The organism is Arthrobacter sp. 2MCAF14 (genome assembly GCF_052115645.1).
Lineage (GTDB): Bacteria > Actinomycetota > Actinomycetes > Actinomycetales > Micrococcaceae > Arthrobacter.
The window spans coordinates 1-41,435 of sequence record NZ_JBFRHB010000046.1; the positions used below are offsets into that span (position 1 = coordinate 1).

Here is a 41,435-nt window from a genome sequence, read left to right on the forward strand (position 1 = left end):
GAACGCCACACCCAAAGCGCCCAGGACCGGCGCGTCGAATACCTCCCGGACCGCGACGGCATGGCCTGGCTCTCCGCCCACCTCCCCGCAGACACCGCGGCCGGGATCTGGGAACGGACCACCGCCGCCGCCCGCGCCCTCCAAGGCCCGGGCGAGACCCGGACCCTCGCCCAGCTCCGCGCCGACATCACCGCCACCTGGCTCCTCACCAACCACAGCGCCGGCACCAACACCGCAATGCCCGACGGCGGCACCGGGCTGAGCGGTGCGGGAACCAGCGGTGCGGGAGCCAGCGGTGCGGGACCGGGCATGAGTGCGGGCACGGCGGGGCGGGTTCCGTCCCCGAGGGCACAGGTCCTGGTCACCGTCCCGGTCCTGTCCCTGATCGGTGCCACCGAGGAACCGGCCATGCTCGACGGGTACGGGCCGATCCCGCCCTCCACCGCCCGGGCCCTGCTCGCCGACGGCGCCGATTCCTTCCACCGCGTCCTGACCGACCCCCGCGACGGCGCCCCGCTGGAAATCGGCCGCACCAGCTACCGCCTCACCAAAGCCCAGCGCCAATGGCTGCGGCTCCGCGACGGCAAATGCCCCTTCCCCGGCTGCAACAACCACTCCCTGGACAACGAAGCAGACCACCTCCTGGCCTGGGCCCACGGAGGCACCACAGGCATCACCAACCTGGCCCAACCCTGCCCCAAACACCACCGACTCAAACACCGCACCGCATGGACCCCCACCCCGGCCAGCAAAGACCACCCGCCCGGGTGGACCTCACCCTCACAACGGCACTACCCCAGCGAACACCAGGACTGGGAACCACCCCGCTGGCCAGAACATGTTCCGATCACGGACACGGACACGGACACCCCACCGGACCACGACCTGCCCGGGAATCCGGAACCGGAACTGCCCACGGATCCCTTCCCGGACTGGCACGCCTTCACCGCCGCACACCCATGGCCCGACCCCGACGACATGGACGTCGACGCCATGGACGACCCGGGCTGGCCAGAGGATCCCGGCGAGCCAGGATTCGTGAACGACCCCTTCCCGGAATGCGCCGCGTACCAAGACGCCTGATCGACCAAAACCTTCAAAAAGGGACACAGTCCTGCCGCCCCGGAACGCCCTCATGACGGCGCAGCACAGGCGCGCCTGCTAGTAGGCTCGACCCCACAAGTGATGAGCAGGAGGCTGCGGTGACCGAGACGACCGTGCACGAGATAGTGGCCGAGCTGGCCGCCCTCGAGGACCCGAGAGCCCGCGAGGTGAATGAGAAACACGGTAACGATCACGGTGTGAACCTCGGCAAACTGCGCGCGCTCGCCAAGCGGTTGAAGACGCAGCAGGAACTCGCACACCAGCTCTGGGCGACGGATGACACGGCAGCGAGACTGCTCGCTATCCTGATCTGCCGCCCGAAGGCGTTCGAGCGCCATGAGCTGGACGTCATGTTGCGCCAGGCGCGCACGCCGAAAGTTCACGACTGGCTCGTGAACTACGTGGTGAAGAAGAACCCGCACTGCGAGGAGCTGCGCCTTGCCTGGTTCACCGATCCGGATCCAGTGGTCGCGAGTTCCGGCTGGGCACTGACCACTGAACGCGCGGCCAAGAATCCCGAGGGCCTGGACCTCGCACGACTGCTCGACGTGATCGACAAGGAGATGAAAGACGCACCGGACCGCCTGCAATGGGCCATGAACCACTGCCTGGCCCAGATCGGGATCGAACACACCGAGTATCGCGCCCGCGCTATCGACATCGGTGAGCGCCTGGGGGTGCTCAAGGATTACCCGACTCCCCCGAATTGCACCTCTCCGTTCGCGCCCATCTGGATCACTGAAATGGCGCGCCGACAGGACGGTAAGTAGGAATTGGGGCTGGAAACAACAAAGCTGCGCCCGATGCACCAGCGCGGGCGAACGCAGCGGGAGTCGGACTGGCCCGCGCGCCGGACCGGGTGGGTACGTTCGCTGGCCCGCTTCAAGGAGACGAGCACAACCGAGATCCGAACATCACGGAGCGTGGACTTAAAGCCCACTCGGCGACACAAGACGCGCTCGCAGGCCTGCTGGGCAGGCATGGGCATTGGCCGAGCTAGAGGCAGAACACGAGGTGGTCGTCGAATCCCTAACTGAAGACAGTTGCGCCCTTATCGCGGTGGTCGGCGTTCACTCCGCCGGTGGCGGACTGATGCGCACCGTCGCGCGTATCAAGCCTGGGCGCCCATAGTCGTTCGCGCCGGGACCGGCGTTGTCGTCACTAAGGCAGCAGATACGTCGGATCCAGCCCAGCTCTCATGGGTGATGCCTGGGAGCAATATCTCCCACATTTGCTGTATTCGGTCCATGACGTCTTCGCGTCCGGTCAGAACATTCGAAACCATCTGTACCCCGGTGAACGAGGCAACGATGTACCGGGACAGGAACGCCGGATCCACGGACGGACGGATTTGCCCTTCCTGGATGCCTTGCTCGGCAAGACGGCCCATGATGGCTATCCAGTCCTCGTAGGGTCTTTGAACGTCATGGTCGAACGCCGACGCTTCAAGCGTGAGCCTGATACCGGCCCGCACAACGCCATCCGTCGCCAGCAGTGCCCCAAAGGCGCCGCACAGCCGGATGATGGTCTCCAGCGACGGCGCCTTCTCCGCAAGAATGCGCTCTCCTGCCGCCACCGTGATCGCGTGTTGTTCGTCCAGGACCGCCCGGGCAAGCTCGTCCTTGGACTTAAAGTGGAAGTACATGGCGCCTTTTGTCACCCGGGCTGCTTCAGCGACGAGCGAAACGCTAGCAGTCCCGAAGCCATGTTCTTCGAAGACCAGCGCCGCTCCGGCGATGATCGCCTCCCGCGTTGCCTTTGCGCGATCTTGAAGGACCAACGATGAACCTCAGCTCTGGTCGAAAAACGAGTGGATTGCTGCGACAGCGCCCACAAGACGGTGAGCCGAAGCGGGTGCTCGGGGCATCAGGATTTATAGGAAACCGCATTCTGCGTGCCCTGAATTCCCAAGCGATACCGCCGTATCGATCCTATCAAGACGGAATTACGACAACGTCGGAGCGTGTGACAATTCCGTCATACGGGGCGATTTGCCAAGCCTTTCCGCGGCTCGGGACGGAATCGACGTTGTGATCAACGCGGCCTCGTATGTCGGCCCTGACGCCGACATGGCCCGACGGGGTAAGCCGCGAGGGCACACGTAACGTTCTCCGAACCTGTGACAGCAGAGTTATCCGACTCAGCCCCACGAAATTGCCGGCTGGAGCCCCGGCTTTTGGCATCTCAACGGAGGCTTCGCTCCGGCACAGGGGCTATCTGGCGCGATCCTGATCCGCACCAATAAGAATCTGCCAAGCCACGGCGAGGCCGGCAACCCGCCAACCGAAACGCACGAAATATTGCGACAAGTGGACTCGTTTAAGAAAACCGGACGTAAGGTTTGTTTTACGGCACTCTCGCACCTTCAATATTGGGAGTCGCTGAGACAACAAGATCATCAGATATCAGACAGGAGAAGTGTCATGAAACGACCGATACAGATCGGTTTGCTGGTTCTTGGTTTGGGGGTTGCCTCAGTGGCACCGGCGATGGCTGGCACCATCGTCAACGTCGGGGGCGGCACATGGAGCTATGGAACCTCGTTCCAAGCTCCGTGGTTCAAAAACGTGTGGTCCCACTACGTGAACCCGACGCAGTACCACTCTGCGACGGCCATCGGTGGGCCTCACAACGTCAAGATCTACGCCAACGCTGGTTCGTGGGCCAACGCCGACACCCAGTGCGGGTCCGGGGAAAGCGCAGCCCAGTACTGGAATAACTACTAGGCATTCCCGCCGCGTGGGTGACCGCTGACGACCTAGGGCATCGGGGCGTCTAACGCCGAAGGAATCGGGCCTGGGAGCCGGTAACGCATTTGTCTTCCCTCAGGCCCGGTTTCAGGCGGTCACAATGTTCAGCGCCTATCACCCAGGAAGGGTGTTCCATTCATGAAGTGGGTTCTCGTTGCTTTTCTCGTCCTGTTGTCAGCCGCTGGAGCGGTTGTGTCCTTTGTCGAGGCTGATAACTCCGAGCGGACCGGCATGCAGCAGGCAGCAGCGTCCATCGCACGCCCCTTTGACGTGCCAAGCGATGCAGCTCTCGCTGACCCGGTAGTAGCGCTCAATGCCCTTGAGAAGGCGGCGGATTCGGCCAAGGTAAATGTCCTCCGCACTTCCATTGGTTACAACAGCGATGACAAGCCTCAGCTCACCCACTACGTCCTGCTCGCAGCCGAACAGACGCGTTTCTGGAACTCCTTCCGTCTGCGTAGCGGCCACGTGCTGAGTCCTTCCGATACTCGCGAAGCGGGTCCGGTACTCGCTTCACTGGCATCAGAGGATTCACAGCAGGCGGGGGTCCTGGAAGACCTCGGCGGCAATGACCGGGTCTTCATCAGGGGCCTGCGGGCAGCGTTTGATTCGCTTCCGGCGGCCGGGGCCTACTACGTCGAATGCAGCACGAGAGCCGCATGTGACGAGTTCACCGCAGCGCTGGCTCAGAACTTCAATGACTTGCTGGGGACGACACGGTGGTCCGCCGCCGGCTTCACAACGACCGCGGCTCCCTTCGGGGGACTTCAAACTAACACCGCTTCCCTGCTGATGGTGCTCATGTACAGTCTGGTGTTCTTCGTCGTTATTCTCCTGGTGTACCGCCAGCTTTACGAAGCGAAACGGTCCGGGGTACTGAAACTGCACGGCTACAGCACCTTGAGGATCTGGTTCCAGGTTTCCGGATCCCTCATAACCCTCACGATGGCATTGTCCGGGGCCGTCATGGTCGTGGCATGCCTCTTGGTCCCCGGCAGCACACCACTCTTCCTCGCAGCAGTAACCCTCAGCATTACCAAACTCGCCGGGATCGCAGTGCTGGCCTCGTTATTGACATGCATCTACATCCGAAGGTTGGAGGTCTCTGCTGCCATCAAGAACTTGAAGGAAACAGGGCTCCTTTTCGTTACGAGCACCGTCCTCAAAGCCGCCTTCACTATGCTGCTGGTCGTGACCGCGGCCGGCTTGTGGACCCAATACACCCAGATCCAACAGCAAAGTACCCTTCTCGGTAACTGGCAGTCGACCTCAAAATACGGCATTTACTACCCCACCAGTGTCGGAAATGACCTCATCGATCTCCAAACCGGCCGCTCTGGCCCCACTGAAGCCCAGGTCTATGGCCTCTATTCACCCTTGAACGCGATGGGCTCAGTGTTCATCGACTCCACGAATTTCGAACCGACGGCCTTGGCCAACCCGGTGGAGCCAGGCGGTTTCCGCTCCATGCTTGTCAACCCCAACTACCTCAACGAGTTCCCCATCAGGGCCGCCGACGGGAACCGCACATCAGTGCAGGAGAACGACACCGACTGGGTGGTGTTGGTCCCGGAGTCCTACAGCGACCGCGGCGACGAAATCCTGTCCTACTTCACGGCATCGCGCACCGGAGGCCCTCACCGGCAAGGGGTGGCGCAAGCCGAAAAGGTCGTCTTCGGGCGGGATGTTCCCCCTGCAGTCCAGTCCCAAATAGTACGCATCGTCTGGACAGCCAACAACCAACGTGTCTTCAGCTTCAACCCCGCAGTTGCCCCAGATGACGGGAATGTCGTCATGGACCCCATCATTCAAGTCATGACCACAGCAAACAGCGCAGGAATCGACCGCAGCAACATGATCACCGGCGCTGCAGGGACGGGTCTGAAGATCAGGCTCAAGGACGCCAGCACCTCCGACACCCAGGCTGAACTCAGCCCCCTGCTCAAAGATCTGAAGCTCGACGACAATCTCCTGCACCTGGTCACCATGAACGAATACGCACTCGGCCAAGTGGAATACCTGCAGCAAGGAATCAGGAACATCGCCATCACGGCCGCAGGACTGCTCCTGACAATGCTTGCCCTGGCGTTGCAGTGCCTCACGCTGACCTTCGAGCGGTTTTCCCGCCGCATCGTCGTGCGGCGGCTGTTCGGAATGCCTTTCATCAGTCGCTACCAGGAGTTCCTCACAGTCTTCGCACTTGTCTGGGGAATCCAACTGGCCGGCGCCCTGCTGCTTAATGCCGCCGGCGTCTCCCCCTTCGCCACCGCTACAGCCTCAGGGACGGCCAGCGGCTCCGTCGTAATGGCCACCGCTGGCACCATCCTGGCGCTGGAACTGGTCTTCTCCGCCCTTGCTCTGGCCTTCATCGAGAACAAACGAACAACCGACGTACTGAAAGGCGAGTTCTAGTGAATAGCGAACCGATATGCGAGCTGACGAACGTAAGCAAATCCTTCCGTGGTCGGAAGGTCGTCAACAGCCTGAGCCTCACGGTCGGGCGGGGCGAGATGATCGCACTCACTGGCAAAAGCGGTACGGGCAAGTCCACGGTACTGAACATGATCGGACTACTGGATTCGTTCGACTCCGGCGCCGTTTCGCTATTCGGCGGGCCCGCACCAAGAGTCAAATCCAAACAGGCGGAGAAACTCCTGCGGCACCGGCTCGGCTATCTGTTTCAGAACTACGCACTGATCGATGGTGAAACCGCAGATTACAACCTGAGGGTTGCCCAGAAGTACGCACGGACTCCCCGCCGCGAGCGCGCCGACGTTCGCTCGGCTTCCCTTCACCGCACAGGACTGGAAGGTTTTGCCGACCGCAAGGTCTACGAACTCTCAGGCGGGGAGCAGCAAAGGCTCGCGCTGGCACGGCTCATGCTCAAACCCTGCGAGCTCGTACTCGCCGACGAACCTACCGGTTCCCTGGATGCCGAGAACAGGGACCACATCCTGGACATCCTGAGCAGCATGCGGAACTACGGAAAAACCATCGTCATCGTCACACATGACAGCGTTGTCGCTGACGCGTGCGACCGCATCGTCAGCCTTGAAGACACCGCTGGAACCAAGCCCATTCAGCAACCAGACCACGACATCGTCTGAGGTGCTGATACTGTTCGCCAAGTCCCCCACCGACCATCTGGCGGATCTGCCCAAGAAGCTGCTCACCGCCCGTGGCAACCGAGCTGCTTTCGTCGACCTTTCGCTGTTGGATGACGAAGGGTACGTCCATAACCAGCACCCTCTGCAATGGATTGTCAGCGAAGCTCAGAAGCTGGGCTTGCTGCTGATCCCGCTCGTCAGTCCCGAGAGCTCTCCCGCTCTCCTGGATGCCGCAAAAGCGCTCCACACCGCCAATAGTCGCGGTATAGGCATCCGCTTGACAACCAACGACTGGCCCGGGATCAACGCGGCGGAATCCACGAGGCTATGGCTGCGGTGGGCGTCACCCACAGGGATGTTGACCTGTTCCTGGATTTCGAGGCCAAAGTCGATGCGCTGGTTGCCGCGGCAGTTCAGAACGAAATGCATGCCGCGCCGTCTGTTGGCTGGCGTCACATTACGACCGGCGGCCATTCCTGGCCGAAGGACCTGCCGACCTCGACCCCAAACTGCTGACCATCAGCGCCACGTTCCGGTGCACCGCTGAGCCCAGCTGGGTTTTCGTCCGCGGCGGGCTCTACAAGGCATCAGGTGGCAAAGGCAAGGGCGGCGCATCCGTTGCCCCGGTGCTGAATACCCTCATCAAGCACCCGCTGTACGGGACCCCGATCCGGACCAAGACCGAAACCTGGATCGAGGCTGCCGCGTCCGGAGGACCGTCAGGCAACCCCATGACGTGGCGTCGGTGGGCGACCTACAGGCACATTGAGGTCACGCTGCACACTCTCGCCAGTTCTCTCTGAACTTAAGCTGCTCGCGGACCAAGATCCGCATCTCATCAATGTCAAGATGTTCCACCAGCCGCGCCATAAGCACATGGCGCGGCTTGGAACTGACACCCTTATCAAGACCTCGCTGTTCCAAAGCAGCCAACAGCTCCTCACGCCACAACAAAGTGGCAAGGAATGACGGATCTATACCCGGGTTGGCCTGCGGCTCACGAATGGGAGTCAGGACAAGTCCCTCTTCTGCAGAACTGCTGGCAGTGACGACACCCCACCAGTCAGGAAGCAACGGCAAAGCATGGGCGACATGCTTGTCTGCCACCACCAACGTCATTTGATCAAGCATCTTCGAGTAAACCTCGACCTGCTTGGGGAGCCTGCGTAACGTGTCGTGGGCACTTTTCATCTCGTAGCCGGAAAACGTACCGTTCAGCACTGCGACATCGACCCGAACTTGCCGGCTAGGCTCAGCTCATCAATGAACTTGGTTGCCGCGCAGCCCTAAAACTCCCAGTCCTCATCCTCAGTATTAACAGCTTTGCCAATCACATAAGACGACCCGGACCCCGAGAAGAAGTCGTGGTTCTCGTCGGCATTAGGTGACAGGGCCGACAGGATGGCCGGGTTCACGTCGGTAACCGAAGCCGGGAACATGGCCTCGTAGCCGAGGTTCATGAGGGCCTTGTTGGCGTTGTAGTGCAGGAACTTCTTGACGTCTTCGGCCAGCCCGACGCCGTCGTAGAGGCCGTGGGTGTACTGGACTTCGTTTTCGTACAGCTCGAAGAGCAGCTCGAAGGTGTAGTCCTTGATTTCCTGGCGCTTTTCCTCGGAGACCTTTTCCAGGCCCTTCTGGAACTTGTAGCCGATGTAGTAGCCGTGCACGGCTTCGTCGCGGATGATCAAGCGAATGAGGTCAGCCGTGTTCGTGAGCTTGGCACGGGAAGACCAGTACATCGGAAGGTAGAAGCCGGAGTAGAACAGGAACGATTCCAGCAGCGTGGAAGCGACCTTGCGCTTGAGGGGATCGTCGCCCTGGTAGTAGTCCATGACGATCTGGGCCTTCTTCTGCAGGTTCTCGTTCTCGAGGGACCAGCGGAAGGCGTCGTCGATCTCCTTGGTGGAGCACAGGGTCGAGAAAATCGACGAATACGACTTCGCGTGCACAGACTCCATGAAGGCGATGTTCGTGTAGACGGCCTCTTCGTGCGGGGTGATCGCGTCCGGGATCAGGGAAACAGCGCCAACCGTGCCCTGGATGGTGTCCAGCAGGGTCAGGCCCGTGAATACGCGCATGGTGAGTTGCTGCTCGTCCGGCGTCAGGGTGTGCCAGGACTGGACGTCGTTGGACAGCGGCACCTTCTCCGGCAGCCAGAAGTTGTTAACCAGGCGGTTCCAGACCTCCACGTCCTTGTCATCCTGGATGCGGTTCCAGTTGATCGCTTCGACGTGGCTAAGCAGCTTGACCTTTTCGGTCATTTCGTCCCCTTAACGTATGTGTTCTTTAAGGTAAGCGTACGACGCCGGGCGCTCACCCGGCGTCGTGCTCTTCAGTTTTGAGGCGCGGCGGCTGCCGCAAATAAACAACCGTAATCGGCTACAGCATGCAGGAAACGCAGCCCTCAACTTCGGTACCTTCCAGCGCGAGCTGGCGGAGGCGGATGTAGTAGAGGGTCTTGATGCCCTTGCGCCATGCGTAGATCTGTGCCTTGTTGATGTCACGCGTCGTGGCGGTGTCCTTGAAGAACAGCGTCAGGGACAGGCCCTGGTCCACGTGCTGCGTGGCGGCAGCGTAGGTGTCGATGATCTTCTCGTAGCCGATCTCGTACGCGTCCTGGTAGTACTCCAGGTTGTCGTTGTCGAGGTACGGAGCCGGGTAGTAGACGCGGCCGATCTTGCCTTCCTTGCGGATTTCGATCTTGGCGGCCACCGGGTGGATCGACGACGTCGAGTTGTTGATGTAGCTGATGGAACCCGTGGGCGGCACAGCCTGCAGGTTCTGGTTGTAGATGCCGTGCTCCATGACGGAAGCCTTCAGCTCGCGCCAGTCGTCCTGCGTCGGAATGTGGATGCCGGCGAAGAGCTCGCTAACGCGCTCGGTCTCCGGGGTCCATTCCTGCTCGGTGTACTTATTGAAGAACTCGCCGCTTGCGTACGTGGAGTTCTCGAAGCCGGCAAAGGGCTGACCGGTCTCGATGGCCAGCTTGTTCGAGGCACGGAGAGCGTGGAACAGCACCGTGTAGAAGTAGATGTTGGTGAAGTCCAGGCCCTCTTCGGAACCGTAGTGGACGTGCTCACGGGCAAGGTAGCCGTGCAGGTTCATCTGGCCAAGGCCGATGGCGTGGCTCTGGGCGTTGCCCTGTGCGATGGACGGCACCGAGTTGATGTAGGACATGTCCGACACCGCGCTGAGGGCACGGATGGACGTCTCGATCGACAAGCCGAAGTCCGGGGAGTCCATGGTCTTGGCGATGTTCATCGAACCAAGGTTGCAGGAAATGTCCTTGCCCACCGTCTCGTAGCTGAGGTCCTCGGCGTAGATGGAAGGCGTGGAAACCTGCAGGATCTCCGAGCACAGGTTGCTCATGGTGATCTTGCCCGCGATCGGGTTGGCCCGGTTCACGGTGTCCTCGAACATGATGTACGGGTAGCCGGACTCGAACTGGATCTCCGCGAGGGTCTGGAAGAACTCGCGGGCGCTGATCTTGGTCTTCTTGATCCGGGAGTCGTCCACCATCTCGTAGTACTTCTCGGTGACCGAGATGTCGGAGAACGGGACACCGTAGACGCGTTCGACGTCGTACGGGGAGAAGAGGTACATGTCCTCGTTCTTCTTGGCCAGCTCGAACGTGATGTCCGGAACCACGACGCCGAGGGACAGCGTCTTGATGCGGATCTTCTCGTCGGCGTTTTCACGCTTGGTGTCCAGGAACCGGTAGATGTCCGGGTGGTGGGCGTGCAGGTACACGGCCCCCGCACCCTGGCGGGCACCGAGCTGGTTGGCGTAGGAGAAGCTGTCTTCGAGGAGCTTCATGACCGGGATGACGCCTGAGGACTGGTTCTCGATCTGCTTGATCGGGGCGCCGTGCTCGCGGATGTTCGTCAGCGAGAGGGCCACGCCACCGCCGCGCTTGGACAGTTGCAGCGCGGAGTTGATGCCGCGGGCGATCGATTCCATGTTGTCTTCGATGCGCAACAGGAAGCAGGAGACCAGCTCACCGCGCTGGGCCTTGCCGGCGTTGAGGAACGTGGGCGTGGCGGGCTGGAAGCGGCCGTCGATAATCTCGTCGACGAGGCGGCTGGCCAGTTCTTCGTTGCCGCGGGCAAGGTGCAGGGCAACCATGCAGACGCGGTCTTCGTAGCGCTCCAGGAAGCGCTTGCCGTCGAACGTCTTGAGCGTGTACGAGGTGTAGAACTTGAAGGCGCCGAGGAAGGTCTCGAAGCGGAACTTCTTCTTATAGGCGCGGTTGAAGAGCTCACGGATGAAGTTCATCGTGTACTGATCTAGGGTTTCGCGCTCGTAGTACTGGTTCTTGACCAGGTAGTCCAGCTTCTCTTCCAGGTCGTGGAAGAAAACGGTGTTGTTGTTCACGTGCTGCAGGAAGTACTGGTGCGCGGCCTCGCGGTCGGCTTCGAACTGGATCTCTCCGTTCGGACCATAGAGGTTCAACATGGCGTTGAGCTCATGGTAGCCAAGGCCCTTGTAGGCCTCCGGCAATGGCTTCTTGACCTTGGCGGTGTCCATAGCGCCCCTGGTTACTTCTGTATCTGCGACAGTCGTGTCCAAAACTTTTCCAATCCTTGATTGACCCGGTCAACATCTTCCGGAGTCCCCATGAGTTCGAATCGATAAAGAAGCGGAACCCGGCATTTGGTGGCGATGATGTCTCCCGCCATGCAGTAGTTTTCCGCGAAGTTGGTGTTTCCTGCTCCGATGACGCCGCGGATCAGTTCCCTGTTCTGCGGGTTGTTCAGAAACCTGATGACTTGCTTGGGCACCGATCCTTCGCCATTCGTGCCGCCATACGTGGGCAACACAAGGACGAACGGTTCCAGTGCGAGCAGCGGCGCGTCCTTGGCATGGAGCGGGATGCGTGCCGCGTCGACGCCGAGCTTCTGGACGAAGCGCTTGGTGTTCTCAGATGTGGAGGAAAAGTAGATGAGGTGACTCCGCGTGCTGACAGCTTCAGCCATTTCTTGAGCAGGAGCTGTTGCCAGCGCTGCCATGGGAGTCACCTCGACTACATTGGAATACTTTGTTGTTGTGGCGGAGTCTTGAAAACTAGGCCACCGAAGCGGCAGCCAGTGCCAGCTCTTCGATCTTGTCCGGACGGAATCCCGACCAGTGGTCCTGCTCGGTCACCACGACGGGGGCCTGCATGTATCCAAGGGCCTTCAGGCGCTCAAGGGCCTCGGCATCCTGTGAGATGTCAACGCTCTGGTAGGCGATGCCCTTTTTGTCGAGTGCACGGTACGTTGCGTTGCACTGAACACAGGCCGGCTTCGTGTAAACCGTAACAGTCATGGTCCCTGTCCCCTTTGTTGAAGTCTTTGCTCTTCGTTCGGCAGGCCCCGACCGGAACTGATTCCGACTCCGATACTGGCCCGCTGGCCGCCTGGGCGGCCAAACTATCCTATTCACGTCTTGCATTCATGTCTTGTGCTGGTTTCCCGCTCAATCCGTAAATCGATACTACATGTAGTGCAAGCGCCTCGGCGGAACCCCAAGATGATGTATTACAAGTATGTCATTTTACGCACCGGTAGTCCACAGGCAAGGGAGGTAAAAATGTCCGGGAATCCGCCAATTCCGGAGACGTAATCCACACCCTGTGGACTACTTAGCCACATTTAATCGCCAGCGTGTCGCTTGGATCCCGGCGTGTCGCGGCATCCTGCAAACAAGGTTTCGTGGCGCCGGGCCGACCCAGCAACAGCACCAGCGGAGACCGAATTCACACAGCTATGCTGGCTTCCACGGTCTTTCGGCCGGCACCGAGCCTAAGGATCACTAATGGTCAACCTTCTCCACCTGCGGACACTGCTTGAAGTCACGCGGCTCGGTTCCTTCGCGGCAGCCGCCGCGCGGCTCGGCTACACCGCATCAGCCGTCTCCCAACAGATGGCAGCGCTGGAGCGGGACACCGGCGTCGAACTCTTCCACCGTTCCGCCCGAAGCGTGGTTCCCACCGAAGCCGCCCTCACCATGGTGCGCCATGCCTCCAAGGTGCTCACCGACGTCGAGACCCTCCTGGCGGCCGCCTCACGGAGCACGGACTCCCCCGTCCAGGAACTTCGGCTGGGCATTTTCCCCAGCCTGGCAACCTACATCCTCCCGGACATCCTCCGGAACCCGCGCTGGAAGAATCTCGGCATTGAACTCCGCGTATGGGTGGCCGAACCTTCCCAGACCATCCAGGGGCTGCGCACCGGCGGCGAACTGGACCTCGCATTGGTGTACCAAGTGGGCCAGTCCGGGCTCGCGTGGCCGCACACACTTGACCGGCAGTGGATCGGCGACGACGATTTCCGGGTGGTGCTCCCCGCGTCGTGGGGCATCCGGGAGGACGCCGAAATGCAGGCCTCGCAACTCTCGGACATGCCTTGGATCATGCACCATCCGGGCACCAGCGACGCCGTAGTGATCGAGCGCCTGTTCGCCAGTTGCAATCTGCACCCGCGCGTCGTGGCTTACAGCGATGACTTCCACGCCAGCCTCGAGATGGCGGCAGCGGGGCTCGGCGCCGCCTTGGTGCCGGAACTCGCGCTGCGGCACCGGCCGCCCGGCGTCGTGGTTCTCGATGTTCCGGACATCCGGCTCGCCCGCAACGTGTTCGCCCTGCTCCTCAACGAGAAGCGCACGGCGCAGGTGCAGCTGTTCACGGAATTGCTGGCCGACACGCTTCGCGGGAGCACCGCAACGGTCCGGGCGCGCAGTACCGCGACGATGCCCAAAACGACTCAAAAGTCAACGCCCAAACCGCGTACCTGAAATCTTCCCGGATGCTGGAACACGCCGCTTGTTTGGGACTATCTTGAAGACATGAGCAAGGTAGCGAGCAAACATTTTGGGGAGATCGAGCTCAACCACGGGCGGGAGCACTGTTACGTGGCTTCGCACGAGCTCGCCGGAAATCCCCTCGAACTGGACCTGAACGTCGCGGCGCATGACCACTTCGACGAGAAGGCACTCCACAAGGTGGACTACCGCCTGGGCTACCTCCCCGAGTTGGTGGACCAGGTCCGGGACATGATCGCCGAGGAGCTGGACCAGGACGGCACCAACTCCCAGCAATTCCTCCACTTCCACTCCAACCAGCTCAAGGATGAGCAACTGGAGGCGGTGTTCGGCGTCCGTGACAAGACGCAGCTCACCAAGGACGTTTTCCTCAACGCCCTCAAACTAGGTCATGTAGCGATCTACCCCGGCCAGCCGGAGCGCTATTTCGTCCTGGACTTCACCTTGGGCTCGCACTTCACCGACGAGCTCCTGGTAGTTGCGGCGGATGAGGACGGCGTGGTGGACGACGAGATCCTCTGGGAGTCCTGATACTCCCCACCGGCCCCCTCGCCTCACAAGTTCGGCCAGGGAACCCTGCCGGTGTGGGCCCAGCAAGCGATGATTAAAAACACCGTCGGCCGGTCACCTTTCGAGGTTGACCAGGTTGCGCAGGGACTCTTCGGTCTCGGCGTAGCCGCGGGTCTTCAGGCCGCAGTCCGGGTTGACCCAGAGCTGGCGGGACGGAACGTGCTTGACGGCGGTGGACAGGAGCTCGGTGACTTCGGCCTCGCCCGGAACACGCGGCGAGTGGATGTCGTAGACGCCCGGACCAACGCCGCGGCCGAAGTGGTGCGCCTCGAGGTCGTGGACAACCTCCATGCGTGAACGTGCTGCTTCGATCGACGTGACGTCGGCATCGAGGCCGTCGATCGCGTCAATGATCACGCCGAACTCCGAGTAGCAGAGGTGGGTGTGGATCTGGGTGGCGTCGGCGGCACCGGCGGTGGCCAGGCGGAAGGAGTCAACCGACCACTTCAAGTAAGCAGCGTGGTCAGCTTTGCGCAGCGGCAGGAGTTCGCGCAGTGCGGGCTCGTCCACCTGGATGATCTTGATGCCGGCAGCTTCGAGATCGGCGATTTCGTCACGCAGCGCGAGTCCGACCTGGTTGGCGGTCTCGCCCAGCGGCTGGTCGTCGCGGACGAAGGACCAGGCCAGGATGGTGACCGGACCGGTGAGCATGCCTTTCATCGGCTTGCTGGTCAGGGACTGCGCGTATTCGGCCCAGGCAACCGTGATGGGAGCCGAACGGGTGACATCGCCCCAGAGGATGGACGGACGGGTGCAGCGGGAGCCGTAGGACTGGACCCAGCCGTGAACCGTCACGTCGAAGCCTTCGAGGTTCTCGGCGAAGTACTGGACCATGTCGTTGCGCTCGGGCTCGCCGTGCACCAGGACGTCGTAGCCGAGCTCTTCCTGCAGCTCGACAACGCGCTTGATCTCGTCCTTCATGAGCTGCTCGTACTGCTCGTTGCTGAGCTCGCCCTTGTTGTTGCGGGCGCGGGCGGAGCGGATTTCCGAGGTCTGGGGGAAGGAGCCGATGGTGGTGGTGGGCAGCGGCGGCAAGTGCAGCGCTGCTTCCTGGGCGGCTTCGCGGACCGGGTACTCGGAGCGGTTGAAGTCGGCCTCGGTGAGGGCAGCGGTGCGGGCACGCACGTCGGCGCGCTGGACGCCTTCGGCGGTGGCGCGGGAGGCGATCACAGCGGAAGCTTCGTCGATGGCGGCCTTCGCGGAAGCCGGGTTGGCCAGGTAGTCCGCAAGGGTCTTTACCTCGACGGCCTTCTGGTCAGCGAATGCGAGCCAGCTGCGGAGCTGTGCGGAGAGCTGGGTTTCCTCGGCAGTGTCGTGCGGAACGTGCTGGGTGGAGGTGGAGGTGCTGACGGCAAGCTTGCCGGCCGCGGCCTTCAATTCGTCCAGCTTGGCGGCCGAGACGGCGAGGTCGTTGCGCCAGATGTTGTGGCCGTCGACGACGCCGGCAACCAGGGTCTTGTTGCCCAGGCCTGCCAGGGCCGCTGCGGACGGAACCGCGCCCTTGAAGACGTCGACGTGCAGGGCGTCGATGTTGGTCGCGGCAAGGGTGCCGAGCTGGCCGTCGAGTGAACCGTACGGGGTGGAGACGAAGAGCTGCGGGCGCGCTGCGGCACCCGAGAGCACTTCGTATGCACGGGCGGTGGCGGCCTGGATTTCCGCAGCCGGGGTGTCCTGGTCGACAACGAGGGCGGGCTCGTCCAACTGGATCCAGCTGGCGCCTGCAGCGGCAAGCTTGCCGAGAAGTTCAACATAGACCGGGAGGATGTCCTCAAGGCGGGACAGCGGAGCGAAGCCCGCAGGGGCGTCGTCGGAAGCCTTGGACAGCAGCAGGTAGGTGACCGGGCCGACGATGTACGGGCGGGTCTCGATGCCGTTGGCGAGGGCGAACTCGAATTCCTCGACGATGCGGTTGGAGGCGAGCTTGAAGTCGGTCTCCGGGCCGATTTCCGGAACGAGGTAGTGGTAGTTGGTGTCGAACCACTTGGTCATTTCCAGCGGCTGCTGTTCCTTGTTGCCGCGGGCCAGCGTGAAGTAGCCATCGATGTCGAGCTGGCCATCGGCGTTGAGCAACTCGCCGAAACGGGCCGGGACAGCGCCCAGGTGCGCGGTGGCGTCAAGCACCTGGTCGTAGAAGGAGAAAGTGCCCGGAACGGCGGCGGCTTCGTTGAGGCCGAGTTCCTGGAGCCGCTTCGCGGTGGTCAGCTGGATGTCCTTGGCAGCGGCGTCAAGGGCAGCGGCGTCGATCTTGCCGGCCCAGTAGGCTTCGACGGCCTTCTTGAGCTCGCGACGGCGGCCGATGCGCGGGTAGCCGAGCAGGGATGCAGAGGGGAACTGGGTGAGGTTCTGTTCAGTCATGGGATTTCCTTGGGGCAGTAGGTGCAAATCGATGTGTCTAGGGCTTTGGGGAGCAGCGTTGGCTGATCAGCTCACGAGTTCTTGCCGGCGGGCAATGGCGCTGAGCCTGCTGGCAGGCCGGGCCGGCCGGGGCAAGGCAAGCTTGTCCAGCACGTCCAGGGCGCAGGCGTGCTCGTTGAAGGTGTACAGGTGGATGCCCGGAGCACCGGCCTGGAGTGCGGCATTGGCCAGGTCCACGGTGGCGCGGACTCCGATCTTGCGCCGTTCGGCGTCGCTGTCCGCCGCGGCAAGGCGGTCGATCAGCTCCGGTGCCGGTTCGACGCCGGTGAGCTCGCCGAGGCGCTTGAGCCGACGAAGGCTCGTCAGCGGCATGACACCCGGAATAATCGGGATCGTGACGCCGGCACGTCGGGCACGGGAGATCAGGTCCGCATATTGCTCGGTGTGGAAGAAGACCTGCGTGATGGCGAAGTCGGCGCCCGAGCGCTGCTTCGCGAGCAGCACCTCGACGTCGTGCTCCACGCTCGGGGACTCAGGGTGGCGGGTGGGATAGGCGGCCACGCCGACGGCGATCTTGCCAGCGCACAGGAGGGCCGAACGTCGCTGTTCCACGCGGCGGATCAGTTCGATCAGGTCCTGGGCGTAGCGCAGCGAACCGTTGACCGGCTGTCCGCTGTCCTTGGGGAGGTCGCCACGCAGCGCAAGGATGCCGCGCACGCCGTTGTCCAGAAGCTCGCCGATGATCTCGGCCAATTCCTCCGGGGTGTTTCCGACGCAGGTCAGGTGGGCCAATGGCCGCAGGGTCGTTTCGAGCAGGAGTCGGTTGATGAGCTCGACGGCGGTGTCCCGGTTGGATCCGCTGGCGCCGTAGGTCACGGAAACGAAGTCGGGGTCAGTGGCCTCGAGCTCGCCGATGGTCGTCCAGAGGGACTCCGCGGCCGCTGGAGAACGGGGAGGGAAAAGTTCGTAGGACAGGGCAACGGGAGCCGCGCCGGTCAAGTTCGGATGAGTGTCGATGAGGCTTGGTGGTGACATTTGCGTCCTTTGGCTGTGTGTCAGCGGGCCTGCGTTCACGGACTTGAAAACCAGGTCCGTGGACTGCAGAATCGGTGAATTGAGTTTGGGGATACACGCAACGAACTCCAGCAGGGCGCAGCCGCGACTGTTACGCCTGGAATGAAGTTGTCCGTGTGCAAATGTCAGGCCCACATGGGGGCACCCACACCCTCCTGCCTGCCTTCAAGAGGCAGATCCGGCGGAGGATCGCTGACACGTTACCGCGGTAACTTGAATACGACTCTAGATCGGGGTTCCGGGCGCCACAAATCCCCCACCGAATTAAGACGCACTTTTACGCTACGTTTCGCCTGATTTCTGAAGATTGTTCGTTTGGACGTCCGGCACGGTTGAAGCCCAAAACAGTACGTCAGGGAGAACCGGGTCGCGAGCCCTCCCCATGACGGTCCTGCAGGACTATTCTTTTGCCATGATCCAGCTTCCAGCCAGTTATCAGGAATACCTCGACGGCAAGGACGAGCGGTTCATCCAAACCGTCCGCCCCATCTTGATGCAATCGGCCGCGGACAAGCTTCACGGTGTGCGCGTACTTTACAACCGCGGCCTTACAGGCCATCAAGCGCATCTGGATGATTCCATCCCGTACGGCACCATCGTGGAGGACATCGACTGAGTCCCGGCTGCTGAGTCCCGGCCGTCGGCTGATCAGCCCTTCATCGCGCCGGAAAGCGCAAACGCGCTGCCGGAGCCCCTGGCAACCACGGTGTAGAGGATAAGCACCGGGACCGAATACAAGATGGAGAACGCGGCAAGTTCTCCGTAAGCAATGGCTCCGTGCTGGCCAAAGAAGCTGAAGACGGACACCGCGGCCGGTTGCTTGGAACTGGACAGCAACAGGATGAACGGTACGAAGAAGTTCCCCCAGGCCTGGATGAAAACGAAGATGAACACCACGCCCAGCCCTTGCCTCATCAGGGGCACGACGATTCTCCGGAGGGTGGCCAGTCCTGAGGCCCCGTCCATCCAGGCGGCTTCTTCCAGCTCGAGCGGCACGGAGTCCATGAAGTTCTTGGTCATCCAAATGGCCATGGGCAAGGTGGTAGTTGCCATGAAGAAGATGGTTGCCGGCATCGAGTCCAGCAATTGCAGCTGCACGAACAGGCCATAGACCGGCACCATGATCGCCGTGACCGGGAGCGAGGTGCCGAACAGGATCGCGTACAGGAACGGCTTGTTGAATCGCGATTGGTAGCGGGACAGCGGATAGGCAGCGAGCACGGCAACCGCTAGGTTCACGACGGCGGTTCCGGCTGAGAGCACGAAGCTGTTCATGAGTGGCTGGAAGAGCAGTCCTGGCGTCAGTACGGCTGCAAAATTAGCGAGCGACGCCGATTGCGGCCACCGCGTCTCGTAGCCGGCGTGCGGATCAACGGAAGCAAGAAGCAACCACGCAAGGGGCAGCACAAAACACAGCCCGATCACGGCCAAAGCCGCATTGGCAGCCAGGCGGACCCGGAGCCGCCCCCCGGCCACCGCCGTCGGGCGCTTCCCGGCGAGCAAAGGCGCACGGCGCAGGGAGGTCACGGTTTCGCTCCGCGGATCAACCTGACGTACACGGCACCGAAGACCATGCCGATCAGGATCAATACCGAAGCGATCGCGGTGCCGTAGCCGATGTCTCCGAGCTTGAAGGCTTCCTGGTACGCCAGCACGGGCAAGGTGGTGCTCGCGTTCGAGGGACCACCCGCCGTCATCACCCAGATGAGGGTGAATACCGCGAGCGTCTGGAGGGTGATGAGCATGAGGTTGGTAGCGATGCTACCGCGGATGATCGGAAGGGTGATGAAGGCCAGACGTTGCCACCCCGTTGCCCCGTCCATGAGGGCGGCTTCGGAAACGTCGCGCGGGACCTGGGAGAGCGCCGCCCTGTAGACCAGCATCGAGAACGCGGTGCCGCGCCAGACATTTGCCAGGATGATGGCGGTCATCGGAAAGGCATAGAGCCAGTTGGTGCCCTGGACACCGAACATTCCCAAGAGCTGGTTGAGCGTGCCGTCCTGGCTGAAGTAGGCGTAGGCCGCGAAGGCCGCGACGATCTCCGGCAGTATCCACGAGGCGACCACCACCGTGCCCACCAGCGACGCCGTCGCTCCCCCGGACCTCGTCATCAACAAGGCAATGACCAGGCCAAGTGCGTTCTGTCCGAGGATGGCAGAGGCGGCCACGAAGACTACCGTCAACCATGCCGAGAGCGGGAAGACGGAATCCGTCAGCATCCGGGCGTAGTTGTCCAGGCCGACCCATTGGGGGTTCAGGGCCGCCTGGCCTGACAATGCGGCATTGGTGAAGGAGGCGAAGAAGGACCACGCCACAGGTGCCAACATGAAGAGGGCCAGCAGCAGGATTGACGGCACCACCGGCAGCAAGCGGAGCCCGCGACGCAGAGACCTTGGGATTGGAGATCTTCGTCGCAGGGAACCGCGGCTGAGGGAATCAGGGACTGCCATGCGTCATTTCTGCATGACCTTGGTGTCGCCGACGAGTTTCTTGACCGAAGCGTCGTATTCGGCTGCCGCCTCTGCCGGGCTTTGTTTGCCAGTGATGACGGCCTCGGTCGCCTGTTGGACGGCGAGGGAAATCTTCGGATAGTCAGCGGTCGCCGGGCGATAGTGCGTGACGCCCACCAGATTGGAAACATCCTTCACGAAAGGGTTGGCCGCTTGGTAACCGGGATCCGACGCAACATCTGTGCGGACGGCGATCTGGGAATTGTTGACGTCGAAGGCCAAGGCGTTCTTCTTGTTCACGGCAGTGGTCAGGAACTTGAAGGCCAGGTCCGGGCTTTTGGTCTTCGCACCAACGGCGAGCGTCCAACCACCGGACATGCTCACACCGCCGGGATCCTGCCCGAACTGGGTGGGGAACTTGGCTACTCCCATATCCTGGGCATACCCGGCCCATTCGTAGGAACCGCCCTTCTGCCAGAACGACGGCGCGTAGGAGCCTTCCACCGTGGCGCCCATTTTGCCTTGCGGCAGCCACTGTCCAAAGACTTTCTTCCACACATTCGAATCGAGGGCGTCCGCGGGGGTCACGGAAAGCTTCTCGTCGTAGAGGGTCTTCAGGAACTGGAGTGAATCGGTGAATCCCTTGGATCCCACCACCCACTTCTTGTCGCTTTCCGAATAGAGGGAGCTTCCCGTTCCATAAAGCAGTTCGTAGAAGCTCTGCATGACCGTTCCCTCACCGGTGCCTTTTCCGGCGTACATGCTGAAGGGAATCACGCTCGGATCCGCGGCCTTCATTTTGCGGGCCGCGGCCAGGATGTCATCCCAGGTTTTCGGCTGCCAGGGCAACGGGATGCCGGCCTTCTGGAGGACTGTCTTGTTGTACCAGATCGCCCGGGTGTCGGTGCCGAGCGGGACGGCATAGATACTTCCGTCGTCACCGCGTCCCGCGGCTTTGGCACCCTCGTTGAACTTGGACCACTCATCCCAAGCGGCCAGCTGCGAGTCGAGTTTGAGCAAGTATCCGGCGTCGACGTCCGATCGGACCTTGAAGGTGTCCTCGTAAAAGACGTCCGGAGCGGTGTCCGGGGATCGCTGGGACAGCGCAAGCTTGGTGCCATAGTCGTCGTCGTTGGCTTGGATGGGCTCAAGGTCCACAGTGACGCCCGCGTTTGCCGCTTCGAATTCCTGCTTGGCGTCCTGGAAAACCTTGTCCAGGGCGGTGAAGGAGTCCGTTTTTTGATAGACGATCTTGATGGTTTGTTTGCTGACAGCTTGCGGTTGGGTGGAACAGGCGGCCGAGGCCAAAAGGCCTACGACGCCGAGCAGTGCTGCTCCGATCCGGACTGGGCGACGCATGACGCTCCGATCTTCAAGCGGCTGCAGCCCCCACACTTCAGCTGGCCCAGCCTGTTGCCGATATTGATAAAGCAGCCCTGCGACGCAGGACGTGGAGAAGGCCTCAGCCTTCCAACAAGAGCCGCTGGGCGCGCGGCGCAAGCGTATGTTCCAGCACCAGGCAGGCCGCCCCGATGGCGCCGACGTCCTCGCCCACTCCGGTCCCCACAACCTCGATGCCATGGATGCTGTTGGCGGCACTGTTCTCGGCGAGCAGGGGAGGAATGCGATCCAGGTAACGTTCGGACATCCGGCCCCAGAACGGACCGCCGAAGACGACGCGTTCGACGTCGAGGGTGTTGGTCACCACCGCAACCGCCCGGGCAACCAGCACCGCTGACTTGTCTATGATCGCGATGGCGCGTTCGTCACCCGCATCCGCGGCATCACAAAGCCGGGCGAAGCCTTCCTGGACTTCCGGGCCTTCGGTGCCTTTGCGGCCACCGTTCAGGACACCTTGCTCTTCGGCTTCGGCCACGAGGACCTGCGGGATGCAGGAAGACTTGACGCAACCGCGCAGGCCGCAATCGCATGGGGGCCCGTCCGGATCGACAATGATGTGTCCGATTTCACCGGCGTTGCCGGATGTTCCGCGGACAACTTCGTCGTTCAACACGATGCCGCAACCGATGCCGGTACCCATATACATGAAGATGAAACTTCCGGTGCCGCTGGCCCCGCCGGCCCAGGTTTCGGCGACGGCCGCGCTGGTGACGTCCTTGTCGACAAGGGTCTCGAGCCCGGTGGCTTCGGCGAGGGCGTCCCTCAGGTGCACCCGGTCCCAACCCGTCATGAGGGGCGGATCCACGACCGTACCCTCGTCAAGGTCTATGGGTCCCGGGGCCGCGACGCCAAGTCCCGCGATCTTTCCCGTATCAACACCGGAATCTTCGATCAGCGCCTTGATCTCCTCCGCTATGGCGGCAATGACGCGCTGTGGATTGCTTCCGGTGGGCGTGGGAATCCTTGAGTGCTTCACAACGTCGCCCACCAGGTCCAGGACCACCGTGGTGATGACCGCGGGGTCAAGGTGGACGCCAAGCGCGTACATTCCGGAAGGGTTCAGGCGCAGGATGGTGCGGGGCTTACCTGGACCGCTGCCTTCCTTGCCTGCCTCGATAATGAGCTGTTGGTCCAGGAGGCGGCGGGAGATGTTCGAAATAGTCTGCGGTGAAAGGCCGACGATTTGGGCGAGTTCCACCCGGCTCAGTCCGCCCGACGAGCGCCTGATCGCGTCGAGGATGACAGTCAGGTTGAAGTCCCCCATGCGGGGCAGATTGGTTCCGCGCCTCGGAGTCGGCTGGCGGATCTCAGTCACGGATTCCCCTAAAATCATTCGAATAATGCTGTTGCATTTGCATCGTACGGCACGCGTGCTTGTCCCGGTATGCCCACACGCTGCCCAGGCGTAACGGACCCGGATATTGCCGATGGGAGGCCTCGAATATGGCACTCATGCCGCAGGCCGAGCTGGACGTCACCGCGGGGTTGGTGAGGAGTTTGCTCGGGACGGCCATCTGCAGCCTATCCATGGCCGTGGAGCGTGACTCCTTGGTTGGAGGGACTATCCGCGGTGCTTGTCTCCCAAGCGTCACGGAATGTGGCGGCCGAGGACCTTGCCGCGTTCCTCCTCGCCATCCATGTTCCCGCCGCGCCGGGCGCGCCTGTCAATCCCGTCCGCGGGGTGCCTTTGGCAGCGAGGTCTGACGCGGTCATGGACCGGCTCGACGATTTCAACCGTTATCCGCAGGCGGTGCGGTTGGGGACGATCTGGTCCGAGGCTTGCCTGGCCCCGCTGTGGGGCGGGCCCGGGCTGTGGCTGCATGGAGATCTTCACCCGGCGAACGTCCTCCTCCGGCCCGACGGCCGGCTCGCAGCCGTCGTCGACTTCGGAGACCTCGGGGCCGGGGACCCCGCCGTCGATCTGGCCGTCGCGTGGTTGATGTTCGACGACGGCGCCCGGCACCGTTTCATGGCGGCTTTCGGACGCGCCGTGGATGCTGCTACGTGGGCCCGGGCCAAGGGCTGGGCAGTGGTCCTCGCGACAGCGATGGTCAGTTTCTCGGATGACAATCCCGGGATGGCTGGAATCGGGCACTTCGGGGTGGAGCAGGTGCTTTTGGAGCGCTGACCCTTAACGCCTAATGCTGCGTGTCACCGTGAATTTCGGGTTCCGGCCGATTTCCGTGGTGGGGCCGATCAGCCTTTCAAGCGCCGCGCGATACTGCAAGTGGCTGTTGTAGACAGTCCAGAGTTCGCCGCCGGAAGCCAGGACGCGTGCCGCCGCATCAAACATCTTCATGGCCGCGCCGGCATGGACGCTCGCGCCGAGGTGGAACGGCGGGTTCAGCAGGATGAGGTCGGCGCTGCCAGGTTCGAAGGTGTACATGGCATCGTCCTGGACAACCGTGATTCGAGCTGACAGTCCGTTGGCCGCCGCGGTTTCCCGGGCCGACGCCACTGCTGCGGCCGATTGGTCCGTCGCGGTAACCCGGGCCTTGGGACGGTTCCGGGCGTACATCGAGGCGAGGATCCCGGTCCCGCAGCCAAGGTCCACGGCGTGGCGGGCTTCGGGGATCCTGTCCAGGAAGCCCAAGAGGAAGCGCGTGCCGATATCCAGCTTCGTGCCTGAAAACGCACCCCCATGGGCGCAGACCGTGATCCCCAGCTCGGTGTTCTGCTCTGAGACCGGGAAGGGCTCGGGGGTGTCCGGCCGCTTGGGACCGGCAGCAAGCAGGACACGCGACTTCCGCTGCGCGAGCTGCGGTTGGACGGATTCGAAGCATCGTTCAAGGACTGCGTTCATCCCCAGGGTCATGTGCTTGACGCGTCCTCCGGCCAGCAGGACGGCTCCCGGCGCTGCAAAGCGCGCAACGGCGTCGACGATTTCTTCCAATTCCGCGAGGGCCTTGGGGAGTTGCATGATCACCAGTTCGGCGCCGTCGAGCAACCCGGCGCCCAGCTCGGACTGATCAAAGCGACCGGCAAACCCGGACGCGTCGGCGTTCCGTTGCAGCGCGAGCCTGCTGACGTAGAGGTCTTGGGTCACGCGGACGTGCCCGACGCCGAGGGCCGCCAAAGCACCCAGGGTCAGGGCTCCGTAGCGGTCACCGACCACCGCAACACGGGTCTCCGGACTAACGATGTAGCCTGCAGCGGTCTCAAGGAGGAGCCGGTCCGTGGCGTCGTGCGCCTGCAGGTTCTCCGCCTCGACGTCGGGGAAGCGGCGGAGGGTGCCGAACAGCGTCTCAAGGTGTGCATCCAGCTCGGTCAAGGTCACGGTGCACCAATCTATCCCCCTCGGGAACCCTCGACAACATGGGGGTGGCGGAGGAAGGTAGAGATTGCAAGTTATCGACCGTCTAACCGCTGCTTAAGGCACGGCACGCGCCGCAAGCAGCCCGGACATCAGGGTCCGCTGCGAAGGGCGAGCCACGTTGCGGACCTGGAAGACCAGGCTCCCACTCCCCCTTGTGAGCAGACCATGACTGTCAACCTCGTCACTCAGCTTGAAGTAAAGTCGCACAATTCCCCGGATGAAATCCGGCGCCCGGAGAAGACCGTGGTGGAGAACGTCACCGTCGGTGACTACACCATCGGCCGCCTCAGTTTCGAGCCGGGCTGGAGTTGGGCAGATTGCATCAAACCGGTGGTCCAAACGGATTCCTGCCAGCTCAACCACGTGGGTTACTGCATTGCGGGTGCACTGGAAGTCGAGACCAGCGACGGCAAGAAGATCAGCATCTCCAAAGGAGATTCATACACCATTCCGCCGGGACACAACGCCTGGGTCGTAGGCGACGAGACCTACTCGGCCATCGAGTTTGTCAGTGCGGCAGAATATGGAGTCAAGCCCGAGTAGCAGTCCGGCCTCCCTTGCAACACTTCCTGCCGGCGTTCCGGATCCTTAGCCCGGGACACCGGCAGGAGCACACTCGCACCCAGCCATCCAGGAGTCCCCGTGCGTAAGGCCCCTCACCCTCTTGGCGATTCTTTTTGCAGCCCTCGCCAGGTCCGGGAAGGCAACCATCTTGCTTGCCGTCGGCATCTTCCTCCTGACTTGGGTCCAACTGCCCGTCTTCATTGTGGGAGGTATCTTGACAGGCGCGAGCCAGGAGAATCCAAACCTGCCCGGCACATGGATCGTGTCAATACACGCCGTCAGCGGGCTGCTGATCATCTTCTCGACATATTGGCTCTGGCAGGCCTCGATCAGAAGCTTCGTCGACTGAGCACAAATCGCCTCCAGAAGGGCCTCCCACTCTATCTACGACCTCAGCTTTGATCGCTTTCTGGCCGGGATCGCTGGGCTTCAAGATCGATACCGGCAGTCGCGCGGTCGTTCTGCGATATAAGGAATAGTGTGAGGATCCGGGATAGCTCGGAGACATCATGCGGCGAAAGAGCGGACAACAGCTCACGTTGACGCTCTACGTGCGCGTCGAGCACTTCCTCCAGCTTTGCAGAGCCTGCCTTGGTGAGCCTGATCCGCAGTTCACGGCGGTTGGCCTCGTTCACCTCTCGTGTGATCCACCCCTGCTTCACCATCTGATCGAGCCGGTTCGTCATGGCGGCGTTGCCGACCATGGTTTGCTTTGCGAGCTCGCCGGGGGTCAGGCTCGGCTGCCCGGAGCGGTACAGCGTCGCTAGGACATCGAACGTGCGGGGGTCGATGCCGAAACCCCTGTGGAGCTGTTGAAGGCTGTTGTGCAGGAGGTATTGAGCGCGGGATATCCGCCCGAGTGTAGCCATCGCGGACACGTCAAGATCGGGCCGGGTCCTGCCCCACTGCTGTACCACAGCGTCTACAGCATCCCGGGCGTCGCCGGATCGATCGTCTGGTTTCGTCACAGTGCCCCACCGCTCTTCCGCACGCCACGCTATCATGCTAGAACTGTTTGATATCGAACTGTTCGACATGAAAGCGACTTCTCGCATGCCTTCTGACACCACGACCACGGTCCCTGGCGAGCCCGACAACGCGCTGGGTCCGGAAAGCCGGGTTCATCTCGTTCCCCAGACTCCATCCCTGATCGACGCGCACACACGAATCCGAGATCGGAGCGCTAGCCGGCGGGATGTGCTTGTTCACGGGCGGCGGGTGATTCGGCTTCTTCTAGAGGAAGCAGTCGGGTGCCTCCCTCACGATGAGGTGCGTGTCGTCACGCCCGCCGGGCACACGTACGTCGGTACCCGTACCACCGATGATGTGTGTGCTGTCTCCGTTGTCCGTGCCGGCGAAGCATTGGAAGCCGAACTATGGTCTATCGCGCCGGATGTGCGCATCGGGAAGGTCCTCATCCAGCGCGATCACGTGACGAAGCAGCCGAGCCTGCACTGGGCACATCTTCCCGACGGCATCCAGGACGGGCATGTGCTGCTTCTCGAGCCCATGCTCGCCACCGGAGGGTCGCTGATGGCCGCGCTCGACGTGCTCAACGGTGCCGGCGTCGCAGACGATCGCATTATCGCGGTGTCCATACTTGCGTCCCCTCAAGGAATCGAGCACGTCACCCGGGCGCGACCGTCGGTGAGGATCGTCACTTCCTCCATAGAGGAGCGACTCGATGAGGCCGCTTACTTGGTGCCCGGTATCGGCGACTTCGGAGACCGGTGGTTCGGCACGGAGGGGAATGTCACGTGGCTGTAGCCAGGCGGGCCTCCGACGCGGCGATCACCGCCCTTGCTCCCATCGTATGGGGGTCGACATACGCAGTGACGACCGAACTCCTCCCTGCCGACCGGCCCTTGCTCGCGGCTACGGTGCGCGCGCTGCCGGCAGGCATCGTGCTTCTCCTCATCACACGCAGGCTTCCTCCGACAGCGATGTGGTGGCTGCGGGCGGCGGCCCTCGGCGTACTGAACATCGGAGTGTTCTTCTATCTGCTCTTCGTCGCGGCATACGAGCTGCCCGGGGGCGTGGCAGCACTCGTAGGTTCCGTTCAGCCGCTGTTCGTGCTCATCATCTCGGCGTGGTTCCTAGGCGCCACGATGCGGGGCAGGCAATTGTGGGCCTGCCTCATCGCAGTCGGCGGTATCGCGATGCTCGTCCTGCGCAGCGGTGCGGGGATCACCCCTGTGGGAGTGTCCGCAGCCGTGCTCGGCGCGTTGAGCATGGCGCTCGGCGTCGTCCTCACGAAACGGTGGGGGCGCCCGCCTGGCGTGAGCATCTTCGCCTTCACCGCCTGGCAGCTCACGGCCGGGGGTCTTGCAATTCTCCCGCTCACGCTTGCCCTCGAAGGGCTTCCGTCCTCGTTGGAGCCCCGAAACCTCCTCGGTTTCACATATCTGTCCGTCATCGGCGCGATGCTCGCTTACGCAGTCTGGTTCCGTGGCATCGATCGGCTCACCCCGCTCGCTGTCTCCTTTCTCGGCTTCTTCAGCCCCTTGACCGCGACCGTGCTCGGAGCGCTGCTGATCGGGCAGGGCTTCACCCCGGTCCAGATCCTCGGCGCCGCCCTCGTCTTGACGTCCGTGCTCATGGTCCAGCTCTCTCCGGCGAGAGGCGACGCGTTGTCAGACACGAAGATCACGGATCAGGTCTTCGTGGCGGACGACTCCACCCAACCGAAACCTGATCGAACGGCCATCTAACACAACAGCACCAATGGGGGGACGAATATGCTCACCGACGACCGGATTCCACGACCTCGCACCATCCTCGAGGCGCTCGAGATGCACGCCGCGGAAGGACCTGACCGCGCCGCGATCACCAGCACGCTGAACGGTGAGAGAAAAGAACTCACCTTCGCGACGCTCGTCGATCGAGCACGTCGGCTGGCCGCGCACCTCGACGAACTCACCCAGGGACATACCCCACCCGAAAGACTCATCGGGCTGTTCATGGAACCATCGCCCGAACTCGCCGTCGCGACCTGGGGAGTGCTGTTCGGGGGAGCGGCATACGCCTCGGTGCAGATTCCGACGCGGTTACCGTCTCCGTGGCGCCCGTGCCACCTGCAAAGTGGGACGAGGTGCTCGAAGCCGCAAACACAGAGAGTCCCTTCGTGCACCTGCCGCGCTACCCGACGACCGCTAAAATCACCCGGATCGAGGAGCCATGACTTATCTGCCCATGCGAGTGACCGAGGAGGTATCGCAGGCCATCACGGACGGGTCGCCGGTTGTCGCGCTCGAATCGAACGTCATCGCTCACGGACTCGACTACCCGGCGAACGTGCACGCAGCCAAGGCCGTTGAACGCGCCGTCCGGGAGGGCGGGGCGGTTCCCGCGACGATAGCAATTGTTGACGGCGCGGTCGTTGTTGGTGCGGACGAGGCAACGATCGAACGACTGGCTATCGAGGAGAACGTGCCGAAAGTATCCAGCCGCGACATCGGGTACGTCCTTGCCCGGGGCGGCAACGGTGCGACCACGGTAGCTTCGTCTCTCGTGTTCGCCGAGCTCGCGGGCATCCGCTACTTCGCCTCGGCTGGGCTGGGCGGTGTCCACCGCGGAGCGACGAGAACGATGGATATCTCCTCGGACCTGATCCAGCTCACGAGATCCCGCGTGATCGCCGTCTGCGCGGGCGACAAGAAAATCCTCGACGTGGGCCTGACACTGGAATATCTCGAAACGCAATGCGTCCCGGTCATCTCATTCCGCTCAGATGACTTTCCCGCGTTCTACTGCCGCACAAGCGGTCATCGCAGCCCTCTCAGGGTCGACGAACCGCATCTGCTTGCCGCCATGGCGCAGTCGCATTGGGCCGCAGGCAGCCCCACCGGCGTTGTCGTCACCGTCCCGCCAACGATTGAGGACGCACTCGACATCGACCTCGCGGAGAAGGCGGTCCTGGAGGCGCTGTCTGATGCCGAAACTGCTGGTGTGACGGGGAAATCGGTCACTCGCTACCTCATGCGAGCCGTCGACCGGCTCACTGGTGGCAAGAGCGCAGAGGCAAACCAGGCAGTGCTTGTCAGCACGGCCCGCACAGCCGCGGTAATCGCCGTGGAAGGCCAAATCGTGATGCCCGGGGCAAACATGCAGTCCCCCGCACGCAGTCAGGGTGCGTGGGATGCACGCGCGGAAGAGGAGACGTCATGGTTGCCGTAGGACTGTTCGATCTTGACGGGACGTTGCTTCACACGCCTCGCGCAATCGCCGAGGCGATGGCGGACTCCGTGCAAGCGGTCACGGGGAAGACCGTGCCGCACAGCGAAGCTCTGGCGCTCGTCGGCCTGCCGCTGCAGGTCATTACGAAAACGCTGGCCCAGGCCGTCGACAATCCGGGCGCTGCTGAGGGCATACTCGAGGCATACATGGAGCGGTTCCAGACCGTGATCATCGCGCAGGCCCCCTCCCTGGTCTGCGACGGCGTGCTAGAGAGCCTCCGGGCACTGTGCGACTCGGACGTCGCCATTGGCGTGGTCACGAGCAAGATCAGACGAAGCGCCGAAGCCATCCTTGACGCGGCCGGCCTGCTCGAGCACTTCGACCTCGTCGTCGGCGCCGACGACATCGCCCAACCGAAACCTTCCCCGGACGGTATCCTGTTCGCCCTCGAACGCCTCCGCGCGACAAACAGCGCCTCCGCGTTCTACGTCGGTGACACAGCCCACGACATGGGCGCTGCTAAAGCGGCCGGTACGCACGCGATCGGAGTGACATACGGCGTGGGAACCTCGAAAGAGCTCCTTAATGCTGGAGCGGAACTCACCCTCGGTTCATTCATCGACGCCTGTATCTGCGGAGGAGTTGCCATCGGCCGGAACCTGGATCTGACCGCCCACTGAGAGATCCGAACCGGAGTCAGCGGAGCAAGAGCACACCGACCTCACGACACAGACTCAACAATTGAGCTTTTATGACCGCGCCGGCCCCGGAACGTGCAAAGCAACCCGGGCCTAACCGATAAAACGGCATCCGCGCCTCACGCACCCCGGCCTCACCCCATCCGCGGCGCCGTCCTCGATGCGGAAGGCAGCCCAATCCCCAGCAGCCGCACGCAAAACCCGGGCAGCATCATCCCAAGACAAATCAAGGAGCATACATGAAGCAGCAGTTTCAGCGCATGGGCGACAACAGCAACGCCAGCCAACAGATCCTGGCAGACGGTGACGTCAACGCCACGAGCGCCACATCCGGCGGCGTCAGCCTCACCGGCGACAATCACGGCATCATCGTCACCTCGATCCCGACCTCCGAAGAGCCACAGCACACCTTCGATATCCCCAAAAAGACTAAGATTCCGATGCCCACTTCGCTCATCGGTACCGTCTCCGGAGTGATTACCATCGCCGGTTTCGTGACTGGAGGTTTCTCGGTCAATCAGCTCATTGACACCCTCACCGCCAGTGCCAGCTTCGACGTCATGAGCGGGCCTCCGCAGGCCTACTGGTGGTTCCTGGGGTCAATGTTCACGATCGCCATCGGGCTCATTGGGTGGTCATGCTTCCGCTTCCTGCGCCGCAACGTGCTTCGGCTACCAAAGCGATGGATCTTCCGTGCATGGGCAGGCATCAGGGAGGGGAATGGGCGCACCTACCCATACTCGCTTCGCCTCGCGATGAGCTGTCCAAAGTGCAGGAATCAGAAGCTTCGCTTCCAGCAGGTACCCGCTGACGGCTACGACATCATCAATCTCGAAACCGGCGCTCGCAAGAAGAGGGTCATCACGACATGGGCACCGATGGCTGTCTGTCCACGAAACGGAGACCACTCGATTCCCGTAGATATCTCCGGCAACGATTTTGATGAGGCGATTCCCCGCTAAAGTCATCAAGTGGCAGGTGGTCAGAAACTACCTCCTGGAGATGACGCCCAGGTATCTCATTGGGAATATACCCGGGGGAATTGATGAGAATGATTCATGTAGAACGAGTTCGTCTTTGGGCATTCGGCTACGGCGTCTTCTTGGTCGACCTTAGCCGCGGTGTGGCGTGGAACTTGACGGCACCGAGGAAACCGACGAGCAGAACCCCGTCTCCGTCGATGTGAGGATGGTGCGGTAGCCGGTTGCTGGAAGCTGTGAGCGCCTGATGGTGTAGCGTCCGACTTCTCCCCGGTCTGTCATGACGATCCGGTCCGGAACGCCTCCGATGTGCCTAGTGGAAAACGTTGGTGAACGTGGTGGTGGCGATGCGCTGTCCACTGAATTGATAGCTCAGCGTTGCGTCCTGGGCTTGGCTGGACATCATGGTGCCTAGACCGAAATCAAGGCTGCGGGGGTCCATGGAAGACGTCGTGCAGCGGATGTAGCCAGCCGATTGGTCCGGGCATGTCCACCCCGCTGGCGCCATGAGTTTCCCGGCGATGAATGACGCTCCGGGTGAAAGGCTGAAGATCGCTTCGCCCGTAGTCGGCGTCCCGTCACCCTGCAACGAGAAGCCCACGTCGATCTGCCATTCGGGCATGGCTGTCCCTGGCTGAATGCTGAAGGAAGCCGTGACCGTCTGCGATGGCGGAGCCGAGGCATTGGAAGGTTCCGGAGCTGGGGTTGTGATGACGGGTCCGGTATCAACCACAGGGGCCGTTTCCTGCGGCACGGGAACCACCGCGGGTGCGCTGCCTGGCGCGGGCGCCGGCGGCGCGGCAGGTCCCGGGGTCGTCAGGGAGGGTGCGGCGGGTTGCGGTACCGTCGCGGCCGGGTCCGACGTCGGCAGCGCGTTTGGTGAGGGCGTCGCCGAGGCGGTCGGAGTAACTTCCGGCACGGATTGTGGGACCGGTGGCGCATTGCTCGCGGCGTCGGGCTCAGCGATGGGCGCCGGGCCCGTCTGTCCGAGCCACATGAGGACGCCCGCAATCGCGAAACCGCACACGATCAAGACGGCGACCGCGATCCTCCGGAAACCGCCGGTCGACCGCGGTCCGGCGGCGCTCGACCCGCTCCCTCCGGGGAGGTAACCGGTCGCCACGGCCGGTGTGAAGACAACCCCGGCCACCAACGGGAAGACAGCCGCCCTCATGCCCGCCTGGACGTCGTTCAGTTCCATTAGCAAGGCGGTGCACTTCGGGCACTCCTCCAAGTGAGCCTCGACCTTTTCGCGTGAGGTACGTTTCAGGCCGTCACGGGCGTACTTTCCGAGCTGGCTTGAATACTCAAGACAAGAGTCGTCCTCGGACAAGTTGATGTGGTTTTGCAGATAGGCCTGTCGGAGGCCTTCACGTGCCCGGATCACAAGCGACGAAACACCGTTCGGCGTCAATCCGATGAACGCCGCGGCTGCGGAAGGCTTCAATCCTTCGACATCTACGTGCCAAAGGACAGCCTGCCAACGCTCCGGAAGGGACTTGAACGCCTTCGCCAAGGTGCTGGACTCAAAGGCATCAAGAACGGTGTCCGCGTCGACCGCAACGGTGTCCAAGATGGCGCCGTCCACCACAGCCTGCGTACGCCTGGCCTTCCGGTTCCGGTCATGGGCAATTCGCCGCACGGCAGTCAGAAGATACGAGCGGAAGAACTCGTCCGGGCCCTTGCCTTCAGTGAGCGCTTGGAAAATGGAGGCGAACGCCTCGGATACCACGTCGTCGGCGTCACCGATATTGTCCGTTTGGGCGCGGGCAACAAACTGGGCCGCTGCCACGTGTCGCTGAAAGAGCACATCGAAGGCGGCCCTATCGCCGTCACGCACCATGGCCATGATTTTAGGGTCAGCCTGGGACCCAACAGCCAAGGACAGGTGGGTCACATTCGACCCGTTCTCAGATACCTGCCCCATAGCACCCCAAGGCAGTCCTGCTCAAGCAATACCCCGGAATAGAAGGTCAGGACTCCAAAAACCGACAGGCTGGGCTCCGCTGCGGTCATGATGCTTCGTCCAGGGAATCGATAAGATCCAGTCCGCGGCGGGCCCACTCTATTTCGGTGTCCGCGCGGGCAACCAAGCCCTCGTAGGTGAAGATCTTGTACTCCAAAGTGCGACGGCGGTCTGCCTCCGGAGTCACGGCCAGCCGTTTCGTCAGCACGACGTTAGTGCCGTTCTTCAACTCCTCGATCATCCCTGACCACTGCTCCCGGCGCAGCGCATGTCACGCCTGGGAGACGATTGCGCACCAGGTCGGGCAAACGGGCCCTGAGTGTCTGTCATTTTGTCTCTCCTGTCTGTGAGTTGATCGACGGCGGGTCAGAGGCAGCTCCGGAGTTGGGAGCCAGGTGCCCGGGGCGTGATGCGGGTGCCGCGTCCTGATGCCGGGTCCGGCGTTCGACCGCCCTGCGGCAGGAAGTCCCGCCGCTTCATTGCAGCGCCGCAGTCCTGCATGAACACGGTGAACCTAGTCGCCGGGGGTGTCAGGCGGGCCGTTCCAGGCTCAGCGCGAACAGGTGCAGCACCGGCCATCCCAGGGTCGGCAGTTTCAACGAGACCAGCTCACGGGTGGGGTCCACCTCGGCGAGCTGGTGGAAGATCCGACTTGTAGGTTCTGCGGCCCGGTTCGACCGAGTCGGTAGGTGGTCAGGATCGCGACGGCCTCACCGTAGGCTGGCTGCTTTCCCCAGTCCGTCAACGAGATTCGGATTGTCGCCGTGGTCCCGTCGGCGTAGGTCGCAACTGCGTCGGCGGCGGCGTTGCCTCCTGTGGAGGCGCCCAGGATGCGCAGGCGGTGTACCCGCCCCGGCGGTACGTTGATGACGGTCCCGTTTGATGTGATGTTGTTCTTGACGCCGTCGGCGCTGCTGGGGAAGGCGAAGGTCGTGCCGGCATTGCGGAAGTTTCCGGCCGACGGGAGCTCCGAAGCGGGATAGGTGTAGCCCGCGGTGTCGAAGCTGCCATCGCTCGGGTTGGCATCGCTCGCGATGCCGTCGTTGTTGAACAGGGCTGTCAGGTCGACGGGGACAACGACGCCCTGCGGCCGGGGCAACACCGCCTGCAGGCCCCACGGTTTGGCGGCTGTGGCGGCCGCCACCGGGGCGACGGTGAGGTCCTTCGTGGCGTTCGCGGGCACAACGATCACGTCATCGCCTGCAGCGAGCTCGACGCTGATGGTGCCGTCGCCCAAGGGGGTCCAGCGCACCGGGTCCTTGGAAGAAGGCGTCCCGCCGGGTGCGACCATGACTCGCCGCACGCTCACTGGCCCCTCGATGCTGTGTGCCAGCGTCAGGGGCTCTCCCGCCAGGCTCTTGACCCTCACATAGCTGGTGCGGCCGCCAGCCCGCCGGGCCGACAACAGGAAGGCGCCCTCCGCTCGCAGGTCGTGGATTTGCGCTTCGGCCCACGACGGCGGGACGGCGGGAAAGACCCGGACCGTCTCTCCCCAGCTCTGCAGGAGCATGTCGTGCATCACCTGTGCGCCCGACAGCGGGGTCTCGAGCACAGGCCCGGACTCGCGGTACATGGTGTTTGGCTGGATGTAGCGGTCCAGCAGTGTGTTCAAATATCCCAGCGCGTCCCCGCCCTTGCCCATCGACGCGCTCATGGACGCGGCTCCGGTGAACGTGTAGCCCTCAAGCGCCCCGGTGAAGCCGACCCAGTGGGCCAGCGACCGCTCCAGAAGGTCCCTGTTGGCTGGGACCGTGGGGTCGAGCAGGTAGAGCGGGTAGAACCACAGGAGATGCGAGTAGTGGCGGTGCGATGAGGTCAGCTGCCGCTGCGCCCCGATCCACAACCCGTCGGACCCCTGTGGCGGGTCCACGAGCCGGTCATGGACGTCCTGCCAACGGGCCCGCAGCGGGTCATCGACGCCGAGCCGAGCTGTGGCCGTGAGCAGCGTCTTGCAGCCCCAGCGGATAAGGGCCAGGTCGTAGTTGCAGTCCACCGTGCCGTCGTACTCCGGCGACAGGGTGCGCGGCAGGTGAAGCCGCCCGTCGTCTCCTTCGTAGAGGAAGTGAAGGTAGTAGTTCACCGAACGGGTCAGCAACGGGTAGAGCACGTGGCGCAGCAGGTCTTCGTCCATGCTGTGGCGATACGTCAGCCAGACATTGTGCAGGGCCCAGGTGAGGTCGCCGACCTCAGGGGTTCCGACCCCTGGTACGCCGACCGGGCTGGTCGCCAGGTCGTCCTGGCTGGCGCGGTTGATGGCGTAGGAATCGTGGCGGTATTCTGCGAGCACGTTCTGCCCGAGTGCCTCCCGATCCTCGTCCAGGGTGCGGGTCAGGGAATCCAGTTCGCCGTGGCCAGTAGGATTAAGGAGCCAGTATGATAGCTGGACGTTCAGGTTCCACCATGTTGCCGGCCAAGGCGTCTGCTCGACCCACTGGCCCATGGTGCTGATCACAGGCCTGTCCCTGCGGGTGACGCAGGCAACCTTGTACAGCTGGATCCAGTAGAAGCTCTGCAGCCGCGCATCCGGCACTGAGACGAAGCTACTGGGGTAGTAGCCGTTCCACCACTTCCGGTGCTCGGTGCGTAGGCGGTCGATTGACCGCCGAACGGCTGTCTCGGCAGTCGCCGTGGCGGTCTGGGCCGCAGTCGCCTCCGGGAAGGAAGCGGCAATGCTGGCGACCAGGTGCCGGGTGCCCTCAACCGACACCACACGCCAGGCCGTGGCGTGACCGCCGCCGGCGGCCAGGGGCTGGTCGCACAAGCCGCCCTCCGCATCCTGCTTGAGTCCCGGATCGGGGTTGACCAGCAGGCCCGATCGAGCCTCGTACGCCAATACGGTGCTCTTGGCCGTCCTCGGAGTGAAGCTCCATCCCACCGAGGACTCCCCTGCATCCGGGGTGATCGACACCACCAGCACGTTCTCTGTCGCATGCACAAACGCCGACAGCTGCAGCGTCCCGGTCGTCGTGTAGACCGTGCCGGTCAGCTCGGCATTCCACAGCGACAGGCGCAGGTCGACCTCGATCACATCGCCAACCGTTTCCAGAATAAAGTAGCCGACAGGCAGGCGGGCGGTGCCGAACCGCACGTCGCCATTCGGCTGGTGGTCCCGAACCCGGTTGTCGCCGACTTCGAACTTGAGCCGCCGTCGGCTGGCCAGCCTGTAGACGGCAACCCCGAGCCCGCCGTTGCCCAGGAAAGGGGCCTGGTAGAAGTCGATCGGCGCCTCAGTCCACACCAAATCCTGCTCACCCAGGTAGGCCTCCCATGCATCGCGGCTCATGCTGTTATGCAGCACAGTCGCGGCTGGTGTCTCGGCCTCCGCCCGGCCGGCCCCATTCGCCAGGGCCAGCACGGCACCTCCCGTCGTGATGCCGCCAAGAAAGAGACGCCTACTTACCGGGCTCTTGCTTGCGTGAACAACGGGCCTCTGCTCCATGACTACTCCATTCTGATAGATCGGATGTTTTTGGAAACCTTAGATCAAACGCACGGTGTGCACAAGGCCAATTTTGCTTGACAGCAAGGGACAGATTGCGCGATTGCAACTCCGCTTAACACCTTGCCTGGCCTTGCAAACGCGTCGAACTGCGATTCTTGTGGCGCGTTTCGGCCGCCGGCCATTTCTCCACCGTCATGCTGGTAACTCCAACTTCTCAACAGGCGTGCAGCGTCGTAGACATCCGATGTTAGCGCTGCCGCCGCGACCAAACCGGCACGGCACAGAACACGCGGACCCCTGCGATCAGGCCACAGTCGATGACCAAGTGCTCACCAGCGGACTTCCCGAGGAACTGCTCCAGCTCCTTTTCCGCTTCGGGGAATCCAGCCGACGACGCCGAGTACCCAGGGGTTGCGGTCGGCGACAGCGAGCATGGACTCGGTATCCGCGACGGTGTCGTCAGCTTGGACGAGAACCGCTCCCCCGACACCCGCCGTATCCAGGGTTTCCCGGGCCTCGGCTACGCCGAAGCTGCGGAACAATCCGCCGTGCTGCGGCCCGAGCCGCGCGTAGGGTCGCGGTCCGCTCGCGGGGCCGGGTCCGCCGTCGTCGCCCGGCGGGCCGGGCCCGCCGCTTCGACGCACTCGAGTGCGGCTTCCGGGGATCCCCGCATGGGCATCCGCATAGTCCTGCTCGGCACCGGGCTTGAGCCGGGTGTGCAGGGCGATCATAGGTAGTTGCTTCTCGTGGTGTGCCCACATGGGTCTTCTGGGTGGCTGTAGCCGGCACGACCTGGAAGGAGCGTAATCCCAGCAAATCTGTGCGTGTCCCTATTGGTACAGGTTCGGCTTGACCTGCTCGGAGTCGATGTTCTTGGCGTCGTACCAGTAGAAGCCGGTGTCGATGACCTTTTTTACAGGTTGCTTGTTGATCGCGGCGACGGCGGCTTTGACGGTCTCATAACCAATACCAACCGGGTTCTGGGTGATGGCACCCGCCATGACACCGCCGCGGATCGCGTCTAGTTGTGCCTTGCCGGAGTCGAAACCCACGATGGTCAGCTTGTCCTTGAGGCCGAGTTCATTGACAGCATTGACGACGCCGATTGCGGAACCTTCGTTGGTGCCGTACATGCCCTTGAGCTCAGGGTGTGCCGCGATGATGGCCTTGGCCGCATCGGTGGACTTAAGTTGGTCGCCGCCGGCGTACTGGACGTCAACGATCTTGATCTTCGGTGCGTTCGCCGCGATCCAATCCTTGAAGCCGTCGCGGCGGTCAACACCGGACTTGGAAGTCTGATCGTGGCAGATGATGGCGATGTTGCCCTCATTGCCGATCAGGCCGGCCAAGTGCTTGGCCGCCTCTCCGGCTGCGGCCTTGTTGTCCGTGGATGCGGTGCCCACGGGGATATCGCTGTCCACGCCCGAGTCGAACGCGATGACCGGAATGTTCTTGCTCTTGGCCTGTTCGAGCAGCGGGGTGGCAGCCTTGGAGTCAAGCGCCGCGAAACCGATGGCTGCCGGGTTCTTGCCGAGCGCTGTGGTCAGCATTTGGATCTGCTGGTCCACATCGGCCTCGGTGTTGGGGCCCTCGAACGTGATGGTGACGTTGAACTCTGCTGCGGCTTTCTCGGCACCCTGCTTCACTGCCTGCCAGAACTGGTGCTGGAAGCCTTTGGAGACGATCGCAATGTACGGCTTGGCGCCGGGCGTGGTCGCGGCGGCACCGGGAGCCGCGGCCGGGGTATCGCAGCCGGAGATTGCCACGGCCCCGAGGGCGACGCCAGTGAGGGTGAGAAAAGAGCGACGGTTGTAGATGGACTTGCTCATGCTTGGAAACTCCCTTGTTTTCTAAGACTGAAGGCTCGGTCCTGTGCAGATGCGACAGGCATGAAGAAGAGCGGCTGACGATTACTGGACGGTCTCCTTCCTCCGCAGCATGTCCAGGTAGACAGCCACCAGGATCACGACACCGATCGCGACGTTTTGCCACTCCTGCGGCACCGAGATGATGCGCAGGCCGTTAGTCAGCACGGACATGATGAGGGCCCCGATCACGGTTCCCACAATGGAGCCTTTGCCTCCGGCCAGGGATGTTCCACCGATGACGACGGCGGCAATCGCCTGCAGCTCGTAGCCGAGCCCCTGCCCGGGCTGGGCCGAGTTCAAACGCGCGGCGATGATCACCCCGGCGAGGCCCGTGAAGGCGCCGGCCACCGTGTAAATCCAGAGCTTCCATGACCGGACGTTAATGCCGGAGAGCGCGGTGGCTTCTTCGTTGGAGCCGATGGAGAAGGTGTATCGGCCAATGAGGGTTTTACTCATGACGATGCCGGCCAGTATTGCCGCGGCAAAGAAGATGAACACCGCGTTAGGCACCACTAGACCGACAATCGGCTTACCGAGCGCCAGGTTGCTGAAGCCCGGGGTGGAGGTGAAGTAGATCGGCTTGGTACCGGAGACCACCAAGGCCATGCCCTGTGCCACGAGCATCATTGCCAGCGTGGCAATGAACGGCGGGATTCTCAGGAAGGAGATGAAGAAGCCGTTGATTGCACCGATCACGGTACCCATCAGGATGCCGCCCACCACGCCCATCCACAAGGGCAGGCCCAGGTAGCTCAACACCACCCCGGTCATGACCGAACAAAGGCTCATTCCAGTACCTACTGAGAGATCGATGCCGCCAGTGATGATCACGAACGTCGCGCCGAGGGCAAGCAACCCGATCACCACGGTGGAGAGCAGGATGTCCGAGAGGTTCGTGGGCAGTAAGAACCTGGAGTTCATGATGCCGAAGAAAATCACGAGGACAATCAGCGAACCGAAGGCCAGCAACTGTTGCAAGGACGAACGCAGGCGCACGGAGATGTTTCCCTTGCGGGCCGTGGTTTCCGATGTGGGTTCCAGTCCCGGTTTGTGCGGTGCCGGGGAGTCTACGAGGCTCATGCTGTCACTGCTCCTGGTATAGCGGAGATACGCCGGGTGGCCAGCTCCATGATGTTTTCCTGGGTGGCTTCCTCGTTGTTGAGAAAACCTGTGATCCGGCCTTCGCTCATGACAGCGATCCGGTGGGACATTCGCAGCACCTCGGGCAGTTCCGAGGAGATCATGATGATCGCCTTCCCACCTGCCGCCAGTTCGTCAAGGAGCTTGTAAATCTCCTCCTTGGCTCCGACGTCGATCCCGCGCGTGGGTTCATCAAAGATCAGGATGTCGCAGTCCTTTACCAGCCACTTCGCGATCACGATCTTCTGCTGATTGCCGCCGGAGAGGTTGCGAGCCAGCTGGTGGACGGAGGGAGTCTTGATCCGCAGCTTCTTCCTGAATTCCTCAGCGGTCCGGCGCAACGCACCATCCTTGATAAAACCGCCCGCTGAGTTTTCGGTCAGCGAGGAGAGCATGATGTTCTCCTTCACGTCACGCTCCAGCATGAGACCGAGATGCTTGCGGTCCTCGGAAAGATAACCGATTCCCAGCTTTGCCGCGACTGCAGGATTGGGGATGTCGACATCCGCTCCACGGACCCGCAGTTTGCCGAAAGTGGCGCGGTCCGCACCAACCAATGCCCGGGCCACTTCGGTCCGGCCGGCTCCCATGAGCCCGGCGAAACCGAGGATCTCGCCGCGGTGCAGCTCGAACCCGACGTCCCTCAGCAGCGCCTTGGTGGCAAGCCCTTCAACCGAAAGCACGACGTCGGTACTCGCCCCGGCGGTGGCCGCCGTCGGGCGCTGCTCTCCCGAAACCTGCCGCCCCACCATCAGGGAGATGACCTCCTTCATGGAGGTTTCTGCGGTGCCGACGGTGTCCACATACTCGCCGTCGCGGATCACGGTAATGCGCTGGGAGATCAGCTTGAGCTCGTCCATCCGGTGTGAGATGTAAATGACGCCAGTCTCCGGCGAGATGAATCCTCGGATCAGATCGTGCAGGGTGGCCACTTCAGCGTCATTGAGCGCCGCCGTGGGCTCATCCATGATGATCACCTTGGAGTCATGACTCAGTGCCTTCGCGATCTCCACCATCTGCTGCTTGGCCACAGTCAGCCGACCCACCCTTTCGCGCGGGTTCAGCTTCAACCTAATGCGATCGAACAGATCCTGGGCTTTGCGGTTCAGGGCATGCTCGCTGAGCAGGCCGAAACGCCGCGGCTCGCGGCCGATGAAGATGTTCTGCGCCACCGTGAGGTCCGGCATCAGGTTGAATTCCTGGTGGATGATGCTGATGCCGAGTTCCTGAGCATGTTTGGGACCGTTCGACACGAAGGGCTTGCCGTCCAGTTCGAAGCTTCCGTGGTCCGGGACGTAGAGCCCGGAAAGGAGTTTCATGAGCGTCGACTTTCCGGCGCCGTTCTCTCCCACCAGGGCGAGGACCTCACCCCGGCGCAATTCCAGATGCATATTGTGCAGGGCCCGGACACCAGGGAAGCTCTTGGTGACGCCTCGGACGGATAGCAGCGGTGGTACTTGTTGGGTCATGCGATCACCTCCTTGTGATTAAGCGTGTATGTGCGCGTCTTGCGGGAGCTTTAGCCGGCCCACATCGGGCCGTCGGGAAAGCTGTAGTCGGCCAGTGTTCCGCCGACCATTTCGCCGCCGGCACCGGGCGCCGAAGGCGGCCAGTAGCAGCCGTCGTGGACATCCACCGGAGTGACGAAGTGCTCATGCAGATGGTCGACGAAC

Annotated in this window: 37 protein-coding genes and 3 pseudogenes; 18 read left to right on the top strand and 22 right to left on the bottom strand. The window is 62.5% G+C overall.

Features of this window, described 5'->3' with window-relative positions; all coding sequences use genetic code 11:
- A partial coding sequence (locus AB4074_RS21725; protein ID WP_441415251.1) for a DUF222 domain-containing protein occupies positions 1-1,083 on the top strand: 1,083 nt, incomplete at its 5' end.
- Positions 1,084-1,202: 119 nt separating this feature from the next.
- Entirely contained in the window at positions 1,203-1,874 is a 672-nt protein-coding gene (locus tag AB4074_RS21730; RefSeq protein ID WP_441415252.1) for a DNA alkylation repair protein, read from the top strand.
- Between the two features lie 341 nt (positions 1,875-2,215).
- Here the strand turns inward: AB4074_RS21730 and AB4074_RS21735 are convergent, their stop codons facing one another.
- Complete coding sequence (locus AB4074_RS21735) at positions 2,216-2,884, bottom strand: ScbR family autoregulator-binding transcription factor (RefSeq protein ID WP_441415253.1); 669 nt, start codon at positions 2,882-2,884, stop codon at positions 2,216-2,218.
- Positions 2,885-3,527: 643 nt separating this feature from the next.
- Here AB4074_RS21735 and AB4074_RS21740 point away from each other — a divergent pair.
- The 3 genes from AB4074_RS21740 to AB4074_RS21750 all read left to right on the top strand — a co-directional run bounded on the left by AB4074_RS21740 (position 3,528) and on the right by AB4074_RS21750 (position 6,961).
- Positions 3,528-3,830 carry a lactococcin 972 family bacteriocin gene (locus tag AB4074_RS21740; protein ID WP_441415254.1) on the top strand — a complete coding sequence of 101 codons (303 nt, stop codon included), beginning with the start codon at positions 3,528-3,530 and terminating at the stop codon, positions 3,828-3,830.
- Positions 3,831-3,992: 162 nt separating this feature from the next.
- Positions 3,993-6,266 carry a bacteriocin-associated integral membrane family protein gene (locus tag AB4074_RS21745; RefSeq protein WP_441415255.1) on the top strand — a complete coding sequence of 758 codons (2,274 nt, stop codon included), beginning with the start codon at positions 3,993-3,995 and terminating at the stop codon, positions 6,264-6,266.
- Entirely contained in the window at positions 6,266-6,961 is a 696-nt protein-coding gene (locus tag AB4074_RS21750) for an ABC transporter ATP-binding protein (protein WP_441415256.1), read from the top strand. Before AB4074_RS21745 ends, AB4074_RS21750 begins: the two co-directional genes overlap by 1 nt.
- A gap of 165 nt (positions 6,962-7,126) precedes the next feature.
- On the opposite strand, the gene AB4074_RS21755 is transcribed toward AB4074_RS21750, so the two are convergent.
- Complete coding sequence (locus AB4074_RS21755; RefSeq protein WP_441415282.1) at positions 7,127-7,390, bottom strand: hypothetical protein; 264 nt, start codon at positions 7,388-7,390, stop codon at positions 7,127-7,129.
- Between AB4074_RS21755 and AB4074_RS21760 the strand changes: the two genes are divergently transcribed.
- Complete coding sequence (locus AB4074_RS21760) at positions 7,325-7,477, top strand: hypothetical protein (RefSeq protein ID WP_441415279.1); 153 nt, start codon at positions 7,325-7,327, stop codon at positions 7,475-7,477. The genes AB4074_RS21755 and AB4074_RS21760 overlap by 66 nt on opposite strands.
- A 255-nt stretch (positions 7,478-7,732) precedes the next feature.
- Here the strand turns inward: AB4074_RS21760 and AB4074_RS21765 are convergent.
- From AB4074_RS21765 to nrdH, 5 genes and pseudogenes are all read right to left on the bottom strand, one after another.
- A pseudogene (locus AB4074_RS21765) lies at positions 7,733-8,191 on the bottom strand (sce7726 family protein); the annotation flags it as partial.
- A gap of 56 nt (positions 8,192-8,247) precedes the next feature.
- Positions 8,248-9,222, bottom strand: a complete 975-nt coding sequence (gene nrdF / locus AB4074_RS21770) for a class 1b ribonucleoside-diphosphate reductase subunit beta (RefSeq protein ID WP_441415257.1) — start codon at positions 9,220-9,222, stop codon at positions 8,248-8,250.
- A 118-nt stretch (positions 9,223-9,340) separates the two neighbouring features.
- On the bottom strand, positions 9,341-11,488 hold the full coding sequence (gene nrdE / locus AB4074_RS21775; protein ID WP_345452222.1) for a class 1b ribonucleoside-diphosphate reductase subunit alpha: 2,148 nt from the start codon (positions 11,486-11,488) through the stop codon (positions 9,341-9,343).
- 11 nt (positions 11,489-11,499) lie between these two features.
- Positions 11,500-11,970, bottom strand: coding sequence for a class Ib ribonucleoside-diphosphate reductase assembly flavoprotein NrdI (gene nrdI / locus AB4074_RS21780; RefSeq protein ID WP_441415258.1), 471 nt, complete (start codon positions 11,968-11,970; stop codon positions 11,500-11,502).
- Between the two features lie 55 nt (positions 11,971-12,025).
- Positions 12,026-12,268 carry a glutaredoxin-like protein NrdH gene (gene nrdH / locus AB4074_RS21785; RefSeq protein WP_028267421.1) on the bottom strand — a complete coding sequence of 81 codons (243 nt, stop codon included), beginning with the start codon at positions 12,266-12,268 and terminating at the stop codon, positions 12,026-12,028.
- A 489-nt stretch (positions 12,269-12,757) separates the two neighbouring features.
- Between nrdH and AB4074_RS21790 the strand changes: the two genes are divergently transcribed.
- Both AB4074_RS21790 and AB4074_RS21795 read left to right on the top strand, forming a co-directional pair.
- On the top strand, positions 12,758-13,735 hold the full coding sequence (locus tag AB4074_RS21790) for a LysR family transcriptional regulator (RefSeq protein WP_441415259.1): 978 nt from the start codon (positions 12,758-12,760) through the stop codon (positions 13,733-13,735).
- A 51-nt stretch (positions 13,736-13,786) separates the two neighbouring features.
- Complete coding sequence (locus AB4074_RS21795; protein WP_441415260.1) at positions 13,787-14,293, top strand: DUF2004 domain-containing protein; 507 nt, start codon at positions 13,787-13,789, stop codon at positions 14,291-14,293.
- Positions 14,294-14,386: 93 nt separating this feature from the next.
- Here AB4074_RS21795 and metE read toward each other — a convergent pair whose 3' ends face one another.
- Both metE and AB4074_RS21805 read right to left on the bottom strand, forming a co-directional pair.
- Positions 14,387-16,687 (bottom strand): 5-methyltetrahydropteroyltriglutamate--homocysteine S-methyltransferase, encoded by a 2,301-nt coding sequence (gene metE / locus AB4074_RS21800; RefSeq protein ID WP_441415261.1) that lies wholly within the window; start codon positions 16,685-16,687, stop codon positions 14,387-14,389.
- A gap of 66 nt (positions 16,688-16,753) precedes the next feature.
- Positions 16,754-17,722, bottom strand: coding sequence for a methylenetetrahydrofolate reductase (locus AB4074_RS21805; protein ID WP_345452188.1), 969 nt, complete (start codon positions 17,720-17,722; stop codon positions 16,754-16,756).
- A gap of 451 nt (positions 17,723-18,173) precedes the next feature.
- Between AB4074_RS21805 and AB4074_RS21810 the strand changes: the two genes are divergently transcribed.
- The gene (locus AB4074_RS21810; protein WP_113990700.1) at positions 18,174-18,377 is read left to right on the top strand and encodes a hypothetical protein; all 204 of its coding nucleotides are present in this window, start codon (positions 18,174-18,176) and stop codon (positions 18,375-18,377) included.
- A gap of 32 nt (positions 18,378-18,409) precedes the next feature.
- On the opposite strand, the gene AB4074_RS21815 is transcribed toward AB4074_RS21810, so the two are convergent.
- The 4 genes from AB4074_RS21815 to AB4074_RS21830 all read right to left on the bottom strand — a co-directional run bounded on the left by AB4074_RS21815 (position 18,410) and on the right by AB4074_RS21830 (position 22,927).
- Positions 18,410-19,237 carry a carbohydrate ABC transporter permease gene (locus AB4074_RS21815; protein WP_441415280.1) on the bottom strand — a complete coding sequence of 276 codons (828 nt, stop codon included), beginning with the start codon at positions 19,235-19,237 and terminating at the stop codon, positions 18,410-18,412.
- 47 nt (positions 19,238-19,284) lie between these two features.
- Positions 19,285-20,211 carry a carbohydrate ABC transporter permease gene (locus AB4074_RS21820; protein ID WP_441415262.1) on the bottom strand — a complete coding sequence of 309 codons (927 nt, stop codon included), beginning with the start codon at positions 20,209-20,211 and terminating at the stop codon, positions 19,285-19,287.
- Positions 20,212-20,214: 3 nt separating this feature from the next.
- Positions 20,215-21,570, bottom strand: coding sequence for an extracellular solute-binding protein (locus tag AB4074_RS21825; protein ID WP_345452193.1), 1,356 nt, complete (start codon positions 21,568-21,570; stop codon positions 20,215-20,217).
- Positions 21,571-21,673: 103 nt separating this feature from the next.
- A complete protein-coding gene (locus AB4074_RS21830) occupies positions 21,674-22,927 on the bottom strand; it encodes an ROK family protein (RefSeq protein WP_441415263.1) in 1,254 nt (417 codons plus the stop codon).
- Positions 22,928-23,131: 204 nt separating this feature from the next.
- On the opposite strand from AB4074_RS21830, the pseudogene AB4074_RS21835 reads away from it, so the two are divergent.
- Positions 23,132-23,740 (top strand): annotated as a pseudogene (locus AB4074_RS21835) (phosphotransferase); the annotation flags it as partial.
- A 3-nt stretch (positions 23,741-23,743) separates the two neighbouring features.
- Here AB4074_RS21835 and AB4074_RS21840 read toward each other — a convergent pair.
- Complete coding sequence (locus tag AB4074_RS21840) at positions 23,744-24,883, bottom strand: class I SAM-dependent methyltransferase (RefSeq protein ID WP_441415281.1); 1,140 nt, start codon at positions 24,881-24,883, stop codon at positions 23,744-23,746.
- Between the two features lie 210 nt (positions 24,884-25,093).
- On the opposite strand from AB4074_RS21840, the gene AB4074_RS21845 reads away from it, so the two are divergent.
- Together AB4074_RS21845 and AB4074_RS21850 are read left to right on the top strand one after the other, a co-directional pair.
- On the top strand, positions 25,094-25,471 hold the full coding sequence (locus tag AB4074_RS21845; RefSeq protein WP_441415264.1) for a cupin domain-containing protein: 378 nt from the start codon (positions 25,094-25,096) through the stop codon (positions 25,469-25,471).
- Between the two features lie 121 nt (positions 25,472-25,592).
- The gene (locus AB4074_RS21850; RefSeq protein WP_441415265.1) at positions 25,593-25,841 is read left to right on the top strand and encodes a hypothetical protein; all 249 of its coding nucleotides are present in this window, start codon (positions 25,593-25,595) and stop codon (positions 25,839-25,841) included.
- A gap of 43 nt (positions 25,842-25,884) precedes the next feature.
- On the opposite strand, the gene AB4074_RS21855 is transcribed toward AB4074_RS21850, so the two are convergent.
- Positions 25,885-26,496 carry a MarR family winged helix-turn-helix transcriptional regulator gene (locus AB4074_RS21855; RefSeq protein ID WP_441415266.1) on the bottom strand — a complete coding sequence of 204 codons (612 nt, stop codon included), beginning with the start codon at positions 26,494-26,496 and terminating at the stop codon, positions 25,885-25,887.
- Between the two features lie 49 nt (positions 26,497-26,545).
- Between AB4074_RS21855 and upp the strand changes: the two genes are divergently transcribed.
- The 6 genes and pseudogenes from upp to AB4074_RS21885 all read left to right on the top strand — a co-directional run bounded on the left by upp (position 26,546) and on the right by AB4074_RS21885 (position 31,328).
- Positions 26,546-27,259, top strand: coding sequence for a uracil phosphoribosyltransferase (upp, locus tag AB4074_RS21860; RefSeq protein WP_441415267.1), 714 nt, complete (start codon positions 26,546-26,548; stop codon positions 27,257-27,259).
- Positions 27,250-28,203: an EamA family transporter gene (locus AB4074_RS21865; protein WP_441415268.1), complete on the top strand. Its 954-nt coding sequence runs from the start codon at positions 27,250-27,252 to the stop codon at positions 28,201-28,203. The genes upp and AB4074_RS21865 overlap by 10 nt, the downstream gene beginning before the upstream one ends.
- Before the next feature lie 81 nt (positions 28,204-28,284).
- Positions 28,285-28,512 (top strand): annotated as a pseudogene (locus AB4074_RS21870) (AMP-binding protein); the annotation flags it as partial.
- 157 nt (positions 28,513-28,669) lie between these two features.
- The gene (locus tag AB4074_RS21875; RefSeq protein WP_441415269.1) at positions 28,670-29,668 is read left to right on the top strand and encodes a pseudouridine-5'-phosphate glycosidase; all 999 of its coding nucleotides are present in this window, start codon (positions 28,670-28,672) and stop codon (positions 29,666-29,668) included.
- Positions 29,656-30,348, top strand: coding sequence for an HAD family hydrolase (locus tag AB4074_RS21880; RefSeq protein WP_441415270.1), 693 nt, complete (start codon positions 29,656-29,658; stop codon positions 30,346-30,348). The genes AB4074_RS21875 and AB4074_RS21880 overlap by 13 nt, the downstream gene beginning before the upstream one ends.
- 257 nt (positions 30,349-30,605) lie before the next feature.
- The gene (locus AB4074_RS21885) at positions 30,606-31,328 is read left to right on the top strand and encodes a hypothetical protein (protein ID WP_441415271.1); all 723 of its coding nucleotides are present in this window, start codon (positions 30,606-30,608) and stop codon (positions 31,326-31,328) included.
- Positions 31,329-31,659: 331 nt separating this feature from the next.
- On the opposite strand, the gene AB4074_RS21890 is transcribed toward AB4074_RS21885, so the two are convergent.
- The 7 genes from AB4074_RS21890 to AB4074_RS21920 all read right to left on the bottom strand — a co-directional run bounded on the left by AB4074_RS21890 (position 31,660) and on the right by AB4074_RS21920 (position 41,231).
- Positions 31,660-33,195 carry a sigma-70 family RNA polymerase sigma factor gene (locus tag AB4074_RS21890; RefSeq protein ID WP_441415272.1) on the bottom strand — a complete coding sequence of 512 codons (1,536 nt, stop codon included), beginning with the start codon at positions 33,193-33,195 and terminating at the stop codon, positions 31,660-31,662.
- 163 nt (positions 33,196-33,358) lie between these two features.
- Complete coding sequence (locus AB4074_RS21895; protein ID WP_441415273.1) at positions 33,359-33,553, bottom strand: hypothetical protein; 195 nt, start codon at positions 33,551-33,553, stop codon at positions 33,359-33,361.
- Between the two features lie 354 nt (positions 33,554-33,907).
- Complete coding sequence (locus AB4074_RS21900; protein WP_441415274.1) at positions 33,908-36,751, bottom strand: glycosyl hydrolase family 95 catalytic domain-containing protein; 2,844 nt, start codon at positions 36,749-36,751, stop codon at positions 33,908-33,910.
- A 332-nt stretch (positions 36,752-37,083) separates the two neighbouring features.
- A complete protein-coding gene (locus AB4074_RS21905; protein ID WP_441415275.1) occupies positions 37,084-37,485 on the bottom strand; it encodes a hypothetical protein in 402 nt (133 codons plus the stop codon).
- 99 nt (positions 37,486-37,584) lie between these two features.
- Positions 37,585-38,583 (bottom strand): ABC transporter substrate-binding protein, encoded by a 999-nt coding sequence (locus AB4074_RS21910; RefSeq protein WP_441415276.1) that lies wholly within the window; start codon positions 38,581-38,583, stop codon positions 37,585-37,587.
- An 81-nt stretch (positions 38,584-38,664) separates the two neighbouring features.
- On the bottom strand, positions 38,665-39,702 hold the full coding sequence (locus AB4074_RS21915) for an ABC transporter permease (RefSeq protein ID WP_441415277.1): 1,038 nt from the start codon (positions 39,700-39,702) through the stop codon (positions 38,665-38,667).
- The gene (locus AB4074_RS21920; protein WP_441415278.1) at positions 39,699-41,231 is read right to left on the bottom strand and encodes a sugar ABC transporter ATP-binding protein; all 1,533 of its coding nucleotides are present in this window, start codon (positions 41,229-41,231) and stop codon (positions 39,699-39,701) included. The genes AB4074_RS21915 and AB4074_RS21920 overlap by 4 nt, the downstream gene beginning before the upstream one ends.
- Positions 41,232-41,435 lie beyond the last annotated feature (204 nt).

Coding starts and splice junctions, on each gene's coding strand:
- AB4074_RS21755 (WP_441415282.1), bottom strand. CDS start 7,390: ATGCATTTCGTTCTGAACTGCCGCGGCAACCAGCGCATCGACTTTGGC.
- nrdH (WP_028267421.1), bottom strand. CDS start 12,268: ATGACTGTTACGGTTTACACGAAGCCGGCCTGTGTTCAGTGCAACGCA.
- AB4074_RS21880 (WP_441415270.1), top strand. CDS start 29,656: ATGGTTGCCGTAGGACTGTTCGATCTTGACGGGACGTTGCTTCACACG.
- nrdF (WP_441415257.1), bottom strand. CDS start 9,222: ATGACCGAAAAGGTCAAGCTGCTTAGCCACGTCGAAGCGATCAACTGG.
- AB4074_RS21920 (WP_441415278.1), bottom strand. CDS start 41,231: ATGACCCAACAAGTACCACCGCTGCTATCCGTCCGAGGCGTCACCAAG.
- AB4074_RS21790 (WP_441415259.1), top strand. CDS start 12,758: ATGGTCAACCTTCTCCACCTGCGGACACTGCTTGAAGTCACGCGGCTC.
- upp (WP_441415267.1), top strand. CDS start 26,546: ATGCCTTCTGACACCACGACCACGGTCCCTGGCGAGCCCGACAACGCG.
- AB4074_RS21875 (WP_441415269.1), top strand. CDS start 28,670: ATGACTTATCTGCCCATGCGAGTGACCGAGGAGGTATCGCAGGCCATC.
- AB4074_RS21825 (WP_345452193.1), bottom strand. CDS start 21,570: ATGCGTCGCCCAGTCCGGATCGGAGCAGCACTGCTCGGCGTCGTAGGC.
- AB4074_RS21885 (WP_441415271.1), top strand. CDS start 30,606: ATGAAGCAGCAGTTTCAGCGCATGGGCGACAACAGCAACGCCAGCCAA.
- AB4074_RS21740 (WP_441415254.1), top strand. CDS start 3,528: ATGAAACGACCGATACAGATCGGTTTGCTGGTTCTTGGTTTGGGGGTT.
- AB4074_RS21820 (WP_441415262.1), bottom strand. CDS start 20,211: ATGGCAGTCCCTGATTCCCTCAGCCGCGGTTCCCTGCGACGAAGATCT.
- nrdE (WP_345452222.1), bottom strand. CDS start 11,488: ATGGACACCGCCAAGGTCAAGAAGCCATTGCCGGAGGCCTACAAGGGC.
- AB4074_RS21795 (WP_441415260.1), top strand. CDS start 13,787: ATGAGCAAGGTAGCGAGCAAACATTTTGGGGAGATCGAGCTCAACCAC.
- AB4074_RS21915 (WP_441415277.1), bottom strand. CDS start 39,702: ATGAGCCTCGTAGACTCCCCGGCACCGCACAAACCGGGACTGGAACCC.
- AB4074_RS21895 (WP_441415273.1), bottom strand. CDS start 33,553: ATGATCGAGGAGTTGAAGAACGGCACTAACGTCGTGCTGACGAAACGG.
- AB4074_RS21810 (WP_113990700.1), top strand. CDS start 18,174: ATGATCCAGCTTCCAGCCAGTTATCAGGAATACCTCGACGGCAAGGAC.
- AB4074_RS21910 (WP_441415276.1), bottom strand. CDS start 38,583: ATGAGCAAGTCCATCTACAACCGTCGCTCTTTTCTCACCCTCACTGGC.
- nrdI (WP_441415258.1), bottom strand. CDS start 11,970: ATGGCAGCGCTGGCAACAGCTCCTGCTCAAGAAATGGCTGAAGCTGTC.
- AB4074_RS21845 (WP_441415264.1), top strand. CDS start 25,094: ATGACTGTCAACCTCGTCACTCAGCTTGAAGTAAAGTCGCACAATTCC.
- AB4074_RS21745 (WP_441415255.1), top strand. CDS start 3,993: ATGAAGTGGGTTCTCGTTGCTTTTCTCGTCCTGTTGTCAGCCGCTGGA.
- AB4074_RS21905 (WP_441415275.1), bottom strand. CDS start 37,485: ATGATCGCCCTGCACACCCGGCTCAAGCCCGGTGCCGAGCAGGACTAT.
- AB4074_RS21900 (WP_441415274.1), bottom strand. CDS start 36,751: ATGGAGCAGAGGCCCGTTGTTCACGCAAGCAAGAGCCCGGTAAGTAGG.
- AB4074_RS21890 (WP_441415272.1), bottom strand. CDS start 33,195: ATGGCCATGGTGCGTGACGGCGATAGGGCCGCCTTCGATGTGCTCTTT.
- AB4074_RS21855 (WP_441415266.1), bottom strand. CDS start 26,496: ATGATAGCGTGGCGTGCGGAAGAGCGGTGGGGCACTGTGACGAAACCA.
- metE (WP_441415261.1), bottom strand. CDS start 16,687: ATGACTGAACAGAACCTCACCCAGTTCCCCTCTGCATCCCTGCTCGGC.
- AB4074_RS21805 (WP_345452188.1), bottom strand. CDS start 17,722: ATGTCACCACCAAGCCTCATCGACACTCATCCGAACTTGACCGGCGCG.